This window comes from Occultella aeris, assembly GCF_902703175.1.
Classification (GTDB): domain Bacteria; phylum Actinomycetota; class Actinomycetes; order Actinomycetales; family Beutenbergiaceae; genus Occultella; species Occultella aeris.
The window spans coordinates 1-57,236 of the sequence record NZ_CACRYJ010000064.1; the positions used below are offsets into that span (position 1 = coordinate 1).

Consider the following 57,236-nt stretch of genomic DNA (forward strand, 5'->3'; position numbering starts at 1 on the left):
CCCCCCCCCACGTCTCGATAGATGAGACGCGTTCGTCGAGTGCGCCAGGCGGGCGGGCGACCGGCCGTGAGTGTCAGCGCAACGACATTTCCTCCGAGGGAACACCGGTGATCAGCCCCTCTCAAACCCTTCCTGCTCCGGCGAAACCCCTGACGTGCGCCACGCCCGCACAAACCGCACCACCCGACGGAGGTCCCACGATGGAGTCAGAGTCGAAGTACGTTCGCGGACTCGCACAGCATCCGCGGCTCTTCGGTAGCGACCTTTCTCATGTTCGGAACCTGATACTGGATGACGATCGTTCACGCGGCTGGTACCGCAACGTCGAGCACCAGGCCGAGCGCCTACTGTCAACGCCGGCGTCTGCCTACCGCATTCCCGACGGCAAACGTCTGCTAGACACCAGCAGAGAGGTGCTTCGGCGGACCTATCTGCTCGCATTGGCACACCATGTCTCGCATCGGAAGGAGTTCGCCGACCGGCTCTGGCTGGAGCTCCTCGCTGCCTCGCGATTCCCCGACTGGAACCCGAGCCACTTCCTCGATGTGGCGGAGATGGCTCACGCCTTCGCAATCGGATATGACTGGCTGCACGAGGAATGGGACGCCACACAACGAGAGCACCTCGAGCACGCAATAGTGACTCACGCCCTGCGCCCGGGACTCCAGGCGTACAGCGAAGGTCATCGGTGGGCGGTCCGGACCAGCAACTGGAATCTCGTGTGCAACGCCGGCCTCCTGATGGCCGCTCTGGCAATCGCCGACGTCCACCGCGATCTTGCAGAGAAGGTGATCGGCCATGCGATGGCGTCCATGGCTGGGGCGGTCGCTGTATATGGCCCTGACGGGGCCTACCCCGAAGGCTTGGGCTATTGGAGCTACGGCACCCAGTACCTCGTCCTGGGCCTCGCCGCGTTCACGACGGCGACGGACATGCCCGAGCAGCTCAGTTCCGTGCCAGGTCTCGATCGCACGGCGAGATTCGCCGTGCACGTCACTGGGCCCCTGGGTTTAGCGTTCAACTATTACGACGGCGTGGCGCGCATAACAGTGCCACCGGCTGGGTTCTGGCTCGCGCGCCGCTTCGACGATGGCTTGGCGGCCGGGTTGGCAGCCCAAGGCGCCGATGAATTGCTGACGGACTGGGATCAGCTTCCGACCAGCCTGCTGTGGTACCGGCCGATGTCGGAGGTCGATCCCGAATCAGCGGGCGAGCCACGCGACGCCTGCTTCCGGGCGTCGGAGGTAGTAACCATGCGCAGCGCGTGGCACCAGCGAACTGCGCTGTGGTTGGCAGGCAAGGCTGGCGACAACGCAACCACGCACAGCGACCTAGACCTCGGTAGCTTCGTGCTTGATGCACTGGGCACCCGGTGGCTGCACGACCTCGGGTGGGACAACTACAGCCTGCCGGGTTACTTCGACTTCGCGGGAGGTCAGCGCTGGACCTACTATCGCAAGCGCACTGAGGGTCACAACACGCTGGTGGCCAACCCAGACGCCACCGGGGGCCAGTCGTGCTCGACCACTCTTGGCGAGGCCGCCGGGATGGGAGTCGGAACTGTGATCGCGCACCAGAGCACCGCCTCGGAGGCCTATGCCGTGCTCGACTTGACCAGTGCAGATCCCGCATACCGCTCCTGGAAGCGTGGATGGCGTTTGTTCGACTTCCGCAGGCAGGTGCTCCTGCAGGACGAAGTCACCTTGCACGAACCCGGCGAGGTCTGGTCGTTCCTTCACACGTCGGCGCAGATCGACATTGCCGACGACGGGCGAGGCGCCGTACTTCGCGACGGGCCCAAGCGCCTAGTCATGCGACTGTCGGATCAGACACCGGGTCGACTCGTGGAGATGGAAGCCGCCCCGCTGTGGACCTCGCCCGCCCCTCGGGGACAGAGCACCAACGCGGCGATACGGAAACTCGCGCTACGGGTCTCAGTCGAGGGTCCGGTCACCCTCGCCATACAGCTGACACCGGTGGCCGACCACGAGCCGGTTCCGCCACCAACCTCGGTACTGCCGCTTGCAAACTGGACTGTGAGCACCGAATCCGTCGCGCAGCTGGAGCGCCTTGCCATCGACGGAGAAGGCGTCCCCGGGTTCTCACCAGAAGTCTGGAGCTACGAGATCCCCGCATCGCAGATCGGACGAATCCAAGCGACCGCTTCCGCTGGCAGCACCGTCGACCAAATCCGGGAGCCCGGAGGTGATGTCGTGCTCGAAGTCCACGCTCCTGGGGCCCGGACCGGCAGTTACCGACTCCGACGACTCCTCGATGATTCTCCAACGGCGATGACCTCGCCGATCTTCGCGAGTAGTGACGACGGGAACGTCGCCGCCAACGCCTTCGACGGGATGGCGGACTCGTTCTGGCGGCCCGGTACTGCAGGCCCCGAGTGGATCGGATGCGATCTCGGCGTCGAAGCCGAGATGGGCGCCGTCCTGATCGCTTGGCGTGAGGGCGCGCGCGCTTCAGTCCGGTTCGATGTCGAACTGGCTGGAGCGGATGGGACGTGGTGGCAAGTCTGGACAGGATCGTCCTCTGGTACAACAACAGCGGCTCAACGGGTGAGTTGGCCACCGCGGAAGGCTCGTTACGTACGCATCGTGCGGCGAGATGACGGCGCCGCCTCGCTGTTCGCCGTTACCTCGATCGAGCTGCCTGAGCGCCTCCCGCGTCAACCGTCGCAGCTGCAAAGCGCTGACATCCACCTTGTGGTGCCGGCTTTGCGGGCAGGTTCCGCCGAACAAGCTTCCGTGTCGTTGAGATCGCCGCTGGGAGGAGTGGTGCCAAGTTCTGACTACACCTTCGAACTCATCTCTTCCGAATCCTCGGTTCTGGAGATCGCTGGTGACCGCATGGCCCCTATCTCGCCGGGCACCGTCGTCGTGACTGCCGTCGTCCGAACCAAGGAGCGACTCCTGCTTCATCACAGTGTGAGGGTGCAGGTGCAACCGCCACAGCCAACCTGAGGCCCGGGGCCCCGGGGCATCAAGTTGTTGAGCGCCTCAATCCTGGGTCTGCGGCCACCCACGTTCGACCGGCCGATGCGGTTCTCGCAATCGTGCGATGGTGCCCATCTCGTACTCGTCGATCGCATGGGCTATCCACCCTGCGGACCGCGCGATACCGAACATGACCTCGCTGGCACCGTGCTCCATTGATGACGAGTCGGCGATCATGCCGAGCGCCAGGTACACGTTCGGGGGCGGGAGCCTGCGACTCTTGAGGAGCGCCAGCATCTCGAACGATCGCTGAAGTCTGGCGTTCTCTGCTGCAAGGGGCTTGAGCAGATTCAGTAGGTGGCTCGCCCTAGCGTCCCCTTGCGGATGCTGTGGATGCCCGAATCCAGGTAGCCGCCCTTCGTCCCGGAGCCGTGCACTCAACACGAACTTGGTCCCGTGTGTATCTCCGAAGGTGCTCAGCATTGCTTCAACGGCAGTCGCGGACGCGCCGAGTACGGCACTGCTGCCCACTCCTAGCCCTGCGGCTAGAACACCGTAGAGGTCGGCGTGTGCCGAGGCTGCGATCTGTGCGGCGTACGTCGACGGCGACAACCCGTGATCCGCGAGCAACACAAGAGCGGCGTTCAGTACCCGCACCTGCTCCTCGTTGGGCGTGATGGTCGAAAGGCGTGACCAGAGCATGGATGCCAAATCAATGTCGATCGGGTCCGATCTCTGAGGCATTGCCTCCACCAGAGTCCGTAAGAGCGGTCCCGCAGCGTGCGCAGCCGATTGGATACTGGAGTCGGAGCGAAACGGATCCGCGGCAGTGACGGCTGCAAGCATGACGCGGAGCCGGTCAGAGGAGATGGTTTCCTGCGGCAACGACGTACCCACTCGCCTGGCCACGGCCACGGATTCCGCGTTGGCCGCCCATCCGACGCTCTCCTCCCACCGCCCCGTCCAAAGGAAGTGCGCGACCGACTCGAATGGTTGGTCAACGAGTTCAGACACAGGTCTTGCCCGGTAGTGGAGCATGTCGTCCTTCAACGTGCTCAAACGGGATGTCTTGCCGAACTCGTTAAGTGAGGGCCGGCGACCTTCCTGTAGCAATCGGTCCACGTCCTCAGGGCGAAAGTAACTGATCCTCCCATCCCGCTGCCGTGGCAGCGCTCCACGGCTCACATAGGCGTAGATCGTCTCGCGCTTCACTCCTAGCCGTGCCGCGGCCTGTGTCGCTGTCAGCAAGTCATTCATCGTAGGTCTCCTCTGACGTCTCGCACCCAAGATAGCGGACGATAGTTGATTCATGACTCAATCTTGACGTGACTTGATCAACTCTGGTTCGCTCGGCGAGACCGGACAAGGACCGAAGAAGGAGCAACGTGGCCGAGCAGTTGGCAACGAGTCATCACGACATCGTGATCGTCGGAGGCGGAGCAGCAGGAGTCGCCGCTGCGATCGCAGCGCGCCGCAGCGGCCTCGACACCGTGCTAATCGAGGCGGGACCGTTCTTCGGCGGCGAGCTCGTCAGCGGATTGCCCATCGACGGCTGTCTCAACGCCCAGGGTGAGTGGATCGTTGGAGGCGTCGCACGACAGCTGTTCGACGCCGTCGAGTCGGCCGGGAGCTTTGCCCGGGCGATGTCCGACTACCGCCAGATGTGGGCGGTGTGCGTCGATCCGGAGATGCTCAAGATGAGCATCATCGAGGCATTGGCCGAAGCCGGGGTCAACCCACGGCTGTACCTCACAAGCCAGGATGTGGTGGTACGCCGCAACCGCGTTGAGGGAATCATCGCGGTGGGAAAGGGGAAGCGCTACCTCATCACCGGAGACGTCTTCATCGACTGCACAGGCGACGGACAGCTGGCTGTCTCTGCGGGTGCGCCTTTCGAGTTCGGCGGCCGAGCCGGCGAGCTGCAGCCGGTGTCACTGACCTACCGGCTCACGAACGTCGACTACCGCGAGTACCTGGACTGGGTAGCGGCCGAACCGGACCTCTTCCTCCTCGCAGAGAACCCCGCCCTGGGCTACGCCGGCAAGCGCGAGGCGGCGCGTGCGGCGCGAGATGGCGGGTTTCCATTCGTCGCCCTCGATGCGAACGGAACTGTCCTTGGGGACGCGATCGAGTGTGGCGCGATGGACCCATGCACCGCGTTGTACTTGTGGCCGACATCGCCAGCGCGCAACGAAGTTGGCATGAACACCACGCGATTGTCAGGGGTCGATGGCACCAACCCCCAAGAACTGAGCGAATCCCTCGCCACCCTCACCGCCCAGATCAACCGCTGCATCGATTTCTGCCAGAAGAACATTCCGGGCTTTGCGGATGCGCGCCTTGCCGGAATCGCACCCCGAGTTGGGGTCAGGGAGACCAGGCGCGTGGTCGGCGAGTACGTCCTCACTGAGGAAGACGTGGTCGAGGGCAAGAAGTCTGATCGCGGCGTCGCCAAGGGTGGTCACCACGTCGACATCCATGGCGAAGGCACCGCACAAGTTCGACGGGCAGTGAATGATGGCCGCTCGTACGACATTCCCTACGAGGCACTCGTGCCCAAGAATATCAAGAACGTGCTGATGGCCGGCCGGTGCCTCTCCTCGACCAGGGAGGCCAACGGCTCGGCTCGCGTCATGGGCACCTGCATGGCAACTGGCGAGGCAGTCGGCGTGGCCGCCGCGATGATGGTCGAGGCGGGTCTCAGAGATGTCCGCGAGGTTGATGTCTCGATGCTGCGCTCTCGACTCATGGCTGACGGCGCCGTCGTCGACGGCACCAACTGAGCAATCGTGAATGAACTGGCTGATCATGGAGTGGCGATGATCGCGCAGGGTCGACCCGCTGTCCCGCAGCGCACAGCATCTGATGGCTTCTCCCCCCACGGGCAACAGACGGTCGTACCGCCGCCGGTAGTGGAGTCTGCGGCGCCGGCACTGGAAGAGCAGGTGATCTGAGTGCGAGCTGTGTTGTTCTCAGGCGACGCAGTGGTGTTGGCCGTCGAGATGGATCCGCCGGAGCCGACTCCAGGGGACGTGCTCATCCGACTCACCAAGTCCGGTGTGTGTGGCACGGATGTCCACTACTGGCGCGAGACTCCACAACAGCGGGGGCACAGGCTGGACGTCGTGCCGGGGCACGAGGCCGTCGGCGTGGTGGATCGCGTGGGACCGGGTGTCGTGGCATTCGGACCGGGTGATCGCGTCGTCGTCGGCATGCTCCATATCGGCTGCGGGCGATGCCGGGATTGTGCGTCCGGAACGTACTCCCATTGCCCCGCCAAGCAGGTCGTGGGACGGACCCTGCACGGCTCGTACGGGCAGTACGTGTGTGTGCCCGACCGAGCGGTGTACCGGTTGCCAGACGCCGTGACGGACAGTGTCGCGGTCATGACCGCGTGCAACCTGTCCACCGCTTACTCCGCGGTGCGCAAGGCGGCCTTGTCTGCTGGCGGCAAGGTCGCGATCTTCGGACTGGGAGGGGTGGGGTTGTGCGCGCTGATGGCCGCAGCCGCGCACGGGGTGGAAATCACCGCCATCGATCCCATCGCTAGCAGGCGGGACATGGCAGCTTCGTTGGGCGCGACCTCGGTGAGCGACCCCAACGACTTCCACGCCTCGCTGGCCGCCGGTCACACACGCGGCTACGACGCCACGATCGAGTGCAGTGGGCACTCGGGTGCACAAGCAGATTCGATCAGGGCACTCGTCCCCGGAGGGCGGTCCGTCGTGGTCGGCGGGGGAGGTCGATTCGCGTTCCGAGCCGAAGAACTGCTGGCAAGGGAGTTGACCCTGGTCGGCTCCTCGGTGTGTCCCGCCGATCTGTTCTACGACGTGCTGGACTTCGCAGCCACACACCATCGAGAACTTGAGTGGCTAATCGGGCCGACGTTTGGCATCACCGACGCAGAGCAAGCCTTGCGACACTCTGCCGACGGGGGCATAGGCAAGCCGATCTTCGACTGGCCGCACTGAACCCGATCCAGGACGGCCCGGACCCCGCTTCCAGTGCCCGAGCAGGCACCGCCTGACGCGGAGATGAGGCCACCTGGACCTCGACTCACGGACTGACCGACCCGCACTACACGGTGCCGCCCACGTGTCAAGCGAGGTCTTGACGCGAAGTTTCGAAGAGACGACTAGGTGTTGAAGCGGAACTCCACCGAGTTCCGGTACCGACCAACCTCGGATCGAGCGGCACCATGGAGCTACTCCAGCGGTTGCAGGCGCGGGTTCCCGACAGCGCCCGATCCCACCCGTGACGCTCATGGATGGTCTTAACGTGGGCCTCGGCGTTCGCCTTGGGCGCCGACAATTGCTGCAGGTCATGCCCGACCGAGCGGAAACGCCTGTGCCCGATGGATTTCCAGTCCTCTCCGAGCACTCCGTGGAAGCCGAAGAGAGGCAGACGATGCTTGCCCAGCGCTTGATCGAGTCGGCCACGGCCGCGCGCAACTCTCGCTCGAGGGGTCGAAGTCCGCACCTTCGCGTGTGCGTCGATCTTGCCCACCACGTCCAGCGTGGTCGCGCCGACGAGGCTTGTGCCGGCGCGCTCCCGTAACACCTTGGAAACGACGACGGCTTGCGAAGGGTCAGTGCGCCACTGTGATGAACGTGCACGAGGCCGCTGGCAGGTGCAGGTCGCCGACGGATGTCGCGACGCGAGTATCGTGCTCGAGAGCGTCCGTGCCGAGCGGTGACCGGTACGACTCGGCCAAGGTGATGGTGCCTGCAGGGACATCGAGCGTTGCGCTCAACGTCTGCTCACTGCGGTTGAGGATCGCGATCTGTAGGACGCCGTCGGTGTTTCTGGCGGCCACGGCGTCCAACGCTGGGACCCGTCGCGGAACGCTGCTGGGATCGACACGGACGGAGGGGTTGCGGCTGTGCAGGTCGGGGACCTCGACCTCGGGTGCGTCGACTTGTACGTCCATGCGAGTTCCGGTCAGGCGCTCCCGGTAGGTGCGGAAGATGGGAAACAATGCTGATCGCGTCACGGTCCCATGACGGGCGTCGAGAACTGCGTTTCCGTTGACGAGGAATACGTAGTTCGCCATGGTGACGACATCCGCAGCGCGGAGCATGGCGTGGAACACACCAGCGACGAAGATGGCGTCGCTGCCCGTCCGCGGTGCGGTCCGATCCAGGCGAAAGGTGTCGTCTGCCTCCTGCCGGTAGTGTCGAATGTTCCATTCGTCGATGGCGATTCCGACTACCCGCGAGGCAGTTAGGTTGTGCTTGCGGACCAGTTGGCCCATCGCCTCGATCTGCGCCTCGAAGTGCAGGGGCGCCAGCATGACGGCTCGGCGTGCCTCGCTGCTGGCGGCAGGGTGCCCATCGCGATCGACTCTCGACCCGTAGAGGTGGAGGGAGAGGAGATCGATGCTGCTTCCTGCGACATCGAGGACCGTCGAATCCCAATCGGGATCGGTGGCGCCGCTCGAGCCGACCCCGACGAGGCGGACGTCAGGCTGGTAGCGGCGGAAGAAGCGCGCCCAGTTGTCTAGCGTGTCTGCGTATTCCGACGCCGTCATCCGCCCGGCCTCCCAGGCGCCCCAGGTCTCGTTGCCCAGTCCCCAGTACGCGACGGGCCACGGATCGTGGCGCCCGTTGCGCATCCGCTCGAGGACGTCGCTCGTGGGCTGGGAGCCGGTGGTGTAGTCGAGCCATCGGAGCGCCTCGATCATGGTGCCGGTGCCCATGTTGACGTTGATGTAGGCACCCGCGCCCACGCGTTCGCACCAGTTGAGGAACTCGTGTGTTCCGAACTGGTGACTCTCGAGCTGGCCGCCGCCCCAGTGCCAGTTGGGTCGCACCGGTCGCCGCTCGAGGGGGCCGATGCCTTCCTCCCAGTGATAGCAGTCGGCGAAGCAGCCCCCGGGCCAACGCACGACCGGTACCTGCAGCTCGGCCGCGGCAGCAATCACGTCCTCGCGGAGCCCGTCGTCGTCCATTAACCCCGGGTAGACGCAGTCTTCTACGTGCTCGAAGTACTGTCCGTAGATGTCGCGGTTGATCTCAATCGGTGCCGCGGGTTCCGCCACCGTGATCGTGCTGGTCAGAGTCCTGGCGTTGGTCATGAGCCCCTTCTGGTTCACTTTGCGCAGCGGATAGATGAAGGCTCCCGCGAAGCGAGAGGGACCTGCTCAAGACTCCGTCACTATGAGTCCGCCTCCCGCTGTCGCCGTACATCTAGGCGGTCCCAATCTGCTCGGCGGATTTGGGACGGCGGAACGCGCTGCTACTGCTTGAGCACGAGGTAGAGGTCATACTTGAACGCGGTCGCAGCGGGCCCGTCGATCCTCAGCCGCAGCCAGCCACCGAAGTGCGAGATCGGGACCCGGATGCCCTCGGCACCGGCTGGCAGCACCGCAGATGTCCCATGGGGCAGCCAGCGTCGTCCCTCTGCGGAGACCTCGACTTGCAATGCGATCGGGTCCGGGCAGGGGACCACCGCATACAGGAACGCCGTGGCTTCCCCTGCCCAGGCGCACTCGTACGGCTCGGTGTGATGGGTGCCCGAGAAGTCGGCATGCCGCTCCAGGATGGCGGTGTGGCTCTCACGGATCATCCGATAACTCCCGTCGACAGCATCACCGAGTCCACGTAGAGGAAGGATCGGGAGTCGGTGTTCGCGTCCACCCAGAACCCGACGTTGAGCATCCCGCGCAGGTTGGGCCAGGCGGGCATAGTCAGCGGTTCGAGCGAGGCGCCGGACCAGACACGGTCGTTGCACTGGAACTCCAGGTAGCGCATCGTCGCCAGATCGAAGTCCACCCGCAGGTAGTGCCAGTTCTGTTTCGTGGCCAACTCGTTGTAACAGAGGTCCTGACGGCCGTCGGGGACGTCAGTCCACTGATCGTTTCCAAGGTGGAAGTGGGTCCTGGTCTCGGAGGAGATCGTCTGCGCGCGGCGGGGACTCGCCTTGTACTGCCATTGGTGCCGTGGCGGGCCGTCGCCGTCGGCGTTGAGGAAGCGCAGGTGCGGCATCACCCGGTGTTCGTCGTCCTGCAGGTCGAGGAAGATGCCAAAGCTGCGCACATCACGGTCAGACAGCGTCATCGACGTCGCCTCCGGTTTGGAGGTGACCCATCCCTCGACGCGGATCGGCTGCGCCCGCCGGAACGTCAGGCGCTTCAGGGCAACGGCGATGCTGTCTCGGCGGGCACGGGTGGCCAGCTTCATCGCGTAGCTGCCATGCAGCGAGCCCGCGGTGCCGGTGTCCCACATGGTGAGGTTGCTGAGCATCGGGGGTCGGAAGTCGCGTTGCTCGGGAAGGATCGTGTCCAGCGAGCCCTCGTAGTTCCCGGTCAGCAGCGTCCAGCCCTGCAGCCCGCGGTCGAAGTCGTCGTCGAGCAGTATCTGGGATAGCGGCTCGAAGCCGTCGGCGGCGTTCACAGCGGAAGCAGTACGGCTCGGCTGGGCGAGGCCTCTGCCTCGGCCAGGGGCAGAGGCAGGCAGATGAGCAGGTATTCTCCGGGGTCGACGTGATGCAGCACGAGGCCCTCCACAACGGTGACGTCGGCGCCCAGCAACGTGTGGTGTACCGCGCGATCCGTTGAGCCGAAGGGTTCGATGGAAGGTGCGTCGATCCCGATAAGGGCGACGCCGGCGGTGACCAGCCGCTCGGCCGCCGCTCCGGAGAGCGCGCGGAAGTGAGGGTCGAACGACTCGCCTGCGCGCGCTGGCGCCGGGGTTCGCAGGAGCAGTCGCTCCTGCGGCTGCGGCTGCAGTGCGTCGATCTCGGCGGCCTCGATTGTGCCGGTCGGCGCGGCGACCTCGGCCACCCGGCAGCGGCCGATCAGCGGTGCCAGGGACTGCCCGCCAATCCGGGCGCCTCCGGCGAGGTGGTGGTAGGGGGCGTCGACGTGGGTGCCGGTGTGGCTGTTGAGCAACCAGCTGCTGTGAGCGGTCCGTTCGCCGGGTCGATGCCTGGAGTGCCAGCGCACCTCCGGCGGGAAACGATCCTCCCACGATGCCATTCCCGGCAAGATCGGTGCGGAGATGTCGATGATCGGCCCGAGCGACGTCGAGAGTGCACTCATCGCGCCAGCACCCCCCCGTCGACGGCGATCGCGTCGCCCGTCATGAAGGAGGCGTCCGGGCCGCACAGCCAGGTAGCGAGTCGGGCGACCTCGTCGGGGTCGCCGAGCCGCCGCAGCGCCGCGTTGTCCAGATAGGCCTGTTCCTTGACCGGCTCTTTGGTGATGACGCGCTCTACCATCGGTGTCCGAATGTGGCCAGGCAGGATCGCGTTGACCCGAATGCCGTGCTCGGCCTCTTCCAGCGCGGCGCAACGGGTGAGGCCGATGATCCCGTGCTTGGCAGCTACATAGGCGGCGGCAGCTCGGACGCCGCGCACTCCGACGACCGATGAGGTATTGACAATCGCGCCGCCGCCCGCGCGCCGCAGCAGCGGGATCTCGTGCTTCATCGACAGCCAGATGCCCTTGAGGTCGATGTCGATCGTCCGGTCCCAGTTCTCCTCGGTGCAGTCTGCGATAATCGCGCGCTGCTGCTCCACGCCGGCGCAGTTGACGGCGTGATCGAGCCGGCCCCAACGCTCTTCGATGACGGCGGCCAGGGCGCGCATGTCGTCTTCGCGTTGCACGGCACAGGGCACGAACAGCGCAGTCCCACCCGCCGATTCGATCTCGGCGGCGGTGCGAGCACCACCGTCGGCATCGACGTCAGCGATCACCACCGCGGCGTCCCCGGCGGCGAAACGCAGTGCGACAGCCCGGCCGATACCGGACCCACCGCCCGTAACTAAAGCGACTCGTTGACTCATGTGGAGTACTGTAGCGCTACAAGCGACCTGTGAAGCGCAGATCCGAGAATCGTGGGGTAAAACTGTCCGATGACCACGCTGCAAGACGTAGCGGCGCACGCCGGAGTCTCACCGATGACAGTTTCCAACGTGGTCAACGGTCGCCCCGGGGTCGCTGAGTCCACGAGGCTGCTGGTTGACGCTTCCATTCGGCACCTCGGGTACAAGCCGAACCTCTCCGCGCGACGCCTGGCCAAAGGCCGCACCGGCATGCTGACTCTCAGCATCCCCGAGGTGGAGATCCCGTATTTCGCGGAGATCTCCAGTGCGATGCTGCGGGCCGCTCTTGAGCGCTCGATGGACATCCTAATCAACCAGAGCGACTGGGACCGCGATCGCGAGCTGGACCTGATCCACGGCTCGATGAGCCTGCTGACCGATGGAATCCTGCTCTACCCCTCGACCCTGACGCAATCCGATCTGAACGGTGCCCGTCCTGGCGTCCCGCTGGTGCTGTTCGGGGGTTCGGAGGTGTTCACCAACGTCGATCATGTGGTGATCGACAACGTCGCGGCGGCTCAGGAGGCCACCGAACACCTGGTCTCGCTCGGGCATCGGCGGATAGCCTTGATCGGTCCCCACCTGGAGCCGAATAGCCGCAAACCGAACGGGCGTCTCGCGGGTTACGCCCGGGCACTAGAGGTAGCACGGATCAAGCGCAGCCAGGAGCTACTGGTCAACGTGCCCACCTATCACCGGGTCGACGGCTACCGCGCGATGCAGCAACTGTTCGAACTCCCGCAGCCGCCCACCGCGGTGTTCTGTCTCAGCGACCTGCTGGCGGTTGGCGCGCTGCACGCGGCCTACGACCGCGGCGTCGCGGTTCCCGGGGAGCTATCGATCATGGGGTTCGACGACGTCGAGGAGTCGCGGTACTCGAACCCGGCGCTCACCACGATCAAACCGGACAAGCTTGCGATCGCCAGGCACGCGCTCGACCTCATCTCCGGGCCAGGCGAGGGTTCCGAACAGAACGGGCCCCGCACCGTGATCACCAACCACGAGTTGGTTATCCGGGCAAGCACCGCGGCGCCGAGCCGCCCTGCCGCCCACTGACCAGATTAGTCATCGCCGCGACAGTTGCGGACCGTGCATACGTACCTCCGACCGTCATAGTTGCGGGAGGGTATATGTAGCGCTACAGTCGCGGTCGGAGGTTCCACCGTGCAACGTCGCCACTTCATGTTCCTTGCCACTGCCGCAGCCGCCGGCGCTCTCAGCCACGTGTCCCTGGAGGCACGACTCGCCGCAGCAGCGCCGCGGACGATCCGCCCCGAGCACCCCAGGCTGCTGCTCACCGACCTCGATCGGATCCGGAACGTCGCGGTCGGCGACCCGGTCGCCGAGGCGTGGTGTGCGGAGATCGTCGCCGTCGCCGAGGGGCTGACCGGCCAGCCGGTCTCGACGTACACGCTCTCGGGCGGCCGACTGCTCGCCGTCAGTCGCGAAGTACTGCACCGGGTCTACTCCTTGGCGACCGCCTGGATCCTCACGGACGACCCGCGCTACGCGACGCGACTGTGGCAGGAGCTCGACGCGGTGTGCGCCTTTCCTGACTGGCATCCGTCACACTTCCTCGACACCGCCGAGATGACGCATGCGGTCGCCATCGGCTACGACTGGCTGTACGGCCATTGGACCAGCGCCCAGCGCGGTGTCCTGGAGACAGCGATCATCGACCACGGGCTGAGCGCCGCGCTCCCCGCCTATGCGGGATCGCAGCCGTGGCCCGCGTGGCCGAACAACTGGAACATCGTCTGCAATGGCGGCATGGTCGCGGGTGCTCTCGCTGTCGCCGACGTCGACACCGATCTCGCCGAGGACATCTTGGCCAAGGCGCTCGCCTCGTTGCCGCTCGCCCTGGAGGCCTACGGTCCCGACGGCGGCTACCCCGAGGGCCCGGCCTACTGGGAGTACGCCTTCAAGTATCTCGTGCTGCTCGTCGCGAGTCTGGAGAGCGCCACCGGGGACGACGAGGGGATCGCCGACCTGCCTGGCGTCGCGGACACCGGTGACTTTCCCCTGCACCTGACGGGCCCAACTGGCCTGATCTTCAACTACTACGATGGCGCGAACACGCCGGTGCATGCGCCTGAGCTGCTCTGGCTGGCCCAGCGATTCGGGCGGGACGACGTCGGGTGGATCGGGCTGCGCGGCATAGAGGAGCGCAAGTCCGGTTGGCCGAAGTTGGCGAGCGGCCTGATCTGGTATGACCCCGAGCTGGTGCAGGGTCCGGTCGAGGCCGACACGGCTCTGGATGCCCGGTTCGACCGCTGCTGCGTGGTGACCTTCCGGAGCGGATGGGAGAGCGAGGAGGCGCTCTACCTCGGCGCCAAGGGGGGCGACAATAGCGAGCGGACGCTGGAGATATCTGGCCACTCGGACATGGACATCGGGACGTTCGTGCTCGACGCGCTCGGGCAGCGCTGGTTCACCGAGCTCGGCAGTGACGACTACGGCCTGCCCAGCTATTTCCGGAGCCTGCGCTGGAGCTACTACCGCAAGCGCCCCGAGGGTCAGAACACCCTGGTCATCGGGCCGGGTGACATCGACTCACCCGGGCAGGCGCTGCAAGCTGTCGGTACCGTCGTCGCTCGCGCGGTCGGACCCGAGGAGGCGTGGGCCGTCATGGACGGGACTGACGCCCGGGACGGCATCGTGTCCTGGCGGCGTGGCTGGCGCCTGTTCGACCACCGTCGCCGGGTCCTGGTCCAGGACGAGTTCGAGCTGGACGAGCCCCAGGACGTCTGGTGGTTCGCCCACACCGCCGCCGAGGTCGAGATCGCAGCGGATGGTCGCAGCGCGACCCTGACGTCCAGGGGTGAGAGCTTGCTGGCGCGAATTACGACGCCCGGTGCGGTGTTCCTCGCGCTTGCTGCCCGGCCGCTGTGGACCTCGCCGGACCCCGCGGGACAGTCGCAGAACCGAAGCATCTCCAAGCTCGCGATCCGGCTTGTCGGGGTACAGCAGGGCAGCATCGCCGTGGAGTTCGAGCCGCGCGTGCCCGGCGCTCCGGCGGCAGCGCCGGAGCCGGTGGTGCCACTCGCGGACTGGGTCGCGCCGGCGAGCGAGGTCGCCATGCTGACGTCGCTTGAGAACGATGACACGCCGATCCCCGCGTTCGCACCCGGCAACTTCAGCTACCGCGTGGGCGAGCTCGCGAACCTGACCGCTACCGCGGAGTCTGGGGCGAGCGCCACTGTCACCGACGGTGACGCGTCCACCCCGGCCACCGTGGTTGTGACTAAACCTGGCCATCGCCCCGGTCGCTACCTCATCTGGCAGCACAACCCGTGGGGTCTGGGCAACTTCGCCCGTCCGATCATCGCCAGCGACGACGACGGCAACGTCCCGGAGAACACGATGGACGGCCAGACCGGTACCCGCTGGTCCGCGTTCGGCGACGGGCAGTGGATCGCCTTCGACTTGGGCTCGGACGGGCCGATCGGGAGCATCCGGATTGCCTGGCAGAGCGGCGAGGCCCGGGTCGCGTCTTTCGCGATCGAGGTCGCCGGCGAGGACGACCTGAGCTGGACGCCCGTCTGGCAGGGGCAGAGCAGCGGCACTACGGCGGGGCTAGAGACGACCACCTTCGGTTCCGTGACCGCGCGCTACATCCGGATCGTGTGCTTCGGCACCTCGACCGGTCAGTGGAACTCCATCACCGAGGTCGAGATCCCGGGTCGCGAGGTCGAGACCAGCTGGGTGGAGCGCCTGGAGCTCGCCGTCGGCGATGTTCCGGTCGATGGCAGCGCGGCCAGTACTCTCGCCGGTATCGCGAGGAGTGGCGCTCAGATCGACGTCGACGACTGGACGGTCGAGTACCTCTCGCTCGATGAGTCGGTGGCCACCGTTGACCAGAGCGGCGTGATCTCTGGGGAGTCAATCGGTGCAGCCACCGTGGTCGCGATCGCGACGTCGCCTGGTCGGCGCCTGCTTCACACGGCTCGCACCGTCGCGGTCGGGGATCCGGACCGTCCAAGGTTCGCCTCTATCGGGGACACGTACGTGCGCGCCGGGCAGTACGCCGATACGAACTACGGGACATTCGGGGTGCTCCGGGTGAAGGCGACCCTCGACCCGGACGACGACCTCCACCGACGTGCGTTCCTGGAGTTCGCGCCGCAGCCGCAGTCGCGTCCGATCGCGCAGGTGCTGCTGCACCTGTCCGCGAGGGTGGCCGATCCAGCCGGATCGAGCATCGACCTGGTGGTCCGTGCGGCCGCCGGTGCGTTCGACGAAGCGGCCACGACCTGGAACGACCAACCTGCGCTCGGCGCGGCGCTCGGCGTCGTACCCGTCGACAGCTCCGTCGCGTGGCGCACGGTCGACCTCACCGACGAACTGGCGGAGCAGATTGCCGCCGGCGAGGCCGTGCTGCTTGCGCTCGTCCAGGAACCGGCCAGCGGTACCGGGCTCGCCACCGAGGTCTCAGGTCGACGCTCCACGACGATCCCCTACCTGGAGGTCGTGCTCGCATGAGCCCGACCGGCTCCGGGAGCACCGACTCCAACACATCCACCCCCCGCGACGACCCGAAGGGCCCCACCACCATGCACGCATCACCCGCGCGCGACCCCCAATCCGGCGCGGTGTCGCGCCGCCTCGTCCTCGGCGGCTTCCTCGGTGCCGCCTTCAGCTCCCTAGCCCTCGCCTCATGCTCGGACGGCGGCGGCAGCGGTGGAAATGGCGATGGGTCGCAGGGCACCGGATGGACACCACCGGCGTACATCCCGTTCGACGGCGTGACACCCGACCTGCCGGGATCGGACATCGGGGTGGCACCGGCCTTCTTCAGCTACCCGCAGAACCCGATCCCGCGCGAAGGCTTCCCGCTGCCACAGACCGACGGCGTCACGGCACTGCTGCAGGGCGGCGTGCCGCCCACCGCACCGGACCAGAATGAGGCCTACCGGCTCTTTCGAGAGCAGGCCGGCAACCTCATGGAAGCCGTGACCATCAACGCCGACGAGTACCGGAGCCGGTTCCAGGTCGTAATCGCCGGCGGCGACATCCCGGACTTCATGCAGATGCTGACAGTGCCGCAGCTGCCGCAACTGCTGGAGGCCGAGTTCAGCGATCTCACGGACATCCTCGGCGGCGACGCCGTCGCCGCCTACCCGGGACTGGCAAACATCCCCACGCCGTCGTGGACCATCCCGAAGGTCAACGGACGCCTCTGGGGCATCCCGCAACCACGGCCACCGGCGGGCCGGATCCTGTCCACCCGCGGCGACATATTTGAGGAAAAACGCCTGGATCCCTATCCCGACCTCAACTCGGGGGAGGATTTCATCGAGCTGCTTGCGACCCTCACCGACCGCGGGAACGACCAGTTCGCGCTCGGCACCGACCCCGTGAGCTGGCTGCTCAACGGCCTGCTCGAGATGATGGAGGCGCCCAACACCTGGGCGGTTGAGGGCGGCACCTTCACCCACATGTTCAACTCCCCGCAGATGGTCGAGGCGCTGAACGAGGGCAAAAAGATCATCGATGCCGGCTACCTCCACCCGAACTCCTTCTCCGACCCGGGACAGCACAACACCTGGTGGCGCGCAGGGACCACCTGCATGCTGTGGCAGTCCTTCGCCGGCTGGGGCACATTCGCGCGGTCCGAACCGTCGTGGAACATCGGGTACGTGCGGCTACCGAAATGGGGCGGCGGGGGCAAGGCGCCGCTCTGGAAGCTACAGGCCGGTTACCCGGCGTTCGTCGCCATCAAGAAGCAGACGAGCGATGCCCGCCTGGAGGAACTGCTGCGTATCGCGGACTTCATCGCCTCGCCCTTCGGGACCGAGCAGTTCCTCACCGTCAACTACGGCGCCGAAGGTTTCACGTACGAGCGCCAGGACGGACAGCCCGAGTTCCTGCCGGACCAGCGGCCGAACACCGTCCAGGGATGGCAGTACTGCGGCGCGAACGCGAACGCAGTGCTGTACGCCCCCGGCCAAGACGAGATGGTCCGGCGGCAGCACGCCTACCTCGAGGAGGTGATCCCCGCGGGCACCGAGAACCCCACGCTGGGGCTCTACTCCGAGACGGCGGTCACCGCGGGAGCGTCCTGGGAGCAGCGCACCGGTGACATGCTCCGCGAGGTGCTACGGGGCGCGCAGCCGGTGTCGGCCTGGGAAACGATGGCCAGTGACTGGAAAGCCGACGTCGGCGACAAGATGGCAGCAGAGTATGGCGAAGCAGCAACCGCCGGCTGAGCGCGGTGCGGCGGGCCCGCGCCAGCGGCCGTACATGGGAGCACCCGTGCCTGGCGACCGCCGGCACGTCGGCCGTGTACTCCGGATCTGCACACCCGGCGGCTCCGAATGACGCGCGGCGGCCTCGCGCAGACTCGCGAACCGACGCAGACTCGCGAAGCATCCGCCACGCGCACGGCGAGATCCACGCCCTCTGGCGGCACAGCCATGCGCAGGCGCCGGCCACGGCGCGACTGGAGCCTACTGGCGATCGCGTTGCCCGGCGTCGCTGTGTTCCTTGGCTTCCACTACCTGCCGCTGCTGGGGAACGTGATCGCGTTCAAGGACTACCAGCCGTTTCTCGGCATCCTCGACTCGGAGTGGGTCGGCCTGGACAACTTCACAGTCCTGTGGGATGGCAACCCGGCGTTCCTCAACGCACTGCGCAATACCATCGTGATCACGCTGCTGCAGTTGACCTTTACCTTCCCGGTGCCGATCATGTTGGCGCTGCTCATGAACAGCCTCGCCTCCCAGCGGTTCAAGCGCATCGTGCAGTCGGTGCTGTACCTGCCGCACTTCCTGTCTTGGGTGGTGGTCGTCGCGCTGTTCCAGCACATCCTGGGCTACGGCGGGCCGCTGGAGAGCCTGATGGCCGCGCTCGGCGGACCGGAGCCGGAGATCATCGGCAACCCCGACTTCTTCAAGCCGCTGCTCATCATCCAGGACATCTGGAAGAGCGCCGGCTGGGGCACCATCCTGTTCCTCGCGGCGCTGTCGGGCATTGACCAGAGCCTGTACGAGGCTGCGGAAGTCGACGGTGCTAGCCGCACGCGACAACTCTGGCACATCACGTTGCCTGGGATTCGTCCGGTCATCATCCTCATCCTCATCCTGCGGATCGGAGACATCCTCAGCGTCGGGTTCGAGCAGATCATCCTGCAGCAACCCGCGGTCGGGCTCGCCGCTTCGGAGGTACTGGACACCTACGTCTACAACAACGGAATCATCGGCGGGCAGTGGGGTGTCTCCACCGCCGTCGGGCTGGTCAAGGGGGCTATCGGGGTGGCCCTGGTGCTGCTCGCCAACAAGGTCGCTCACATGTTCGGTGAGGACGGCATCTATCGAGGAGCAAACAGGTGACCGGCATGACCCTACCGGTGCAGGATCGCACCCCCAGGTCCAGCCCGAAGCGGCGGCTCCGCAGGGGCCGATCTTCACCCGCAGTCGAGGCGCTCAAGATCGTCGCGCTGTCGGTGTGCTGCCTGGCGGTGATCGGCCCGTTTCTCATGGTGATCTCGACCTCGCTGGCCGATCCGCTCCAGATCGATACTGGGGGCGGCATGGTGATCTGGCCGGAGCGACCAACCCTCGAGGCCTACCGGGTGATCTTCGCCGGGGGGCAGGTGACCAGGGCGCTTGCCGTCACCGGCTTCGTCACCGTCGTGGGGACCGCAGTCGCGCTGACCGTGACCTCAATGCTGGCGTACGCGCTGTCACGCCAGAAACTGCCGTTCAACCGCATCATCCTTATGGGCGTACTGATGACGATGCTGTTCTCTGCGGGAATGATCCCGGTCTACCTCACCGTGAAGGGCTTCGGGCTGCTCGACTCGTTGTGGAGCCTCATCATCCCGGTGAGTGTCTCGGCGTTCAACTGCATCGTTATGCGAGCGTTCTTCCAGAACCTGCCGGCGGAGCTGTCCGAGGCGGCGGCGATCGACGGCGCCTCGGAGATGCGGATCTTCCTCACCATCGTGCTGCCGCTGTCCAAGCCGATCCTGGCGGCGATCGGGCTGTTCTACGCCGTCGGGTTCTGGAACACCTTTTTCTCCGCGCTGCTCTACCTCAACGACCAGGAGAAGTGGCCGATCCAGTTGGTGCTGCGGCAGTACCTCATCAACAACGCCGCGATCAGCGCCGGTGACGCCGTCGCCGCCGGTGACCTGCCGCCGCCGCAGCCCGCGTTACAAATGGCGATCCTCATCGTCTCACTGGTACCCATCGCGTGCGTCTACCCGCTACTCCAGAAGCACTTCACGAAGGGATTTCTCACCGGTGCCGTCAAGGGCTGACACTTCGGCGTGCGGGCACGTTCCCGAGACTTGCCTCGGACTGCTGGTGCACAGAACACGACGTCCCGACGAGAGCCAGGCAACTAGCGATAGCCAGCACGACGTGTGGCCAACCGAGATCGCGACTAAGGACGCCGGTCGGCGTGCTCGCGCCCGGCGGTCATTGCGTACAGGTTCGCGACGACAAGGGCCGGACCCGGCATGAATTCAACGCCGCGGCCGCCAACGAACTTGGCGATCTGCTCCAGCCCGACACCAGGCTCACGGTTCCTGGCGACCCTCACGACGTCGTCGCGAAACTCCTTGGGATACAGCTTGGTCACAGTGATCACCCTTCGAGCCCAACCCTCGGGCTAGGCAGATCAGGTGTCACCTATCCGTGCAGCAGACCCGGCATCGCCGTAAAGTTGCGCACACCCAAGCCAACGATCTCACCTGCAAGTTCCGCGTGAGAATCGTCCTTGTGGAGGCTAAGACATGCCATCCGACCAGTTTTCGAGAGGGCTCACGGACGGAGGTGTCCCCGGCCCGTCGATCGGATCGATCGGGCTAAACAGCACGCTCAAACGGAACGCTGTGACCGCTGGCAGCTCGATGGCGAGCTTGGTGACGTTAGCGTTCGTCGACTGCCCGCTCGGCGCTGGAGAGCTCGCCAGCGGCGCGGCGGCAGCCACCGTGAACACCGCCCCCGCCGGGCCTGCGAGGATCCGCGCGAGGAGCCGTGCGCCGCGAAGCGTGAGTTCCGCAGACAACCCGTCGGGCGCGACCTGGACAGCCGCATAGGTGTGCATGAACCACCAGGCGTCGACCGCGTCGTCAGCCACAACTTCATCCTGAACGATGACCTGTTGCCGGGAGTCGATCATGGCGAGCCCGCGCTCCCAAGATGTGACTGCAGCTCCCGGAACGGCGGCGGTGAGATCTGCGATCGCGAAGGCACCTGAGGCCCACGAGTCATGGCGAGTGATCCTCGCCGACGCGCTGGGGTCCTGGTCTGGGCCTGCTGTGGGATTGATGACCAGCGTGTTCTGACCCTCGGCGCGCTTGCGATAGTAATTCCACCGTTGGCCGTTCGGCCCGTAGTTGAAGTACCCCGACAGCCCGTAACTGTCACCGCCGAGATCGCTTGCCCACCGTTGACCAATCGCGTCGATGACGAAGGTTCCGAGGTCGAGATCGGCATGATTGGTGCTGTTGTCACCTGCCTTGAAGCCAACAAAGACCGCATTGGGATCCTCCCAGGCGCTGCGGAAGGTAGCCAACTCGATGTTCTGGAAGTAGCGGTCGAGTGTGAGCCCCGACGCCGTCGGGTCCAGGTTCTTGCTCGGGTCATACCACAGGAGGTAGCGCGGAAGAAAGAGTGAACCCGTGGAACTGCTCTGGCTTCCCCACCACGTGTACGCTGGCTTCGAGTATCTATTGGATAGCCACAAGAGCTCGGGAGGCTGCTGGGCTGTGGCATCCGAGTCATAGAAGTTAAAGAACTTTCCGGTTGGGCTAGTGAGGTGGATGGCAAAGTCGCCCGTCTCGGACAGGCCGGGAACATCCGATAATTCATCGTCATCGCCGAGTGCGGATTCGAGTGCGGCGAGATAGATGACCAGGTACCTGATCGCGTAACCCCAGTACCCACCTTCGGGGTATCCACCATCAGGGCTCAACTGCTCGACACCCGGGAGAATCGCACTCAGGCTCTCAGCAAGCACATCGGCAGCGATCGTCGGCGACTCCTGTGCGATTGCGAGCGCGCCTAGCCCAAAACCGCTGTTGCACACGGTTCCCACGTTGTTGATAGAGGTCAGCGATGGGGCACTATTGAGATAGCCGCTCATCGCAGGCTGCAGACCCTTATCGACGATGGCGTCCAGAGCGGTGGTGCGCTGGGCGGCGGTCCAAGACTCGAACAGCCAGTCGTAGGCGATGGCCACGGCATGGGTCATTTCCGCCATCGGCAGATAGTCACCGGCGAGGTTCGGAGGATCGGAGGGGCTCCATCTCGGGAACCCGGCGATGGCCTCAACCTCATCCCAAGCGCGCTCGGCATAAGTTGGGGCACCGCCAAGCTGAGCGAGCATCGACAGGGTGTAGATTCGATTGACAGTTGTCCGTGAGATGTTCAGAAGGTCGCCGCTCACGAATGTTGGCGGCGCCACCGTCAGCAGCCCCGTTCCGAGTGTCTGAAGCGTCCCGAACCACGACGCCGATACTGGGTCATTGGCGATACGCGCCGATACATCGGCGAAGTCTGTCGCGGTCGCAAGCAGACGTGGATGAACCCCCGCGAGGCTTCCTCGTAACCCCCGGGTATCGTCGACTCCGTCAAATGCGACCATTCGACCTGTGGCCGCCGATGCGCACGCGGCCGCGGCCAACTTGAGAGCCGTTCGACGGCTCGGCGACGTATGGATGATCGCTCGCCCTACCATGATCTTACTCCTCCGTGGTGGCAACAGTGCCGCATCGTTGGTCACGTAGTTCCAGGCGGCCGTTGAGCACGATGAGGCACGCCGCACATCGAGGCACAGCGCATTCCTCGGGAGACCTCAACTCCTCCGTGCTTGCTGGCTCTGCGTGACCAACTCAACATTGCTCCAGAACTCTCGTCAAGATTGATTCAACAATCAATCTGGTTCGATGCGCTTGCGGCATCGGACGAACAGGGTGGCCGCGGATTCCAGCCGACCTAATCCAGGATCTGGACGGCAGAGTGAGGCAGCCTATCTCCCTCGTCATAGTGGACCGTGGCATTAGGTTCGAACTGGGTACTCGCGAGCTCGCTACCGGAGACGGCGCATACTCCCTCCCCTGTCCTCTGAGGAACCGAACCTGTTCTGGTGGGAGCGGGCAGCACTCAAGATGAGGTCGGTGACCTAGGACGACCGGCTCGAAGTTCTGGTCAGCATGGGAGGCTCCCCCGCGTAGTCCGCTTGCAACCGTGTGGGATCCATGAGCGCATGTCACGCGAGGTTCCGACCGCTGCGAGCGGGGGGCGGCGCGACGCACCCAACCGCGGCTGGGGAGCGAGGCCCTCAACGGCATTGCGACTCACCGAGAGTTGGCGATCCTGAGACAGCAAGGGGTCCTGGTCGAGACCAAGGGCAAGGCCCGAAACGGGTGTGGGGCCTCCCCCCAAGAGGAACCCACCTGTCGTCACGGCGCTGACCTCTTCCCGCATGGTGGCGTCGACCTTCCGCACACACACTGGGTATGACCGCACGCACCCCCACCGATGATCAGTACGAGCTGCTCGCCGCCTGGCGAGCCCTCGCGCTCGGCCGGATGCCGTACATGGCGTCCTACCTGTTCACCGCGCGGGTGCTGGACTCCCCCGTACTGGGCCCCTTTGCCCTCGACCTCGGGTTCCGGATGTACGTCGCCTTCGGCGCTGTCGCCGAGAGAGGTTCGGACCGGTGCTCGGAGTCCCTGTTGCACGAGGTCGGCCACTCAGTTCGGTGAGCATCACGTGTTCGCCGCCGATATCGGGGTGCAGCCGCCGCACATCCGCGTGTGGAACGCAGCGGCCGACTTTGGTCTTGACGACGATCTGGTGGAGGCTGGCTGCCTGACCCTGTCCGACAGGATTCCGCCGGCAGTGCCGATGCCGGACCACCTCACCGCCAATGACTACTTCCTGCGGCTGCTCGAGATGCAGGAGTCGCAGCAACAGCCTCGGGGCGGCAGCGGCTACGACCCGGGTGGGGACGACTCCCAGCAGGGACGGCAGCCGGGCTCTGCCGGGGTACGACGAGCAGCAGATTGAGCACGCCTCCAGGGGGCGTGGCACCGCCCCCCGGTGGGGCTGGAGCAGGCGCGCATGGTGCTGACCCCGACGAAGACTCAGAGGCAGCGTCTGCTCGGGTCCACGGTGCTTTGCGGTACCGGTCCGGCGTTGGCTTTCGCGGGCTCTCCGTATCGGGCTACGCCACCTCATCTCGACGCACCGGCCTCAGTACGTCGCGAGGTGCGCCAGCCTCTTGCCCGGCGAGTAGATGTCCAGGATGTTCCAATGTCCGGTGGTGGGCGTGGGCACGTTGACCATCGACACGTCGATCACGACCGGCTCGTCCAGGGCGATGGCCCGTTCGAGCGCGGGTTTGAACTCCGACGCCGACGTGACTCTGATTCCTTCGACGCCGTAGGCGCGAGCGATCGCCGCGTAGTCGGTGTACATCGGGTCCTCGCCGTTCCCGAAGACCGTCCCGTACGTCGTGCCGAACGCCGCCTTCTCGAGACCTGCGATGGTGCCGAACGCGTTGTTGTTCATGACGACCCAAACCACGGGAATGCGCTCTTCCCGGGCCGTCGAGAGTACGGACGGGTTCTGCCCGAAGCCGCCGTCCCCCACGAGCGACACGACGACGCGATCGCGTTCGGCCATCTTCGCTCCGACCGCTGCGGACGCGCCGAAGCCCATCGTCGCGAAGCCCCCGGGGGTGAGGAACGTGCCCGGCGTCAGGACGTCGAACTGCTGGCCGACGCCGTTCTTGTTCCATCCCACATCGGTGGTGATGATCGCGTCGGCGGGGAGCACTTCCCTCGTCTCGGAGAGGATCCGCTCGGGGCGCATTGGCCAGTCGTCGGATGTCTGCGCCGCAGCGTTGCGATCCTTCAGTGCCTGACGGTTCGCCGCGATCTGCGCGCGCAGGGCGGCTCGGGAAACGCCGGCCGGCGCGAGCCGACGCGCGACCCTCACCAACACCATCAGCGCGGCCTTGAGGTCGGCGAGCGCGCCGATCTCGAGGGGGTAGTTGCGGCCCAGCTCAGCGGGATCGATGTCGATCTGCATGAGTTTGGTGGCGGGGATATCGAATGTGTACTCCGGGTACCACGAGCTCGAGTCGGCCTCGGCGAAGCGAGTGCCGAGGGCGAGGATCCAGTCGGCGGTGCGCGTCGTGGAGTTGACGAGAGCCGTTCCCCAGAATCCCGTCATACCCAGAACCAGCGGGTTGTCATCCGGTAGCGCGCCCTTGCCCATGAGGCTGTGGGCAACGGGAAGCGAGAGCAGTTCGGCGAACTCGGCGAGTTCCGCCGCGGCATCGGCGCCGACGATCCCGCCGCCGACGTACAGGACTGGGCGTTCCGCGGCGAGGAGGTTGCCCACGATCTGCTCGGCCACCGCTTCGTCGAGGCTCGGCTTCGCGAGCGACCGGGTGTTGGCGATCACCTTGTCGAACGAGGCGACATCGACCTCGGCGGAGAACACGTCCATCGGCACGTCGACGAGCACCGGCCCGGGTCGGCCGCTCTCGGCGAGGGTGAACGCCTTGTCGAGCACCTCGGCCACGAGGTGCGGGCGGTCGAGCCGCCAGGCCCTCTTCACGAACGGTCGGTAGATCTCGTACTGGGCGCCGTCGGCGTGGAGGTTTATCTCCTGGTGCGGATGCTTGCCGTAGTAGTGACTCGGTACGTCGCCGGCTATCACGACCATCGGGATCGAGTCGAGTGCGGCGTTCGCCACACCGGTCGCGGCATTCGTCATCCCGGGTCCGAGGTGGGTCAGCACCACCGACGCCCGCTTGGTCACCCGGGCGTAGCCGTCGGCGGCGTGCGACGCGATCTGCTCGTGACGCACGTTGACGAAGGAGATGCTGGCACTCTTCTCGATGGCGGCGAGCAGCGCGATGTTCGTGTGCCCGCAGAGTCCGAAGATGTGCTCGACCTGGCGCGCCCGGAGATATCGGACGATCTGGTTGGAGACGAGGTCCTTCATGGCGCGCTCCTTCTGGCGTCGCGATCGCGAGGGACCGGTCGCCGCGCCGGCCCGGTGTAGGTGTAGCGGACCGACTTCGGCGTGGGGCCCTTGATGCGTCCACCCTGCGCCAACTGCTCGGCGGCATGGGCGAGGATGCCGATCGAGCGCGCGAGGACGAACACCCCGCGTCCGAGCTCGGGTGTGAGCCCGAGCTCGCAGTACACGACCGCCGTCGCCCCGTCGATGTTCATCGGGACGCGTGCCGCCTTGCCCGTGCTGAGCGCAACTTCGACGGCACGGCCGATGGCGGCGAACCGGCCGTCCACGACACCCGCTGCGGCGCCGGAGTCGACGAGCGCCAGCAGACGGGGTGTCCTCGGGTCGAGCGGGTGAAGTCGGTGACCGAATCCTGGCACGTAGTTCAGCCCCGCCTCGCGACGCCGCTGGAGGACCAGCCCGACGGCGGTGTCGAGTCCGCCGGAGCGGTCGCGTTCGCCCTCGATCTCGAGGTACAGCTCCATGCACTGCTGGCCGGCACCGCCGTGCACGTCGTCGAGGACGTTGATAGCCGACGCCATCGCCGCGTTGATCGGCGACCCGCACGTCACCGCCATCCGTCCGATCGCGATCGAGGGGGCTTGGGGTCCGTGGTCGACGGACGCCACCATGGCCGCCTCCAGCAGCGCGGCCTCCGCTCGTGTCGGCAGCTCGCCACGCAGCATGAGCCAGATCGTCTCGACGAGACTCGCGTCACCGATCAGCTCCTGGATCGGGTAGCCGCGCAGGGCGATCTCTCCTGGTCGGACGTCGATGATTCCGGTGCTCCACCACCGCCGAACCTCGGCGACGAGCTCCTCGGGCGACTGCTCGGTCATGGGACCGCACCCGCCGTCTCGAGCTCCGCATCGTAGAAGTCCCCGAAGAGCTCGGCGTCGGTGGGGCGATCCTCAGCGATCGTGCGTGAGACCCAGGTCGTGTTGAGGTAGTGGCGGAGCGAGACGTTCTCGGAGGTGATGTTGCCGCCCCAGGTACCGCATCCCATGGAGGACGTCATCGGCATCCCGTTGGTGAAAGAGCCCGCGTTCGCCTTCGAGTTGGGCTGGCGGACCATGATGCGCGAGACGGGCATGTGCCGCGCGAAGTAGTCGATGTGGGCGTCATCGGTTGACGCGATGCCGCAGGAGTGGCCCTTTCCTCCGATCTCGTACAGGTGCTTGGCGAGTTCCACACCGTCCTCGAAGTCGCCCTCGTAGGCGTGGACCGTCATCAGGGTCGTCAGTTTCTCCTTGCAGAACTGGTGATCCTCGCCGATGCCGTCCCCCTCGACGACGACGAAGCGTCGGTCGGCGTCGATCTCGAAGTCCGCCGCGCGCGCGAGCGCCTGCGGGGCTATCGCGACCGTGCCTGGGAGTCGCTGCCCGTCCTCGTCCCACATCGCGCGCTGCAGGGCGGCACGTTCATCCGCGGAGGCGAGATACCCACCCACGTTCTCGAGCTCGTCGAGCATCTCGCGATAGCGGGCCGCGGGCACGAGCACATTGCCGTCGGCCGAGCAGCCCGAGCCGAAGTCCGAGGTCTTGGACAGCATGCAGTTGCGAGCGGTCTCCTGAAGGTCTGCGGTCTCGTCCACGAACTCGGTCGCGTTACCGGCTCCCACCCCGTAGGCCGGGGTGCCGGACCTGTACGCCGCACGCACGAGGCCCTGCCCACCGGTCGCGATGACGAGATCGGAGCGCCTCATGACGTCCTGAGACGCTGCGAGGCTCGGACGGGTGATGCACTGAAGGATGTCGGGCGGGGCACCCTCGGCCTCCAGTGCGTCGCGCATCAGCCGAACCGTCTCGAGCGTCGTCTCGCGTGAGCGTGGGTGAGGAGAGAACACGACGACGTTGCGAGCCTTCACCGCATAGATCGCATTGCCCGCCGGCGTGAGGTCGGGGTTGGTGGTGGGTACCACGCAGCCGATGATGCCGACCGGCTTTCCATACTTCACGAGGCCTCGCGCGGCATCGGTCTCGATGACTCCCACAGACGGGCTTCGAAGCGCATCCCGCAGGACGCCGCGGATCTTCATCCGCTTGTTCATCCGGCTGTCGTGGTCGCCGAGCCCGGACTCCTCGATGCCCATCCGGACGAGCCGCTCGAACGAGGCGCGGTTGGCCACAGCCCAGGCGATGGCCTGGATCAGGCGGTCGACGCGTTCCTGGTCATAGATCTCGATCACCTCGAGCGCGGCCTGCGCGCGGGCGAACACGTCGTCGAGCTCGCTCTGTTGCTCAGGCGACAATGGCCGGGATGGTGCGGTGGTTGCCATGACTTCTCCGTCTTCAGGCTGGTCCGACGGCGGCATGCAAACACAGGCCCGACCGAGCCGACAAACGGTGTCTCACTGGGCAGAACCACCCGATCGGCGCGACACGGCGGTGCGCCACCGCGATGCCGGTGTCCCATTGCGCGAGACTCGGCTTTGCGCAGGCATGGCACACGATCGAGAGTCTCACCGACGGTCGCCCGTGTGCGCCCGAGAGCGGCGTGACCCAACGGAGAGGTTGGCTATGGCTTCTGACTTGCCGGCGGCGGCGACGTGAGCAAGCGCACGCCGGATGGAGACCGGATCCCGAAACCCGACGACACGCCGGACCCCGACATCGCGGCGTCAAACTACGGCCTCGCGCCGGCCGCCGGTGAGGACGTGCCGCGCGAACCCCTCCTGCTGCGCATCTGGTCAGGCGTGGAGCTCACGATCGGAGTGGTCCTGTTCGCCCTCATCGTCATCGGTGTGATGTACCAGGTGATCGGCCGGTACTTCCCTGAGATCGGATGGGTGGGTGCGGGTGAGCTCGCGCTGCTGTCGATGATCGCCATGACCTTCATGACGACCGGCTACCTGGTCGGGCGCAATGGCCACATCGTGATCGAGGTCTTCGACCAGGTCCTCGCGGGATCCCGCGCGTTCACCGTGCTCCGGGTCGTCTCGGCCCTCATCATGGTCGCCACCTGCCTGGCGCTCGCCTACGAGGCGTTCGTCAAGATCGAGATCGAGTGGGCTCGCGCGAGTGCCGCGATGCGCGTGCCCATCGGAACCCTCTACGTCTTCGCGTTCATGGGATTCCTCTCCGCCGCGATCCACTCGGCGTGGAAGATCCCATACGCGAACCGTCCGGAGCGCAAGCTCGACATCTCCGAGATGGAGGGCTAGGGACGGTGGCTCTCTGGCTCTACATCCTGCTGCTCGTCGTCCTGCTGCTGCTCCGGGTGCCCGTCGCGTTCGCAATGATCGCCCCCAGCATGGCGTATTTCTACAGCCACAACCTGTCGCCGGGATACGCGATCACGTCGGTCCTGAACGGCATCAACAGTTTCCCCCTGCTCGCGGTCCCGCTCTTCGTGTTCGTCGGAACGATCGCGAACCACCTGGGGATCGCCACCAGGCTGTACGACTTCGCGAAAGCACTGCTTCCGCGACTGCCCGGCAATCTCGCGTACGTGAACCTGGGCACGGCGATCGGGTTCTCGTGGATCAGCGGGTCAGCGCTCGCCGACGCTGCTTCGACGAGCAAGGTGCAGATCCCGCAGATGCTCAAGCAGGGGTACCCCTACGGCTTCTCGGCCGGCCTCACGGCCTCGGGCTCGCTCATGAGCACGGTGATGCCACCCAGCATCCCCGCGGTCATCTTCGCGGCGACTGCCGCCGTCTCGACCGGGGCGCTCTTCGCGGGGTCGATCCTCCCGGCAGGACTGATGGCGGTCGGGTTGGCCGTCTACGTCGCAGTCTGGGTCAAGATGCACCCTGGCATCGCGGTGAAGCGGCCCTTCGACAGCGGGACGCTTCGTCGCACCTCGGCGCGCGTGCTGGGTCCACTTCTACTCCCCGTGATCATCCTGGGCGGCATCTTCAGCGGGTGGTTCACTCCGACGGAGAGCGCCGGCATCGCGTCGGTCTACATGCTCGCGCTCGGCGTGGTCTACCGGACGCTCACGCTACGGCGCTTCTGGCTGGCCGCAAAGGACACTGTCATCGTCTCGGGCGGCATCCTGCTGATCCTGGGAGCCTCCAACCTCATGGGTCAGGTGCTGGCGCGCGAGCAGGTGTCGCGCGCCCTCGGAGACTGGCTGGCGAGCCTCACCGACAACCCGGTCGTCTTCCTCCTGCTGCTGAACGTCGTCCTGATCCTCCTCGGCATCTTCCTGGAGGCACCGCCCGTCATCCTCGTCCTCGTCCCGATCCTCATGCCGATCATCGGCGAGTTCGGCATCGACCCGATCCACCTCGGCGTCATCATGATCCTCAATCTCATGATCGGGTCCCTGACACCACCCGTGGGCGCGGTGCTCTTCGTTGTCGGGTCGATCACCAGACGGCCCATGGCCGAACTGTTCCGCGGCATCCTCCCCTTCCTCATTCCCCTCGGCGTGGTTCTCCTGCTGCTGACCCTGTTCCCGGAGATCGTCACGATCGTGCCGACGCTGCTCGGCCTCACCTAGGACCCGGCACAAGTCGCAGAGGCTGTTCCACTCGTCGGGACATCCGTTTGAGAAGGTAAGGATTTCCGCCAGAGTCGGTACGACCACACGACCGCCTCGTTGGGAGGCGATCAACCGGCATTCGAAGTCCTGCATTTGCACGAAGGCGTGCAACAGACAAGAGGAGAGTCAGATGAGCACAGCCCGCTCGAGGCGCCGGGGCCTGGTCGCCGCGTCGGTGCTCGCAACCGCCACCCTCGTCGCCGCCTGCTCCGGCGGCGGCGCGGGCCCCGAGGAGACGTCGGACGAGGGGGACGCGGCCGGTTCGGAGAACAATCCGGTCACGCTCAGTGTCGCGACTTCTCAGAACGAGCAAACCCCCAACTACTACTGCGGCGTCGAGCTGCTCAAGGAACGCCTGGAAACAGCTGACGTCGGGTTCACGATCGAGTTGTACCCCTCCAGTCAGCTCGGCCCTGATGCCGACCGGTTCCCGCAGGTGCAGGCCGGCGACATCGACATCGACCTGCAGGGAGCGTCGGCACTCAGCTCGACGTTCGAGCCGATCGGGGTCGTCGACGCGTCCTACGCCTTCAACGACGTCGAACACGCGTTCCAGTGGATCGACGAGAGTTCCGAGGGCCTCTTCACAAACTTCCACGAGGCGACCGGCGTGACGATCGTCGACGGCTGGTTCTTCGGCAGCCGCACCTTCTCGACGGCGGACATCGAGGTCACCAGCCCGGATGACCTGGCGGGTGTGCCGATCCGTTTCCCGAACTCGCCGCAGTTCCTCGCCAATGCCGAGGCTCTCGGAGTCACCAACCCTGTCTCCGTGGCCGTCGAAGAGCTCTACACCGCCCTCCAGCAGGGCATCGCCGTCGGTCAGGAGAACCCGATCGTGGCGACGCAGTCCTCAAGCTACTTCGAGGTACTCAACACGGCGAGCCTGAACAACCATCAGGTGGGCATCCACTGGATCCTGGTCAGCGACGCCACCTACGAGAAGCTGAGCGAGGAGCAGGCCGCCCTGCTCGACGAGACCATCCGGGAGATCCGTCCCGAGAACCGCACGTGCGTCGAAGAGGCGACAGAGGAGATCCTGGACGAACTGAGGTCGGACCCGGCGTTCACCGTCGTCGAGACGGAGGACATCGACATTGATGCCTTCATCAGCCAGTCCGAGGAGTTCTTCGAGAGTTACTTCACCGGCGAGAGCCTGGAGGCCTACCAGGCGATTCGCGAGTCCGCAGGCTGACCGGTCGGAGAGCGGGTGGGTGCGGGATGGCCCACCCGCTTCGTCTCCTCCAGTGAGCGATCCTCGCGCGCATCGACCCGACGGCCGAGGGTGATCGCCGCGGAGCGAACGGCGGCAGCGACGCGCTCCTCAGCGATCACCGGCGGCGGCCCGGTCACGGAGATCGCCGCCTTCGGCACCGTGCCCAGCGAGAGGATCGCGCCCGCGACGCAGGCGCGGCCGACGTCGCACTCCTCGCGCTCGAACGCCACGCCGTTGCGCCGTACCTCACCGAGCTCACGAACGAGCGCTGCGGGGTCGCATATCGTATTCGGCGTGCGTCGTGGCAACGCGCCTTCGAGCAGGTAGGGCGCGGTCCGATCTGACGGCGAGAAGGCCAGTAGTGCCTTGCCGAGCGCGGTCGCGTGCGCTGGGAGACGGCTGCCCACCACCGCGCACGAGGGGTCGTCGGTCCTGCCGCGGACCACAGAGAGCAGGACGACGTCACGGTCGTCGAGTACCGCGAGGTGCACGGTGTGACCGGTGACGTTGCGCAGCTCTGTCATGACGGGATGAGCCAGGGCGCGAAGGCGCCGCGGGCGCTCGACCGTCTGACCCAGCTCGAAGAGCCGAACTCCGAGATGGAGCACGTCGCCCTCGCGGTCGAGCAGTCGTTGGCCGACGAGGTCCGCAGCGATCCGTGAGACCGTCGACTTCGGCAGGTTGGCACGTCGCGCCAGCTCCGTGACTCCCATGCCTTCCGTCTCGCCGAACGCCTCGAACACGGTCGTGATCCGGTCGAGGACGCTGATGGACTCCGTCCAGCCTGCGGTGCGCATAGCCGTCATGCCGCCGCGAGACGGCGGGTGACCGCAGTCCCGGCGCTGCGGATCAACGGGGCGAGGTGGCCGGCGTCCATCGAACCGCTCGGAGCGGCGATCGACAGCGCACCGACGACGTTCCGGTCGGCCGCGAGAACAGGGCTCGCGACCGCGAGGATGCCGGGATACGAGATCTCCCTGTCCACGGCGACGACCTCCTCCCGCACATGGTCGAGCTCATCGAGGAACGCGTGCGCAGCAGAGGAGATGAGCGGCGCACTCACGCGCCTGACCACCGCTTGATCGGCGCAGAACGCGAGATACGCCTTGCCGCTCGCCGTCGTGAGTGCGGGTGATCGCATGCCGGCACAGGTGGGGAGCATCGGCAGGCGCCCGACGACCACGGCGATCGAGACCATGTCCGTGCCCTGTTGCACCCAGAGCCCGATTCTCTCCCCGGTGGCGTCGTGCAGGGCGCGGATGACGGGTGCCGCAGCCGCCAGCAGACGCCTGGGCAGGATCGCGCGCGCGCCGAGCTCGAACAGCCGCAGCCCGAGGGTCACCCCGCCGTCGTCACGTTGTAGATAGCGACGGTCGACCATCTCGGCGACCAACCGGGAGACGGTGGACTTCGGGATCCCGGTCCGCCCGGCGAGCTCCGTGATAGAGATCGGACCTCCGCTCTCCTTGACCCCGTCGAGGATCGCGACGACCCGAGCGAGCACGGACACCGGCGCGACCGGGGCGGTAGCCGACGTGTTCCATTCGGCGAGACTCTTCATCGAGCGCCTTCCTTCAAGAGGGTTGAATCGCCATAGATCGCCCTACACTGTTAAACGTACTAGTTAGTACGTTTAGAGGCAACGGTGCTCCGAGGGTCGGGGTCACCGCCGTACCAGCCCTAAGAAGGGGTGCCATGCGCACGTTGACACAGGCGACGGCAGCGCGCAGGCATGACCTGGCGCCCGCATGAGATATCTCGTCGGCCTCATCGGCTCCGGCATCACCGAGTCCCTCACTCCCCCGATGCACGAGGCCGAGGCATCGGCGCTGGCTCTCGACTACGAGTACCGCATCCTCGACCTGGCCCGGCTCGGACGAGCGCCGGACGACGTGGGCTCGCTCCTGATCCAGGCGAGGCAAGAGGGCTTCTCAGCCATGAACATCACGCATCCGTGCAAGCAGCGTGTGGTCGATGTCGTGGATGAGCTCGAGGAGGACGCCGACCACCTGCGGGCAGCGAACCTGGTCGTCTTCGTCGGCTCGCGCACGGTCGCGTTCAACACCGACTGGATGGGCTACCGCGATGCGCTCATCGTCGGTCTGCCGGGGGCCTCGTTCGATCGCGTCGTCCAGGTCGGCTGCGGTGGCGCGGGCGCGGCGACCGCCTACGCGCTGCTGTCACACGGCACCGCCACGCTCGAGCTCTGCGACGTCGACGAGGCGCGGCGCGAGGACCTCGCGGCCCGAATGCGCACGCGTTTCCCGACCCAGGTCGTCCGGACCTGGCCGCCCGGGGAGATCTCCGCCGCGATCGCACGAGCGTCCGGCGTCGTCCACGCGACACCGACTGGGATGCGTCACCACCCGGGAGTCGCCTTCGATGTGGGCCTCCTGCAGCCCCACGCCTGGGTGTCGGACGTCGTGTATCGGCCACTGCAGACCGAACTCCTCCGGCAGGCTGCTGAACGCGGTCATCGCGTCCTCGACGGCGGCCTGATGGCGGTCGGGCAGGCCTACGCTAGTCTCCGGATCATCACCGGCGCGCAGCCCGATCGGGGCCGTATGGAGCGGCACTTCCGAACTCTGACCAGCGCTGAGGACCGGGCCCGCGGCCGGAGGAGGTCTTGATGGAGGAAGGTTCGGCCCACGTCGCCGACGTCCGCCCGGGCCAGCGGCGGGCTGCCCGCACCCAGGCGGACATCCTCGAGATCGCGACGGACGAGTTCGCCGCGAACGGCTACGCCGGCGCGCGGGTCGACGTCATCGCCGCCCGCACGCGGACCACAAAGCGGATGATCTACTACTACTTCGGCTCCAAGGAAGGTCTGTACCTCACCGTCCTCGAGCGGGTCTACGCACAGATCCGACGGGTGGAGCGCGGGATCGACATCGAGGAGCTCTCGCCGGACGAGGCACTGCGCCGGCTCGCCGAGGCCACCTACGACCATCACACGACGCACGAGGCGTTCATCAAGCTCGTCAGCATCGAGAACATCCACCGCGCCGAACACCTGCGGCAGTCGGAGACGATCATGCGCGAGAACGTCACGGCGATCACACTGCTTGAGCAGGTCATCGAGCGCGGAGTGCGGGTGGGCCTGTTCCGCGACGACATCGATGCCGTCGACGTGCACATGATGATCAGTGCGTACGCGTGCTTCCACGTGGCGAACCGGCACACCTTCGCCGCGATCTTCGAACGCGACCTGCTCGCGCCGGGGTTACAGGACTCGCACCGACAGCTCATCGGCGACATGGTCGTCGCGACCATGACGCAGGGGCGCTCGGCGGAGCCCGCCTGACCGGCGGTCGACAAGACGCCGACGACGGCCGGCGCGGCACCTCAGGCCGTCATCGCCGCGGCCGCGTCGAGGTAGCGGCGCGCGGCGTCGATCGCCAGCCGTGCGTGCTCCTTGGCCCCGACCTGCGCCACCAGCATCGCGCGCGGGATCTCGAGTGCGTACGGGATGCCGACGGGCAGAGCCGCGAGGATGCCGTGCATGTCGATGCCTCCCTCCCCCGGGAAGAGCCGCTCGAATCGCGCCGTGTGGATGAGCTCGGCAGTCGTGGCGGGGATCTCGGCCGGGGCATCGCACACGTGGACGAAACGGAACCACTCCCGCGGGAGCTCACGCAGCTCGTCCACACTCGAACGAGATCTGGCGAAGTGGAGGAGATCGATGAGCATTCCTGCGTTGGGTTGATCCGCTGACCGCAGCACCCTGCTGGCCTCGGTCAGGTTCGGCGTCTCGGTCCATGAGGGGAACTCGAGGTCGATGGTGAGGCCGAGCGGGGCTGCGAGCTGGCACAGTTCGGCGAACCGAGCCGCCTTGCGCGAGAAGTCCGCGTCGGGTAGCTGGGTGATGACGTGACGCGCTCCGAGTTCCGCACCCGCCTCGAGGAAACGCAGGTAGTCGCGGGGGCTGTCACCGGAGGTCATCCGTGCGAGCTCGATGTCGAGCACCTCGATGCCGGTCGCGGCGAGGTGCGTCTTCGTCGCGCGCATGAGTGCCGGATCGTAGGGCAGCGGGTAGTAGGGCTCCTGCGCGGTGACCTTCGTCATCCGAAGTCCCACGTAGCGATAGCCGGCGGCAGCGGCAGCGTCCACCAGCTCCGGGGGCGACAGGCTGAGCGCGGTGAGATGTGCGAGCGAGTATCGATGAAAGTGGTCGGCCTCAGCAACGGTTGGCGCGCTCGCGAGCATGCGCAGCCGCTGACGGCGGTGCGCTGCCATTCGCAACGGGATGCTGTGCGGATCGCCGTAGCCGTCGTATCCCTCGACCCTCTGAACCACCTCGAAGATCACGCGCGAGCCGAGCATCTCCGTGAAGAAGTGCAGGTACTCACCGCGGGAGTCGCGATCGTAGACGACCGAGTTCTCACGCAGCGCCGTCAACAACTCGGCTGGAAGCGGCATCCGGGCGTCGAGGTCGTCGTAGTAGTTGCGTGGGATCTCGAGGATCCTCGCACCCCGCTCACGGAGGACCTTTGCGCACCGGATCGCGTCCTCCGTGGCGAAGGCGATGACCTGGGGGCTCGAGACGCCGGGGGCCCAGTCACCGCGTCGCAGGGCGGTGGTATTCAGGGTCACGCGGACGTTGCGCCCGGGGTCGCTCGCAGACCAGCCACGGATCAGCCCGAAGGGCGCCGTGACCTCCGTCGCCTCCCCCGGAACGAGTCCCAGTACCGACCGGAAGAACAGAGTCGATTGGTCGAAGTCGTCAACCGACTCGGTGATCGACACGTGATCTATCCCGGTGAGCAACGGCGACGGCTCCGCAGTTCTCCCGGTCGGGTCGAAGTCGTCACGCCACGAGTTCCCGGTTCCGGGAGCACAGAAGAACAGCGCGGTGCCATCGGGCACGGCGACACCGCTCAGGGTGGCCTCGTCAGGAGCTCGCCGCCTGGCCAGCTCCGGTGCGAGCATCCGCTCGGCACGTCGCATCGAGGCATCCGGATCGGCACTCTCGACCGCCAGCGCAGAGATCGAGGCTGTCGCCGGAGTGATGGACCGCTCGGGCGCCAGGTTGAGCAGAACCCGAGCTCCGCCCTGCTCCCACAGCTCCACAGGCTTGGAGCGATGCCGACCGACGTGGGCGAACCCCAGTGAGGCCAGTGCACGCGAGACCAGAGGGGACGACACATCGTCCAGAGCGAGTTCCGCGAACGCGAATCCCCCCAACTCGGGCACCGCCGGCAGGTCCTCCGTGCCGAACCGCTCAGGAATGCCGAACGAGGCTCGCGAATCCAGTGCCTCGGCGAACGCGAACAGCGACCGCATCGCGTCGGTCGCGGCATGGCGTGGGTCCTCCTGCTGATAGACATCGTTGAAGACCTCGAGCGCGATCGATCCCGCATAGCCCTTGACGAGCAGCCGGTCGACGAAGCCCGCGACGTCCAGTGCGCCCTGGCCGGGGAACATCCGGTAGTGCAGGCTCCACTCGCGGACGTCCGGGTTCGGTCTGAAGGCGTCGGCGAGCTGGACGTGCGAGACCAGGTCGACGGGGATCCGCTCCACGGCCGAGGAATCGTTCTCCGGCGATAGCAGGTGGAAGCTGTCGAGGCACAGCCCGAGCGCAGGATGGTCGGCCTTGCGGACCACACGGAGGGCGTCCTCATGTGTGCGCAGCCGCCCCCAGGGCACCGCCTCGTACGCGAGGCGGACTCCGTGCGCCTCCGCCCGTTCCGCCAGCGAACGCAGCTGCTCGGCCGCCAGATCGTCGTCATCGATACCGTCGGCGGTCCTCGTCGCGCAGCACACCATCACCCGAACGCCGAGCTCAGACAGGAGTTCGAGCTTGCTCTCGGCCCGACGAAGAGTGGCGTGGAACGCAGTGGGCGAGGTCGCCTCGACATGGAACGGCTGATAAGCCTCGATGGACAAGCCCATGCCCGCCGCCTCCTCGGCGAGCCGGCGCGGCGACCACGACGACATGACCAGGTCGTACTCGATCAACTCGACACTGGTGAACCCCGCTGCCGCTGCCGCACCCAACTTGTCCTCGAGAGTGCCGGCGAGGCACACGGTCGAGATGGCGATGCTGTGCGGACCGGGCGGGCTGTTCACGAGCGGACCTTCTTCGCGACGATTGGTCAAGCCATCGGCCGCATGCTAGGTCGGGCCGCGACCGCTTCGTCGGATCGGTTCCACCCACCGGGACGGCAGACTGACTGTCTCGCGACAGAACGTGACGTAGGTCCCTGGCATCCGCCGTCGGGCCGTTCCACTCTGGATAACAGAGAGGAATGGTGAGTGCAATGAGTGCCTACATCGTCTACGAGAGCATGTTCGGGAACACGGCCGGTGTGGCTGAGGCTGTCGCGAACGGGGTCGCGACCTGCCTGCCTGTCGAGCTCGTCGAGGTCGGCGACGCACCAATGATCCTCGACCTGCAGGCCGAACTGTTGATCGTGGGTGCGCCGACCCACGTGTTCGGTCTGAGCCGGCCACGTACGCGGGACGACGCCGTCGAGCGAGCCGGTCGGGTCATCTCGGACGGGCGCCTGATGCGCGACTGGATCGACTCCCGGTCGGCGCTATCGCTGTCCGTCGCGACGTTCGACACCCATGTGAATCCCCCGATCCCGGGGTCCGCCGCCAGGACGATGGCCAAGCTCCTGACCCGACGCGGCTGCACGCTGGTCGCTGACCCAGTGAGCTTCCACGTCTCCGGCACGGACGGGCCAGTGTCCCCCGGCGAGCTAGGGCGAGCCATCGAGTGGGGCGCCTCGATCGCTCGGCGGGTGGGCCTGCATCCGAGTCCCGCCTGAGCCGCTCCGACCGGGCAGGTGAACGGCGACACGGGCTCAACCACCCGGAACCGCGAGCAGGGTCGTTGCGGACGCAGCAGAATGTGCATCACCCAACCCGCCCGGAGGCCACCGCGATGCCCAGCCCGTTCCAGAGCGCCCACATGGTCACGGGCGGCGACGAGCGAGCACTGCACCTATGGATCGCTTGAGGACCGTCGGGGCCGTCGGCGTCCAGTACGACGACAACGGGGCGAAAGCAGCCCTGGTCGTCTGCAACGAACGCGCCTTCTCAACGGTGACGTCCGAACACGTGGTCGACATCGCCCGAACAGCTCCATACGAGTCGGGTGCGCTGTTCAAACGTGAACTGCCTTGCCTCAGGGCGGTGCTGGCCCTTGGCCCACCGCTTGAGCTGCTGGTGATCGACGGCTACGCCACGCTCGATCCCGAAGGGCGCCCGGGCCTCGGTGCCCATGCCGCCGACGCCTTCGGCATCCCTGTCATCGGAGTCGCGAAGACGCCGTTCCGCACCGCAACCCACGCCGTCCAGGTCATCCGCGGCACCGCGTCACGGCCGCTCTACGTGACGGCGGCCGGCGGCCTGGACGTCGCCGAGGCGGCACGGATCGTGTCGACGATGGCCGGACCCCATCGCATCCCCACCGCTCTCGCCAGGGTGGACCGTCTCGCTCGTGGCCGCGAACATGCCGTCGCGGAAGGCAGATCCGGCTGAGAATGCCCTACGGACGCCCTCCGGTGGGCAGCGGTCACCACTCTTGCCACTTGCCCGGCACGGCCGCCGGGCTGCATCCTTCCCGCGCCAACCATTGTCGAGAGTGAGAGCAGGAGCATGACCAAGACCGAGACGCTCGAGGAGCGGGCGCCCGGCGCCGCCGGTCCGCCGCCACCCCCGCGGTGGTACTCCCGCGCCACGCTCGGCAGCTGGGTGGAGTCCGAGCGGGTCCAACGATTCGTGATCGTCCTGATCCTGATCAATGCCGCCACGCTGGGGCTGGAGACCTCCGACGCGGTGATGGCCGGGCACGCCGATCTGCTGCACACCCTCGACCAGATCTGCCTGGCGTTCTTCGTAGTCGAGCTCGCCGTCAAGCTTTACGCCTTCCGGGGCTCGTTCTTCCGGTCGAGCTGGAACGTGTTCGACCTGCTTGTGGTCGGCGTCGCCCTGATCCCCGGCTCGGGTGCGTTCGGGGTGCTGCGCTCCCTGCGGGTGCTACGGGTGCTGCGGCTGGTCTCGATGGTCCCGCAGCTGCGCCGCGTGGTCGAGGCGCTGGTCAAGGCGGTGCCCGGGATCCTCTCGATCGGCGCCCTGCTGATCCTGCTGTTCTACGTCAGCGCGGTGATGGCCACGATGCTCTTCGGTGACTCCTTCCCCACCGAGTTCGGCAGTCTCTCGCGGTCGCTGTTCACGCTGTTCCAGATCATGACCCTGGACAACTGGAGCGTCATCAGCCGGGCGGTCCTCGACGTCCACCCGTGGTCCGTCGCGTTCTTCGTACCGTTCGTCCTGCTGAGCGCGTTCACGGTGCTGAATCTGTTCATCGCCGTGATCGTCGACGCCATGCAGCACATCCGGGCCGACGAACCGGCGGCGACCGAGGGCGAGGTGCCCGCCGAGCCTGCGACCACGCGAGCGCTGGAAGGCGAGATCCGGGGCCTGCGGGACCAGGTCGCGGAGCTGACGGAGCTGGTGCGGAACCGCTCCTGACCGTCGTTGCGCGACGAGGGTCCGGTAGTGAGACTGGTCGGGTGTTCATCGACCGTAATCGCGGCGCCGGTGACCTCCCGGCAGCTCCAGACGCAGGGCAGCACCGGTGATCAGCAGCACGCCGTTCTCGAGTCCGCCGCTCTCTCCTGCACACTGTGGCGCAATCCCACCGATCACGACGATCCTGCCAATCTCGCCGACCTGTCCGACGGTGCCCGGATCGCCCTGAACTCCGACCCGGCCGGACCTCTGCCGGACTGGCTGCTGCGCCTGCGGGAACGGCTCAGGTATCCCCTGCTGTGGGAGGCGGTCCGCACGACCCATATCAGTGACCACTCGCTCGCCGGCTGGCACACGCCGGCGTCCGAGCTCGTCGATCACACCAACTACATCCTGACGAACACCTTCCGCGATACGCGGAACAGCGGGTGGGGGCCGCACAGCACGGTGCGCGACCCGGCGACGGAGAACGCTCTCACCCTGGACGTCCCGATCCGGGTCGACGGGCGGGACGTCCAGGGTCTGCGCCTGGACGGCGACCCCGACGTCGTCGGGCTCGCCGCGAGCCTCGGTGACCGGATCCTCACCGCAGTTCTCGCCCGGGAACACAAGCCGTTCCTCCGGCTGGCCTTCGCGACCCGACCGGACCGGGCTCCGGGGTGATCCGAACCGGTCAGGTGCTGGGCAGGAAGTCCTCGCGGGCGGGGGTGAACACGTCGATGAGTGTCCCGCCGGTGGCGGTCTCGCAGCCATGCCACTCGTTCGACGGCACCACGATGCTGTCCCCGTCGGTGATGGTGATCGGCTCACCCGACACCACGAAGTCGAAGGTTCCCTCGCGCACGTACGTGGCCTGCACGTGCGGGTGGGTGTGCGCAGCCCCGACACCGCCGGCCGCGAACTCCACCTCCACCACCATGAGTTCCGGGGTGTGTGCCAGGATCCGGCGACGCGTCTTGTCGTCGACCTGGGTCCACTCGGTGCTCGTCCGGCTGCTCTGCGCGCTCTGGGTGCTCACCCCGCCTACGTTAGCCTCAACCGGTGTCCCGAGACCCCGCCGCCATCCCGAAGCTCACCTCGGACATCCGCCGGAGCGTGGTCTGCCTGATCCCGGGCCTTGTCCTCGTCGTGGTGCTCGGCCCGGTCATCTTCGCCGAGCCCATCGAGGACAGCCTGGTCAGCGCGGTCGGCGCGGGGATGCTCGGGTGGAGCTGCTTCGCCGCCATCTACTGCGCACTGACCGTCTGGGCCTTCCGGGGTCTGCGTGGCGAACGTTTCCGCCGGTCCCTCATCGAGGCGGAGTCGACCGAGCCCCGCGCCGTGCGTCGCATCCTCCGGGTGCCGGGCGCCCGGACCATGCTCACCGGTGGCGACGGTCCGAGCTGGGCTGTCCAGGTGGCCCTGGTGGCGCTGGCCGCGGCACTCCTGCTCAGCGTCAACTCCCAGGTCCGGTCCGATCCGGCCCTCCTCCTCGTCGGTGTCGCGACGGTGGTCACCTCCTGGTTCACGGTGCTCGTCTCCTACGCGTTGCACTACGCACGGGCACAGACCCGGGACGCCGGCCTTCGCTTCCCGGGCGAGGAGCCGGACGGTCTCGCCGACTACCTCTACTTCGCGACCTCCGTGTCGACCACGTTCGCGACCTCCGACATCACCGTCGAGACCGCCCGCATGCGCCGGCTCGTGACCGGCCACGGGCTGTTGGCCTTCGCTTTCAACACCGTGATCGTGGCGATCGTGGTCGCGATCCTCGTGGGCACTCTGATCTGACCCGCGCGTGCGAGGTGGTGACTTCTCCCCATCGTCGCGACGCCTGCGGGGCGCCCGCACGGGTCGACGCCTACTAGGGTTGAGGGCCAGGGGGTTGGCCCCAGTCCCCGCGGTCTCCCGCGGCGGGCTCCCGGGGCTCTTCTGCGCGGCCCGCCGCGCCTGTGATGAGACCCGTGCACCGGTGCGCCCACCCGCACCCGTGCCATCAGGCGACGGGATCCGAACAGACGAAAGTGAGACCGGGGATGAACTCCAGGCGTATGTGGACGGCGTCGGCAGCAGCCGTCGCGGGGGCGTTGCTGCTGGCCGGCTGCGGCGGCGGCGACGCGGACGAGCCGGAGACGGGCGCCGACCCGACCGTCGAGGACGTGGCGGCCGACGAGCCCACGGAGGAGGAGACCACCGAGGAGCCCGAGAGCACCTTCGACGTCGACGCGATCGACTTCGGTGAGCCGGGTGCGGCCACCGCGCCGGGTACCGCGCTGGCCCTCGGCCAGGTCGCGTGGGTGGAGCGGACGGTGACCTTCAGCGACGAGACGGAGGTGACCGGCACCCAGGGCATCAGTGTCCTGCAGATCATCGAGTCGGACGCGTCGCTGTTCGAGCAGTACTCCAACGCGGACGAGTTCGTCGACTACGTCCCGTACCTGATCGTGACGCAGCAGCAGTGGATCGGGGACGTCCCGGCGGATGAGAACCCGCCGTCCGCGGACCTGTTCCCCCTGCTCGCGGACGGTGCCGACGCCGAGTACCTGACCTCGCAGTTCTCCTTCAACAGCCCCGGTGACTCATGCGGCCTCGAGCTGCCGCCGTTCGACGAGGAGACCAACACCGCGGTGAGCTGCTTCGTGGGCCTGTCCAACTCCGGCCAGCCGGTGAACGGTGTCGAGTACAACGGCGAGGGCTACTACTCCTTCGTCGCGACCCCGGGCAACCTCTACCTGGAGTCCCCGATCGTCTGGCGGTGACCCACAGGGCACAGCCGCAGCGCCCGGAGCCACCGAGGAGGTGGTTCCGGGCGTTCGCGTTCCGTGGCGGTGACGCTGCGTCAGGGCAGCGACCGGGCCAGGCGGAACCCGACGTCCTCGATGGCGAATGTGGGGTGGCTGCGTCTGCGGACCCCGGCCCGCACGCTCCACTCCGGGTCGCTCCAACCGCCGCCGCGAAGCACCCGATAGTCCCCGTAGACGTCCGGGTCGTAGCGCTCGAAGCACCACTCCCAGACGTTGCCGAGCATGTCGTGCAGCCCCCACGCGTTCGGCGCCCGGGTGGCGACCGGGTGCGGCTGCTCCCCCGAGTTTCCCGCGTACCAAGCGATCTCGTCGAGTTTGCCGTAGCGCGGTCCTGTGCTGCCGGCCCGGCAGGCATGCTCCCATTCCGCCTCCGTGGGAAGCCGGTAGCCGGTACTCCCGACGGCGCAGGTCACCTCGTCATCGATCGTGTAGGCGGGCTCGAGGTGCTCACGCATCGACAGCGCGTTGCAGAACCGGACGGCGTCGAGCCAGGAGACGGTTTCCACCGGGAGATCGTCTCCGGCCGCGGCACTCGGGGTGACGCCGAGCACGGCGCGGTACTGCGCCTGGGTGACGGGTGTCCGCCCGAGCAGGTGTGCGGTGACGTCGACCTGCCACCGCGTGGAGGTGCGCCGGTCGTGCAGCGTCACGGAGCCGGGCGTCACCTCGACCATGTCCGGCCGCGACGGGGCGAACACGCGGCTCAGCCGCCCACGAACGTCAGCACGACCGAGACGACGATCGAGAGCAGGCCAACGCCCACCAAGAGCCCGCCGACGAGCCGCAGGGTGCTGATCGCGGACGGCTCCGGCGCCCCGCGCAGCCACGCCTTGGCCGTGGCCGCGACCAGGATGCAGAGCAGGCCGATCGGCAGGGTCGTCCAGGTGAACACGTCCGCGATCGACCCGACCACCTGCGCAGCATTCACGAACGCACGCTACCCCGTCCGGCTCGGCCCGGCGCACCCGCGGACCTCGTCGTGCAGCATCCGAGCGACCCATCCGATCGTCTGCTCGGCGACGGGCTGGGTGGTGGCGGGCACTCGGGACTCGGTCAGAGCGGCCACGACGAACCGCCCGCCGTCGCGGTGCGTGACGACGCCCACCTCGTGTCTCAGGTGCAGGAAGGTGCCGGTCTTGGAGGCCCAGGACGCGGCGTCGGTGGCCAGGTCCGGCGCGAGCCGGTGCCGCAGCAGGTTGCCGGCGAGCAACTCCTGAAGGCGATCGGCGGTGCCCGGCAGTAGGTCTGCACCGCTCCAGATCCGTTCGAACACGTCCGCCATGGCGCGCGCCGAGCCGGAGTTGGCCATGGAGACGTCCAGCTGCGGGATCACGTGGCCCCGGCCCTGGGTGGCGGAGTCGATCGCGAGCGTCTGAGCCAGATGCGCGTCGGCCGGGTCGAGCCGGGACGCCAGGGACCGGTGCAACTCTCCGATCGTGTGCCGCACGGTGACGTCGGTGATCGACATCGACCGGAGCCGCCGGGTCACCTGCTCCGGTGGGCACAACCGGAAGAGCGCCTCGGCCGCCGTGTCGTCACTGACCGCGACGGCGAGATACAGCAGGTCGGAGAGCGCGATGGAGGCAGGCTCCGTGAACCGGCACAGCCCGGTGGCTCCGGGCACGCGAATCGTGGCGTCGATGAGAACCTGCTCGTCGAGGTCGAGCTCGCCGGTGCCGGCCAGCTCGAGGACGTCGAGGGCGAGTGGCACCTTGACGAGGGAGGCGAGCGGGAACAGCAGGTCGGGCTCGAGGCCGAGCTCCCGGCCGGTGTCGAGGTCGCGAACGAGGAGAGAGCCGCGCAGCCCGGCGTCCTCCAGTGCGCTCGAGGCGGCCGCCAGCACCTCCGGGGTGCTCCTCACCTCGGCACCGCGCCCCGGTCGGACAGCTCGGCACCGAGCGCGCCCGCGACATCGGTGATCGCCACGCCGAGGAAGCGACGGACCAGGTCGGCCTCCCGCCCCGCCACGTCGTAGCCCCGGACCAAGCCCGCATCCCCCACCCGTGACCAACCGAGGCCGTACTGCTCGGCGTCCGCCTCCGAGCACAGGACCAGGTCATCCCGCGACCACACTTCGGCCACGGCGGCGACCATGTCGGTCGCGACCCGTACCTGCGCCGGAGCGAGTCCGGCGGACTGCGCGGCGAACACCAGGCGGTCGCGCACGTGCGGCACGGCGTCCTCCGGTTGGATCCAGATCCGGCCGGCCTCCGCCGGCCGGGAGCCGCGTCCACTCCGGATCGACGCCAGGTAGAAGGTGATGTCCGCACCCAGGTCCCGGCCGCCACGGCTCGATCGGCCGACTCCGAGCGGGACGCACCACCGGGCCTGGTCCGCGGCAGCGGGCTCCAGCCCCAGGTCCAGCACCCCCGAGCGGAGCGCATCCGCGCGCTCGGCCGGATCTGCGGGCCGCACCTCGAGGTGTAGGTCGGCGCGCCGCGCGGTCGCGACGAGGTGGGCAAGCTCGGCAGGCGGGAGGCCGCTCGGTATGCCGAGGGCGATCGGACGGCGGCGCGAACGCCGGGCGTCCACCCGGAGCTCACCAGCGGCGCGGACCAGGCGCTCGGCGGCGGGCAGCACCTCATGGCCGAGTCGAGTCAGCTCCACGCGTCGCGACGTCCGTTCGAAGAGGCGACCGCCGAGCTCGACCTCGAGGGCGGCGACCTTCCGGCTGGCAACCGACTGGGTCACGCCGGCCACTGCGGCGCCGGTCGTGAAGCTGCTCCGCTCCGCGACGCTGACGAACACCTCGCACGCGGAAACGAGATCCATTCGAACAGTCACGGATGCGAAATTAGCATCAATGGCGATCTTCAGTGCTTGGACTGCATGGCTGCTCGGCACCGATGCTCTCTGCCATGAGCACTGATACCGACCTCACCGCACCCAGCCGCCGCGCCATCCTCCGTTGGGGTTCGGCCACCGCCGCCTCCGTCGGCCTGTTCGGCAGCGCCGCTCTGACTGCGTGCGCCGGTCCCTCGCCGGCCCACTCCGACCCGACCGACCGGGGTCCTGACGCGCTCGTCAGGCTCGAGGAGGAGTCCGGTGTCCGGATCGGAGCCGTCGGGATCAGCTCGGCCGCTCGCGTGGCTCACCGCGCCGAGGAGGCGTTCCCGATGTGTTCCCTGTTCAAGGTCCTGGCCGTGGCCTCGCTCCTGCGCGAGCGAGCCTATGACGACGCCTATTGGGCCGAGCCGATCCCGTTCGGACCGGCGGACCTGGTCGAGGACTCACCGGTCACCTCCGCGACAACCACCTGGGCGATGAGCCCGACGGCACTCGCCGATGCGGCGCTGCGATTCAGCGACAACACGGCGGGGAACCTACTGTTGGCCGAGCTCGGTGGTCCGGAGGCGATCACCACCTTCGCCGCGGACCTCGGCGCGGCGAGCACCAGGCTGGACCGTTGGGAGCCGGAACTCAACGAGGCGACCCCGGGCGACCTGCGCGACACCTCCACCCCCTCGGACATCGCACTGCTGTACCGGGCGCTGCTGCTCGAGGACCGGGCCGGCGTGCTGACCGGCGCACGACTGCGGGACTGGATGCTCCGCAACACGACCTCGGCCGCACGGATCAGGGCGGGCCTGGACGGCGACGTCGAACTGGCGGACAAGACCGGTGCCGGCAGTTACGGCGTCGTCAACGACGCCGGCATGCTCTGGAGCGCTGGTTCCGACCCGGTCACCTTGGTGATCCTGACCCGCACCGACGACCCGGCCGCTGCCAACGACAACGAGGTCGTCGCCGAGGCGACCCGCATCATCATGAGCGAGCTGACCCGTGGGTGAGGCGACCCGGGGCGACCGGGTCCGGTCGCTGGCCGGCCTCGCGGTGGGCGCAGGTGGCTCGCTCGTCACTGCGATCTCGATCCTGCCGGCGGTCGTCTCCGCCGCGGGCTGGGGAGCCGGCACTTTGCTCCTGGCGATGCTCCTGTCGGCTCTGTTGATCGCCGTGCCGGTGTCCCTCGGCCTGGCCATCGCGAGCCCCCGTGGAACCCGCTGGCGTTGGGCGGCGGTCGCCGTTGCTGCGCTGGTCGTGGTGCTGGTGCTGAGGCCCGCCGTCGGTTCGCTCGACGTGCTCTGGTTGGGCTGACCCCGCATCGATCGGCACGACCGTCCTGGAACCATCCGAACTGGGTGGTGGCCCTGGGAACGGTGCGCTGTCACGATGTGCGAACCACCCGAAGCACAGATGGGCACCAGATGGTCACCGAGCACCGCGCGGCAGCGAACGATCCGGACGCTGAACCGCTCCATGATGCGGGAGCCGCCACCGAGCAGTCCGGCGACGTGGGCCGGGCGAGCCGGTGGTTCGCCGGCGCGCCCCGGGCGCCGCGGGACCGCCGTCCGACGGACGCGGTGCTGTTGGGCCTCTCCGCGCTGATCCTGCTCCTGGTGTGGGCGTTCGCACGCCCCGCGAGCACGGATCTCCGGGTGCTCGAGTCCTTTGCCGACTCCACCTGGTTCGGGTCCTGGATCTGGCAGGCCCTCCTCACCCTGCTGATGATGTGGGCGGCACTTCTCATCACGGTCGCGATCGCCTGCGGTCGCTGGCACCTCGTCCGCGACCAGGCCGCTGCCGCCATCGCATCGGCTGCAGGTGCGGTCGTGGTGGGACTGACGGTCGGCTCCGCGGCCGACGCGACGGACGCGCTCATGCCATGGTCCGCCGACGGCGCTACGTACCCGGGCCTGGTGCTCGCCGTGACGACCGCCGTCGTCACCGTCACGGCACCACAGGTGGTCGCGCCGGTACGCCGGATCGGCCGCGCCCTGGTGATCGCCGGCGCCGTCGCCGCCGTTGCCACCGGCATCACCGGTCCCTGGGGCAGCCTCACCGGGGTGGCCCTCGGCTGGGTCACCGCGGCCGTCGTACACCTGATCGCCGGATCACCCGGCGGCCGGCTCACTCTCGCCGAGGTCGGGCGGGCCCTCACGGAGATCGGGGTCGATGCCCGCGACCTGCGGTACGTGGCCATGAACGAGCGGGGGCAACTCCTGGTGGCCGGCGCCTCCTCCGACGGCGCGGAGCTGTTGGTGCGCGTCTACGGTCGCGACGCCTGGGACAGCCAGTTCGTGACGACCGTCGGCACCTCACTGTGGTACCGCGACCGGGAGCCTTCCGCGCGCCTCTCCCGGCTCGGACAGGTGCAGCACGAGGCCTTCGCGACCCTGCTCGCCGAGCGTTCCGGGGTCCCGGTTCAGCCGATCGTCGCCGCTGGTCTCGCGGGCGACCGGGATGCCCTCCTCGTGGTGAGGGCCGACAGCAGTCCGTTCACGAACATGAGCGCCGGCGATGTCCCCGACGTCCTGGTGGCAGGGTACTGGGCCGCCGTCGCCCGCCTGCACGAGATAGGGCTCTCACATGGTTCGCTCCGGCCATCCGCGCTCGTGGTTCGCTCCGATGGCACCGCCGCTCTCGCCGACCTGAGCCAGGCCCGGATCAGCCCGAGCCCGTTCCTGCGGGCGGCGGACAACGCCGCTCTCCTGATCGCCACGGCCCTGGTGCTCGGACCCGATCGCGCGGTGGCCGCGTCGGCGGCCGCGCTCGGCGGCGAGCAGCTCGTGGAGGTGCTGCCGCTGCTTCAGCCGGGGCTGCTGGCTCGCACCACCCGCAAGCAGGTGCGCGATCACGGGCTCGACATCGGCGCGTTGCGCACCATGGCCAGCGAGGCCGCCGGTGTGGAGGCGCCGAAGCTCGCCCAACTGCGCCGGCTCAGCCTCGGCAAGGTCCTGACCGTCGTCGTGGTGGTCCTGCTCGCCTACGTCATCGTCGGGGCGATCAGCGGCATCGGGCTGGACAACCTCATCGCCGAGCTCAGCGCGGCCATACCCGGCTGGGTGATCGCGGCGATCCTGGTGACCCCGCTGGTGCAGGTGGGCTCGGCGATGTCGACCATCGGCGCGTCGCCTCGCCCGTTGCGATTCCTGCCCGTGCTCGCGCTGCAGTACGCCATCCAGTTCATGGGTCTGGTGGTGCCGAGCGTCGCAGCCCGGGTCGCCCTGATCGTGCGCTTCTTCCAACGCGCCGGCCTGCCGTCGACCACCGCGGTGACCGTTGGGGCGATCGACGGCGCCAGCGGCATCGTGACCCAGGCGATCATGCTGGTCGTGTTGGCGGCGACCGGCCTGGTCTCGCTGACCCTGCCGTCGGGCGGCCTGGAGATCGACCTGCCGCTGGCGCTGATCGCCCTCGGCTTGGTCGCGGCGATCGGTATCGCCTGGGCGATCCCGCCAGTGCGCCGATTCCTCCGGGCCCGGTTCGCGGAGACCCACGAGAGCTTGCAGGTGCTCCACTCGCCGAAGAACCTGGCCCTGATGCTCGTCGGCAACGTCGTCGCCCAGACGCTCCTCGCCGTCGTGCTGTGGCTGTCCCTGCGGGCCTTCGGGCAGGAGCTGCCGCTCACCGAGCTCATCCTGATCCAGTGTGTGGTCGCCCTGTTCGCCGGGCTGATGCCCGTGCCCGGCGGCATCGGGGTTGCCGAGGCGGCTCTCACCGCCGCCCTGGTCGCCGCCGGCATCGAGGAGGCGACGGCGTTGTCCACGGCCCTCGTGTTCCGGATCGCCACGTTCTACCTGCCGCCCGCCTACGGCGGTCCCGCCCTTGGCTGGCTCCGACGGCGTGGCGACGTCTGAACTACTTCGCCTTGGTCTTCCTGCTCGAGCCGCCACCGTCGGAGCGAGCTTCGGCCACCTTGCGTTTGACGAAGATGACCGGCAGGAGCACGGTCGCGATCATCGTCAGGAGCCAGACCACCACGGACGTGATGAGCCAGGAACCAACCCCGCCGGTGATCTGGAAGTTGTCACCGAAGACCAGCGAGCTGACCAGTAGCCCGGCGAACGTGCTGACGAGTCCGGCGGCACCGATCAGCACTGGCGCACGATTGTTCGCGACCGTCGAGATGAACGGTGATAGCACGGACTGGATCACCGCGAACACCACGACCACGGCGATGAAGGAGACCGGGGTGATGGTCAGGTCGTCGATCACGAGCGTCGCGACGGCGAGCCCGACGGCGGCCGCCCCGAGGAAGAAGGCGAGTCGGATCAGCATGCGGATCATCCGGCGGACCTGCTCTCTGCGGTGCCCTGGCACCGGCGGGATGCCGGCGGCAGTCGGTCCGCTCGCATCGCATGCTAGTCCTCACGCGGTCGCGTCCGCGCGCGGGTCAACCCACCTGGACGCTGTCCACCAGAGGTCCGCACCCGGCCTCGATCACGTCTCGGTTGCCGGAGGTCCACTGGCAGTAGACGTGCAGCAGCTGCGTCTCGGAGAACAGCCAGTAGCCGTGGTAGTCGTAGGAGGCCAGCCCGATGTCCTGCTCGAGGGCGGGCAGCCCGGCGACCGTCGTCATGCTGGCTTCGGTGAGCGGCTCGGCGTCGATCTGGTCGCGATAGGAGGCGAGCCGGGTCTCGATCGCGGACAGTGGTACCCGGCCACAGTCGTCGGCCACGTCGCCCCAGTCGAGGCCGGAGTAGAGCACCACGTTCAGCACGTTCAGCGTCGGCAGCGGCGGACTCGTCGGTTCCGCGTACCAGGTGCTCTCGATCGTCTCGACCGGGTTGTCCTCGTGGTAGGTCGTGACGACCTCGAAGGTCGACGGAGTGGACCAGGTGGCCGTGGCCAGGTCCACGTCGGCGAGCTGCAGCTCCTTCGGGTCGGGGTCGTCGCTGCATTCGAGGAATCCTGGCGGCACGGTCCGCGGCTCCGTAGGTGTCGCACCGGTCCCGCCGCCCGCGCCGGTGGGCCCGTCGGGTCCGGGCGCCGGGCTCTCCTGATCGCACCCGGCCACGAGGGCGATCGCCAGCACCGCGGCGGCCACCGCGGTCGCCCGCCGGGCGGGCCGGATCCGGTGGCCCATCAGCTGACCGTCAGCGACTCGACGATCTGCAGGCAGCCGTCCTCGATCGGGGCTCGGTACTCCTCGGCCGTCCACTGGCAGTAGGCGTGCAGCAGCTGGTTCTCGGAGAACACCCAGTAGCCCGTGTAGTCGTAGGAAGGGAGCCGGATGTCCTGGTGCAGGGCCGGCAGACCGGCGATGGTGATCCGCTCGACCTCACTGAGCGGCTCGGCCCCGATCTGTTCGCGGTACCGGTCGAGCTGGGCTTCGATCGCGGTGATCGGGACCCGGCCGCACTCGTCGGCCAGGTCGGTCCAGTCGAGTCCGCCGTAGATCACCACGGCGCCGACGTTCAGCCGCGGCAGCGGATCGTCGACCGGCTCACCGACCCAGTTCGCCAGGATCTCCTCCAGCGGGTTGTCCTCGACGTAGCCGGTGGCATCGGCCCACCCGATCGGGGTCGCCCAGACCGCCGTGGTCAGGTCCACGTCGGCCAGCTGCAGGTCCTTGTCACTCGCCGCATCGGGGCACTCGAGGAACCCGGCTGGCGCGCTCGGCTGGGCGGTGGGTGTTCCGCTCATCGAGCCGCCGCCGGTGGGACGGCCCGGGTCCTCCGGGCCGCCGGTGGGCGTGGTGCACCCCGCAAGGAGCACCGCGCCGGCCAGCAGCACTCCCAGCCGCCGCCAGAGTCCGGCCGTCACGGGATCACCACCGACTCGAGAAACTGGTCGCAGCCCGCCTCGAGGCCAGGCCGCTCGGCCTCCGAGACCCACTGACACTGCAGATGCAGCAGCTGGGTGTTCGAGTAGAGCCACCAGCCGTGCGCCTGGGTGCCCTCGAACGTGAAGTCGTGAGCGATCGCCGGCTGCCCACCGATCCGGACGATCTCCGATTCACCGACCGGCACATCGGTGGTGCCCGGAACCTCCCAGTACTCGGCGACCCGGGCCAGCGCGGCCTCGATCGGGATCTGGGCACAGCCGCCGACGACCAGGTCGCCCCACGCGACCTCCGGGTAGAACGTCACCGCGATCGCCGACGCGGCCGTGGCCTCCGGCCCCTCGTAGGAGGCGACCCAGAGTTCGACGTTCTGTTCCTCGTAGTCGTTGACGGAGACGAAGTCGTCGCTCTCGTAGAAGTCCGCCGGGGTTGTCCAGGTGACCCCTTCCAGGTCCACGTCGCCGAGGGAGTCCTTGACCTCCTGCCCGCACTCCAGCAGCCCGGCCGCGCCCGACGGCGTCTCGCCGCCGGACCCCTCCGTGCCGCCCGGGGACGTGGTCGTCTCGGTACCGGTAGGCACCTCGGTGCCCTCGGTGTCGCCCGGCGTACAGGCGGCGAGGCCGGTCAGCAGCAGCCCGGAACCCAGCGCGACGGCGAGCACCCGGTACCTCGCCGGCGCGGGCCGGTTGCTCACTGGCCGACCTGGATCGACGGGATCAGTTCGGCACAGGCGGCCTCGACGAGTTCCTGTTCGTTGGTCCACTGGCAGTAGGCGTGCAGCAATTGACCCTGGGAGAACAGCCAGTAGCCGTGGTAGTCGTAGTCGGGCAGGTCGATGTACTGCTCGACGGCGGGGAATCCGGCGACGGTGGTCACCTCCGCCTCGGTGATCGGCACGGCGCCGATCTCCTCCGTGTAGCCGGCCTGCTGGTCGGTGATCACGTCGACGGGCAGGGTGCCGCACTCCCCCGCCTGCTCGCCCCAGTCGACGCCGTCGTAGATGACCACGTTCACGATGTTGAGGATGTCGACCTCCGCGGTCGGCTCCGCCGTCCAGGTCGAGAACACCTCGTCGACCGGGTTCTCCTCGTGGTAGATGAACGTCTCCTGGAACCCGGACGGCGTCGACCAGGTGGCGGTGGTGAGGTCGACGTCGGCGAGCTCGACCACCTTGTCCGCATCCGGATCGCCGCACTCGAGGAACCCGCCGGGCGGAGAAGGCGTGTCGCCGCCGCTCGCGTCGGCGGGAGTCGTCGGACCGTCCGCCGAGGGCTCGTCATCACCCGGTCCGCAGGCGGCCAGGGCCACCGTCGCGAGCGTGGCCACGAGCGCCACGCGCCATCCACTGCGCATCACATGGCTTGTCTAGCACACCCAGGTGGGAGCACCCGGAGCCGTGGGCGGGCAGCACTGCCCACACGGCCGCGGGACGCACCCAGCCCGGGACGGCCACGTCGGTCCGGACGGCGACCGGCGCCGATCGGTCAGAAGGATGCGGAGGCGATCAGCTCGTCGCAGCCGGCGGTGATGACCGACTCCGCCTCCACCCATTGGCAGCCGAACGTCACGAGCTCGGTCGCCCCGTAGACGGCGTACGTGCGGACGGTGAAGCCATGGCTCGGGTACCACGCGTCGTACCGGACGGCCGGAAGTCCGCCGACCTCCACCCAGGCGTACTCCCCGAGAAGTTCGGCGCCGGCCTCGGCGTTCACGACGTCGAGCCGCGCGAGCACCAGCTTGCGGTCGAGCTGCCCGCAGTCGGTCGTCACCGGTCCGAGCGCGAGCTCGGCGTAGTGGACCACCGCGAGGACGTTGAGGTTGCCGACGCCCGACGCGGTCGGCACCAGGTAGTCGGCGGTGTAGTCACCCTCCGGGGAGGAGATCTGCGTGTAGCCGCCGCTCTCGGTGAAGCCGTCCGGGACGCCGTGGTCGAACCGGTGCAGGTCCTGCGGCGCCGGCTCGGCGCCCGCATCCTTGCTGGCGTCGTCGCACTCGAGCAGCCCCGGCGGCACGGTGGCCGGGCCGGTCGTGCCGCCGGAGACCGGCCCGCCTGGCGTGGTCCGCTCCCCCGTCGGCCCGGGTGCGGGTGCGGCGCAGCCCACCAGCATGAGCAGCACGCCGAGCACGAGCACCACGGCGCCCGAGCGGGCGCTGGCGCGGGTGTTCTGCATGGTCGTCATCGTCGCACGGGTCCAGCCGTTCGCCCGACGGCGCAGGGCGGGTAGTCCTCCCCTGCGCCGTCGGCGAGGTGTTCAGCCGTGCTCGACCCGGCCGAGCCGGGCTTTCAGTTGACGCTCTGTTCCTCACCCACGGTGTGCACGCGGATCGAGTTCGTGGTGCCGGGCTGGCCCGGGGGCATGCCGGCGACCACCACGACGGTGTCCCCGTCCTCGGCCTGTCCGGAGTTGCGCAGCACCACGTCGACCTGGTCGATCATGTCGTCGGTGTGCTGCACCTTCGGCACGATGAACGTCTGGGTTCCCCAGGTCATTGCGAGCTGGTTGCGGGTGGCCTCGACCGGAGTGAAGGCCAGCAGCGGTGTCGCCGAGCGGAGCCGCGACATCCGGCGAGCGGAGTCGCCGGACTGCGTGAAGCAGGCCAGGTACTTAACGCCGAGGGTCTCACCGATCTGCGCGGCCGCCTTCGTCAGCACGCCGCCACGCGTGTGCGGGGTGGCCCGCAGCTTCGCGATGCGCTCGAGGCCGTGCTCCTCGGTGTTCTCGATGATGCGGGCCATGGTCCGCACGCACTCGATCGGGTACTCACCGACGGAGGTCTCACCGGAGAGCATCACCGCGTCGGCGCCGTCGAGCACCGCGTTGGCGCAGTCCGAGGCCTCGGCGCGGGTGGGTCGCGGCGAGCTGATCATCGACTCCAGCACCTGGGTGGCCACGATGACCGGCTTGGCGTTGCGCAGGCCCATCTCGGTCGCCCGCTTCTGCACGAGCGGCACCTGCTCCAGCGGGAGCTCCACACCGAGGTCGCCGCGGGCGACCATGATGCCGTCGAAGGCGTCGACGATCTCGGCGAGGTTCTCGACCGCCTGCGGCTTCTCGATCTTCGCGATGACCGGGACGGTACGCCCCTCCTCGTCCATGATCGCCGCGACGTCGGCGTAGTCCTTCGCGGACCGGACGAAGGAAAGTGCGATGAAGTCCGCACCCAGCCGCAGCGCCCAGCGCAGGTCCTCGGCGTCCTTCTCGGAGAGGGCCGGCACGTTGACGGCAACGCCGGGCAGGTTCAGTCCCTTGTTGTTGGACACCGGGCCGGCCACCTCGACACGGGTCGTCACGTGGGTCGCCGTGACGTCGGTGACCCGGACCGTCACCCGACCATCGTCGATGAGGATCTGGTCGCCTGCCTTGACGTCCTGGGGCAGCCCCTTGAACGTCGTCGAGACCAGTTCCTTGGTCCCGGGCACATCGTCGGTCGTGATCGTGAACACGTCGCCCTCAGCGAGGTAGTGCTTGCCCTCGACGAACCGTCCGAGCCGGATCTTCGGTCCCTGCAGGTCGACCAGGACGGCGACGGCACGCCCGGACGCCTCCGCGGCGGCGCGCACATGGCGGTAGACCGCCTCGTGCGCCGCCACGTCCCCGTGGCTGCGGTTGATCCGGGCGACATCCATGCCGGCGTCCACCAACGCCTGGACCATCTCGGGGGACTCGGTTGCCGGTCCCAATGTGCACACAATCTTGGCTCTACGCATGTTCAAACCTTATGCCCTCTCGCCGGGTGCCCTGACGGCACGCGGCATCACTCGAACGAGCCGTCACCGCCCGTTCGACAACTCCTTGCCACCCGTTCGGTTGGTGGCCATTCGGTTACTGCGACTCAGACCGTGATCGAGACCGTGGTGGGCTCGATCGGGGCCGGCAGCTCGGTGTGCCCGCGCAGGAACTCGTCCACGGCGGCGGCGGCAGAGCGGCCCTCGGCGATCGCCCACACGATGAGCGACTGACCGCGTCCGGCGTCACCGGCGACGAACACGCCAGGCACCGAGGTCGCCCAGGCGCCGTCCCGCGCGATCCGGCCGCGCGGGTCCACCTCGAGCCCCAGCTGCTCCACGACTCCCGCCGTCGGCACGCCGGTGAAGCCCATCGCGAGCAGCACGAGCTGCGCCGGGATGACGCGCTCGGTGCCCTCGACCGCAACCGGCCGGCCCGTCCCCATGTCCACCTCGACGACCCGCAACTGCGTGACGTTGCCGTCGTCGTCGCCGACGAACTCGACGGTGGACGTGGCGTAGACCCGCTCGCCGCCCTCCTCGTGGGCGCTGGCGACGCGGTAGACCATCGGGTAGGTGGGCCACGGCTGGCCATCTGGCCGGTCCTCGGTGGGACGCGGCATGATCTCCAGCTGGATCACGTTCTTCGCGCCCTGGCGCAGGGCGGTGCCGAGGCAGTCCGCGCCGGTGTCGCCGCCACCGATGACCACCACGTCCTTGCCGGCGGCGGTGATCTGGTCCGGGACCAGGTCCCCGGCGGTGGCCCGGTTCGACTGCGGCAGGTACTCCATGGCCTGGTGGATGCCACCGAGTTCCCGGCCGGGCACCGGCAGGTCGCGGCGCACCGTGGCGCCCATGGCGAGCACGACGGCGTCGTACCGCTCGAGCAGCTCGGTCCCGGTGAGCTCGCCGTCGGCGCCGATCTCGACGCCCGGTCGGAACCGGGTGCCCTCGGCGGCCATCTGCTCGAGGCGGCGGTCGACGTGCCGCTTCTCCATCTTGAACTCGGGGATGCCGTAGCGGAGCAGTCCGCCGATGCGGTCGTCACGCTCGAACACGGCGACGGTGTGTCCCACCCGGGTCAGCTGCTGTGCGGCGGCGAGGCCGGCCGGGCCGGAACCGATGACCGCGACCGTCGAGCCGGTCAGCCGGTCCGGGATCTGCGGGGTGACCAGGCCATCGTCGAACGCCTTGTCGATGATGGACTGCTCGATGTTCTTGATTGTCACGGCGGGCTGGTTGATGCCGAGCACACACGCCGTCTCACACGGCGCCGGGCACAGCCGGCCGGTGAAGTCCGGGAAGTTGTTCGTCGCGTGCAGGCGCTCGATGGCCTCGTCGAAGCGGCCGGTCCGGGTGAGGTCGTTCCACTCCGGGATGAGGTTCCCCAGCGGGCAGCCGTTGTGGCAGAACGGGATGCCGCAGTCCATGCACCGGCCCGCCTGCCGGGTCAGCGCATCGGCGTCCTCCGCCCGCTTGGAGTAGACCTCCTTCCAGTCCATCAGCCGGATCGGAACCGGCCGGCGGACCGGGAGCTCCCGGTCGCGGATCTTCAGGAATCCCTTGGGGTCAGCCATGGGTCGCCTCCAACACTCGGGTCCAGACATGGGGTTCGCTGACGTCCACGCCATCCGCGCGGGCGTCGGCGAGGACGGCGTTGACGCGGGCGTAGGCCGGCGGCAGCACCCGGGTGACCCGGCGCCGCACTTCCTCCCGGTCCTCGCGCAGCTGCGCCGCGATCCGCGAACCGGTGTGCTCGGTGTGCCGGGCGAGCAGGTCCATCACCAGGTTCAGGTCCTCCTCGTCGAGCTCGTCGAGGGCCAGGTCACCGGCGGCCACCGCGGGGCCGTTGACCAGGTCGCGGTCGAGGTCGAGCACGTACGCCGTGCCTCCCGACATCCCGGCGCCGAAGTTCCGCCCCGTCGGGCCGAGGATCAGCACGGTGCCTCCGGTCATGTACTCGCAGCCGTGGTCGCCGACTCCTTCTACGACGGCGGTCGCACCGGAGTTACGGACCGCGAACCGTTCGCCGGCGAGTCCGCGCAGGAAGATCTCCCCGGACGTGGCGCCGTAGGCGATCACGTTCCCGGCGATCACGTTGTCCCCCGGCGCGAAGGTGGCGCCAGGGTCGGGCCGGACGATGACCCGACCACCGGACAGCCCCTTGCCGACGTAGTCGTTGGCGTCCCCGAACAGCCGCAGGGTCACGC

General features: G+C 67.7%; 52 protein-coding genes (1 of these 52 running past the window's edge). 24 read left to right on the forward strand and 28 right to left on the reverse strand.

Annotated elements, in window-relative coordinates; translation table 11 throughout:
- Positions 1 to 200: 200 nt before the first annotated feature.
- Entirely contained in the window at positions 201 to 2,972 is a 2,772-nt protein-coding gene (locus tag HALOF300_RS22325; RefSeq protein ID WP_156743103.1) for a discoidin domain-containing protein, read from the forward strand.
- A 36-nt stretch (positions 2,973 to 3,008) separates the two neighbouring features.
- On the opposite strand, the gene HALOF300_RS22330 is transcribed toward HALOF300_RS22325, so the two are convergent.
- Positions 3,009 to 4,202, reverse strand: coding sequence for a citrate/2-methylcitrate synthase (locus tag HALOF300_RS22330; protein WP_197522771.1), 1,194 nt, complete (start codon positions 4,200 to 4,202; stop codon positions 3,009 to 3,011).
- Positions 4,203 to 4,330: 128 nt separating this feature from the next.
- Here HALOF300_RS22330 and HALOF300_RS22335 point away from each other — a divergent pair, with 128 nt between their 5' ends.
- Positions 4,331 to 5,728: an FAD-dependent oxidoreductase gene (locus HALOF300_RS22335; RefSeq protein ID WP_197522772.1), complete on the forward strand. Its 1,398-nt coding sequence runs from the start codon at positions 4,331 to 4,333 to the stop codon at positions 5,726 to 5,728.
- A gap of 171 nt (positions 5,729 to 5,899) precedes the next feature.
- Positions 5,900 to 6,916: a zinc-dependent alcohol dehydrogenase gene (locus HALOF300_RS22340; RefSeq protein ID WP_156743106.1), complete on the forward strand. Its 1,017-nt coding sequence runs from the start codon at positions 5,900 to 5,902 to the stop codon at positions 6,914 to 6,916.
- A gap of 617 nt (positions 6,917 to 7,533) precedes the next feature.
- Here the strand turns inward: HALOF300_RS22340 and HALOF300_RS22345 are convergent.
- From HALOF300_RS22345 to HALOF300_RS22365, 5 genes are all read right to left on the reverse strand, one after another.
- Complete coding sequence (locus tag HALOF300_RS22345) at positions 7,534 to 9,021, reverse strand: alpha-L-arabinofuranosidase C-terminal domain-containing protein (protein WP_156743107.1); 1,488 nt, start codon at positions 9,019 to 9,021, stop codon at positions 7,534 to 7,536.
- 161 nt (positions 9,022 to 9,182) lie between these two features.
- The gene (locus HALOF300_RS22350) at positions 9,183 to 9,512 is read right to left on the reverse strand and encodes a hypothetical protein (protein WP_156743108.1); all 330 of its coding nucleotides are present in this window, start codon (positions 9,510 to 9,512) and stop codon (positions 9,183 to 9,185) included.
- Positions 9,509 to 10,339 carry a DUF6772 family protein gene (locus HALOF300_RS22355; protein WP_133109421.1) on the reverse strand — a complete coding sequence of 277 codons (831 nt, stop codon included), beginning with the start codon at positions 10,337 to 10,339 and terminating at the stop codon, positions 9,509 to 9,511. Before HALOF300_RS22355 ends, HALOF300_RS22350 begins: the two co-directional genes overlap by 4 nt.
- Positions 10,336 to 10,986 carry a cyclase family protein gene (locus tag HALOF300_RS22360; RefSeq protein WP_133109422.1) on the reverse strand — a complete coding sequence of 217 codons (651 nt, stop codon included), beginning with the start codon at positions 10,984 to 10,986 and terminating at the stop codon, positions 10,336 to 10,338. The genes HALOF300_RS22355 and HALOF300_RS22360 overlap by 4 nt, the downstream gene beginning before the upstream one ends.
- Positions 10,983 to 11,732 carry an SDR family NAD(P)-dependent oxidoreductase gene (locus HALOF300_RS22365; RefSeq protein WP_156743109.1) on the reverse strand — a complete coding sequence of 250 codons (750 nt, stop codon included), beginning with the start codon at positions 11,730 to 11,732 and terminating at the stop codon, positions 10,983 to 10,985. Before HALOF300_RS22365 ends, HALOF300_RS22360 begins: the two co-directional genes overlap by 4 nt.
- A 69-nt stretch (positions 11,733 to 11,801) precedes the next feature.
- Between HALOF300_RS22365 and HALOF300_RS22370 the strand changes: the two genes are divergently transcribed.
- From HALOF300_RS22370 to HALOF300_RS22390, 5 genes are all read left to right on the forward strand, one after another.
- Entirely contained in the window at positions 11,802 to 12,827 is a 1,026-nt protein-coding gene (locus HALOF300_RS22370; RefSeq protein WP_156743110.1) for a LacI family DNA-binding transcriptional regulator, read from the forward strand.
- A 108-nt stretch (positions 12,828 to 12,935) separates the two neighbouring features.
- Complete coding sequence (locus tag HALOF300_RS22375) at positions 12,936 to 16,253, forward strand: CBM96 family carbohydrate-binding protein (protein WP_156743111.1); 3,318 nt, start codon at positions 12,936 to 12,938, stop codon at positions 16,251 to 16,253.
- Complete coding sequence (locus HALOF300_RS22380) at positions 16,250 to 17,980, forward strand: type 2 periplasmic-binding domain-containing protein (protein ID WP_156743112.1); 1,731 nt, start codon at positions 16,250 to 16,252, stop codon at positions 17,978 to 17,980. Before HALOF300_RS22375 ends, HALOF300_RS22380 begins: the two co-directional genes overlap by 4 nt.
- Before the next feature lie 108 nt (positions 17,981 to 18,088).
- A complete protein-coding gene (locus tag HALOF300_RS22385) occupies positions 18,089 to 19,102 on the forward strand; it encodes an ABC transporter permease (RefSeq protein ID WP_197522773.1) in 1,014 nt (337 codons plus the stop codon).
- Between the two features lie 5 nt (positions 19,103 to 19,107).
- A complete protein-coding gene (locus HALOF300_RS22390; protein WP_156743159.1) occupies positions 19,108 to 20,034 on the forward strand; it encodes a carbohydrate ABC transporter permease in 927 nt (308 codons plus the stop codon).
- A gap of 125 nt (positions 20,035 to 20,159) precedes the next feature.
- On the opposite strand, the gene HALOF300_RS22395 is transcribed toward HALOF300_RS22390, so the two are convergent.
- Positions 20,160 to 20,357 (reverse strand): hypothetical protein, encoded by a 198-nt coding sequence (locus tag HALOF300_RS22395; RefSeq protein WP_156743113.1) that lies wholly within the window; start codon positions 20,355 to 20,357, stop codon positions 20,160 to 20,162.
- 147 nt (positions 20,358 to 20,504) lie between these two features.
- Positions 20,505 to 22,505 (reverse strand): heparinase II/III family protein, encoded by a 2,001-nt coding sequence (locus HALOF300_RS22400; RefSeq protein WP_156743114.1) that lies wholly within the window; start codon positions 22,503 to 22,505, stop codon positions 20,505 to 20,507.
- 736 nt (positions 22,506 to 23,241) lie between these two features.
- On the opposite strand from HALOF300_RS22400, the gene HALOF300_RS22405 reads away from it, so the two are divergent.
- Together HALOF300_RS22405 and HALOF300_RS22410 are read left to right on the forward strand one after the other, a co-directional pair.
- Complete coding sequence (locus HALOF300_RS22405; protein ID WP_156743115.1) at positions 23,242 to 23,490, forward strand: hypothetical protein; 249 nt, start codon at positions 23,242 to 23,244, stop codon at positions 23,488 to 23,490.
- Positions 23,491 to 23,497: 7 nt separating this feature from the next.
- On the forward strand, positions 23,498 to 23,794 hold the full coding sequence (locus HALOF300_RS22410; protein WP_156743116.1) for a hypothetical protein: 297 nt from the start codon (positions 23,498 to 23,500) through the stop codon (positions 23,792 to 23,794).
- Between the two features lie 186 nt (positions 23,795 to 23,980).
- On the opposite strand, the gene HALOF300_RS22415 is transcribed toward HALOF300_RS22410, so the two are convergent.
- The 3 genes from HALOF300_RS22415 to HALOF300_RS22425 are packed head-to-tail and all read right to left on the reverse strand — an operon-like array spanning position 23,981 to position 28,040.
- Positions 23,981 to 25,744 (reverse strand): thiamine pyrophosphate-binding protein, encoded by a 1,764-nt coding sequence (locus tag HALOF300_RS22415; RefSeq protein ID WP_156743117.1) that lies wholly within the window; start codon positions 25,742 to 25,744, stop codon positions 23,981 to 23,983.
- Complete coding sequence (locus HALOF300_RS22420) at positions 25,741 to 26,601, reverse strand: citryl-CoA lyase (protein WP_156743118.1); 861 nt, start codon at positions 26,599 to 26,601, stop codon at positions 25,741 to 25,743. Before HALOF300_RS22420 ends, HALOF300_RS22415 begins: the two co-directional genes overlap by 4 nt.
- A complete protein-coding gene (locus HALOF300_RS22425; RefSeq protein ID WP_156743119.1) occupies positions 26,598 to 28,040 on the reverse strand; it encodes an aldehyde dehydrogenase family protein in 1,443 nt (480 codons plus the stop codon). The genes HALOF300_RS22420 and HALOF300_RS22425 overlap by 4 nt, the downstream gene beginning before the upstream one ends.
- Positions 28,041 to 28,310: 270 nt before the next feature.
- On the opposite strand from HALOF300_RS22425, the gene HALOF300_RS22430 reads away from it, so the two are divergent.
- The 3 genes from HALOF300_RS22430 (at position 28,311) to dctP (ending at position 31,448) form a co-directional block, all read left to right on the forward strand.
- Positions 28,311 to 28,925, forward strand: coding sequence for a TRAP transporter small permease (locus HALOF300_RS22430; RefSeq protein ID WP_156743120.1), 615 nt, complete (start codon positions 28,311 to 28,313; stop codon positions 28,923 to 28,925).
- Positions 28,926 to 28,930: 5 nt separating this feature from the next.
- Positions 28,931 to 30,211, forward strand: coding sequence for a TRAP transporter large permease (locus HALOF300_RS22435; protein ID WP_156743121.1), 1,281 nt, complete (start codon positions 28,931 to 28,933; stop codon positions 30,209 to 30,211).
- Positions 30,212 to 30,383: 172 nt separating this feature from the next.
- Complete coding sequence (gene dctP / locus HALOF300_RS22440; RefSeq protein WP_156743122.1) at positions 30,384 to 31,448, forward strand: TRAP transporter substrate-binding protein DctP; 1,065 nt, start codon at positions 30,384 to 30,386, stop codon at positions 31,446 to 31,448.
- Here dctP and HALOF300_RS22445 read toward each other — a convergent pair.
- Together HALOF300_RS22445 and HALOF300_RS22450 are read right to left on the reverse strand one after the other, a co-directional pair.
- Positions 31,418 to 32,266: an IclR family transcriptional regulator gene (locus tag HALOF300_RS22445; protein WP_197522774.1), complete on the reverse strand. Its 849-nt coding sequence runs from the start codon at positions 32,264 to 32,266 to the stop codon at positions 31,418 to 31,420. The two genes, dctP and HALOF300_RS22445, sit on opposite strands and share 31 nt — an antisense overlap.
- A 5-nt stretch (positions 32,267 to 32,271) precedes the next feature.
- Positions 32,272 to 33,030, reverse strand: coding sequence for an IclR family transcriptional regulator (locus HALOF300_RS22450; protein ID WP_156743124.1), 759 nt, complete (start codon positions 33,028 to 33,030; stop codon positions 32,272 to 32,274).
- Between the two features lie 187 nt (positions 33,031 to 33,217).
- Between HALOF300_RS22450 and HALOF300_RS22455 the strand changes: the two genes are divergently transcribed.
- Positions 33,218 to 34,099 (forward strand): shikimate dehydrogenase, encoded by an 882-nt coding sequence (locus HALOF300_RS22455; RefSeq protein WP_156743125.1) that lies wholly within the window; start codon positions 33,218 to 33,220, stop codon positions 34,097 to 34,099.
- Complete coding sequence (locus HALOF300_RS22460) at positions 34,099 to 34,773, forward strand: TetR/AcrR family transcriptional regulator (RefSeq protein WP_154793871.1); 675 nt, start codon at positions 34,099 to 34,101, stop codon at positions 34,771 to 34,773. The genes HALOF300_RS22455 and HALOF300_RS22460 overlap by 1 nt, the downstream gene beginning before the upstream one ends.
- 41 nt (positions 34,774 to 34,814) lie before the next feature.
- Here the strand turns inward: HALOF300_RS22460 and HALOF300_RS22465 are convergent, their stop codons facing one another.
- Entirely contained in the window at positions 34,815 to 37,538 is a 2,724-nt protein-coding gene (locus tag HALOF300_RS22465) for a TIM barrel protein (RefSeq protein ID WP_156743126.1), read from the reverse strand.
- Positions 37,539 to 37,729: 191 nt separating this feature from the next.
- Here HALOF300_RS22465 and HALOF300_RS22470 point away from each other — a divergent pair, with 191 nt between their 5' ends.
- The 4 genes from HALOF300_RS22470 to HALOF300_RS22485 all read left to right on the forward strand — a co-directional run bounded on the left by HALOF300_RS22470 (position 37,730) and on the right by HALOF300_RS22485 (position 40,613).
- On the forward strand, positions 37,730 to 38,242 hold the full coding sequence (locus tag HALOF300_RS22470; RefSeq protein ID WP_156743127.1) for a flavodoxin family protein: 513 nt from the start codon (positions 37,730 to 37,732) through the stop codon (positions 38,240 to 38,242).
- Between the two features lie 178 nt (positions 38,243 to 38,420).
- A complete protein-coding gene (locus HALOF300_RS22475; protein ID WP_156743128.1) occupies positions 38,421 to 38,957 on the forward strand; it encodes an endonuclease V in 537 nt (178 codons plus the stop codon).
- A gap of 117 nt (positions 38,958 to 39,074) precedes the next feature.
- Positions 39,075 to 39,950 carry an ion transporter gene (locus HALOF300_RS22480; RefSeq protein ID WP_156743129.1) on the forward strand — a complete coding sequence of 292 codons (876 nt, stop codon included), beginning with the start codon at positions 39,075 to 39,077 and terminating at the stop codon, positions 39,948 to 39,950.
- Between the two features lie 69 nt (positions 39,951 to 40,019).
- Positions 40,020 to 40,613, forward strand: coding sequence for a hypothetical protein (locus HALOF300_RS22485; protein ID WP_156743130.1), 594 nt, complete (start codon positions 40,020 to 40,022; stop codon positions 40,611 to 40,613).
- Between the two features lie 10 nt (positions 40,614 to 40,623).
- Here the strand turns inward: HALOF300_RS22485 and HALOF300_RS22490 are convergent, their stop codons facing one another.
- Positions 40,624 to 40,968 (reverse strand): cupin domain-containing protein, encoded by a 345-nt coding sequence (locus HALOF300_RS22490; RefSeq protein ID WP_197522775.1) that lies wholly within the window; start codon positions 40,966 to 40,968, stop codon positions 40,624 to 40,626.
- 23 nt (positions 40,969 to 40,991) lie between these two features.
- Between HALOF300_RS22490 and HALOF300_RS22495 the strand changes: the two genes are divergently transcribed.
- Both HALOF300_RS22495 and HALOF300_RS22500 read left to right on the forward strand, forming a co-directional pair.
- Positions 40,992 to 41,720, forward strand: a complete 729-nt coding sequence (locus tag HALOF300_RS22495; protein WP_156743131.1) for a DUF1345 domain-containing protein — start codon at positions 40,992 to 40,994, stop codon at positions 41,718 to 41,720.
- Positions 41,721 to 41,965: 245 nt separating this feature from the next.
- Positions 41,966 to 42,688 carry a hypothetical protein gene (locus HALOF300_RS22500; RefSeq protein ID WP_156743132.1) on the forward strand — a complete coding sequence of 241 codons (723 nt, stop codon included), beginning with the start codon at positions 41,966 to 41,968 and terminating at the stop codon, positions 42,686 to 42,688.
- 80 nt (positions 42,689 to 42,768) lie between these two features.
- Here HALOF300_RS22500 and HALOF300_RS22505 read toward each other — a convergent pair whose 3' ends face one another.
- Genes HALOF300_RS22505 through HALOF300_RS22520 form a run of 4 tightly spaced genes read right to left on the reverse strand, consistent with a single transcriptional unit; the run spans position 42,769 to position 45,505 of the window.
- Entirely contained in the window at positions 42,769 to 43,431 is a 663-nt protein-coding gene (locus tag HALOF300_RS22505; protein WP_231955698.1) for a formylglycine-generating enzyme family protein, read from the reverse strand.
- Positions 43,432 to 43,436: 5 nt separating this feature from the next.
- A complete protein-coding gene (locus HALOF300_RS22510; RefSeq protein WP_156743133.1) occupies positions 43,437 to 43,661 on the reverse strand; it encodes a hypothetical protein in 225 nt (74 codons plus the stop codon).
- Positions 43,662 to 43,670: 9 nt separating this feature from the next.
- Positions 43,671 to 44,594, reverse strand: coding sequence for a serine hydrolase (locus HALOF300_RS22515; RefSeq protein WP_156743134.1), 924 nt, complete (start codon positions 44,592 to 44,594; stop codon positions 43,671 to 43,673).
- Positions 44,591 to 45,505, reverse strand: a complete 915-nt coding sequence (locus HALOF300_RS22520; protein WP_156743135.1) for a LysR family transcriptional regulator — start codon at positions 45,503 to 45,505, stop codon at positions 44,591 to 44,593. Before HALOF300_RS22520 ends, HALOF300_RS22515 begins: the two co-directional genes overlap by 4 nt.
- Positions 45,506 to 45,591: 86 nt before the next feature.
- Here HALOF300_RS22520 and bla point away from each other — a divergent pair, with 86 nt between their 5' ends.
- The 3 genes from bla to HALOF300_RS22535 all read left to right on the forward strand — a co-directional run bounded on the left by bla (position 45,592) and on the right by HALOF300_RS22535 (position 49,371).
- On the forward strand, positions 45,592 to 46,524 hold the full coding sequence (gene bla, locus HALOF300_RS22525; protein WP_197522776.1) for a class A beta-lactamase: 933 nt from the start codon (positions 45,592 to 45,594) through the stop codon (positions 46,522 to 46,524).
- The gene (locus tag HALOF300_RS22530; protein ID WP_156743137.1) at positions 46,517 to 46,828 is read left to right on the forward strand and encodes a hypothetical protein; all 312 of its coding nucleotides are present in this window, start codon (positions 46,517 to 46,519) and stop codon (positions 46,826 to 46,828) included. The genes bla and HALOF300_RS22530 overlap by 8 nt, the downstream gene beginning before the upstream one ends.
- 110 nt (positions 46,829 to 46,938) lie before the next feature.
- A complete protein-coding gene (locus tag HALOF300_RS22535) occupies positions 46,939 to 49,371 on the forward strand; it encodes a lysylphosphatidylglycerol synthase transmembrane domain-containing protein (RefSeq protein ID WP_156743138.1) in 2,433 nt (810 codons plus the stop codon).
- A 1-nt stretch (position 49,372) separates the two neighbouring features.
- On the opposite strand, the gene HALOF300_RS22540 is transcribed toward HALOF300_RS22535, so the two are convergent.
- From HALOF300_RS22540 to gltB, 9 genes are all read right to left on the reverse strand, one after another.
- Entirely contained in the window at positions 49,373 to 49,792 is a 420-nt protein-coding gene (locus HALOF300_RS22540; protein WP_197522777.1) for a hypothetical protein, read from the reverse strand.
- A gap of 115 nt (positions 49,793 to 49,907) precedes the next feature.
- Positions 49,908 to 50,600: a hypothetical protein gene (locus HALOF300_RS22545; RefSeq protein ID WP_156743140.1), complete on the reverse strand. Its 693-nt coding sequence runs from the start codon at positions 50,598 to 50,600 to the stop codon at positions 49,908 to 49,910.
- Entirely contained in the window at positions 50,600 to 51,280 is a 681-nt protein-coding gene (locus HALOF300_RS22550) for a hypothetical protein (protein WP_156743141.1), read from the reverse strand. The genes HALOF300_RS22545 and HALOF300_RS22550 overlap by 1 nt, the downstream gene beginning before the upstream one ends.
- On the reverse strand, positions 51,277 to 51,993 hold the full coding sequence (locus HALOF300_RS22555) for a hypothetical protein (RefSeq protein ID WP_156743142.1): 717 nt from the start codon (positions 51,991 to 51,993) through the stop codon (positions 51,277 to 51,279). Before HALOF300_RS22555 ends, HALOF300_RS22550 begins: the two co-directional genes overlap by 4 nt.
- On the reverse strand, positions 51,990 to 52,652 hold the full coding sequence (locus tag HALOF300_RS22560) for a hypothetical protein (protein ID WP_197522778.1): 663 nt from the start codon (positions 52,650 to 52,652) through the stop codon (positions 51,990 to 51,992). The genes HALOF300_RS22555 and HALOF300_RS22560 overlap by 4 nt, the downstream gene beginning before the upstream one ends.
- A 131-nt stretch (positions 52,653 to 52,783) precedes the next feature.
- Positions 52,784 to 53,470, reverse strand: coding sequence for a hypothetical protein (locus tag HALOF300_RS22565; protein ID WP_156743144.1), 687 nt, complete (start codon positions 53,468 to 53,470; stop codon positions 52,784 to 52,786).
- 113 nt (positions 53,471 to 53,583) lie between these two features.
- Positions 53,584 to 55,008, reverse strand: a complete 1,425-nt coding sequence (pyk, locus tag HALOF300_RS22570; RefSeq protein ID WP_156743145.1) for a pyruvate kinase — start codon at positions 55,006 to 55,008, stop codon at positions 53,584 to 53,586.
- A 125-nt stretch (positions 55,009 to 55,133) separates the two neighbouring features.
- Entirely contained in the window at positions 55,134 to 56,603 is a 1,470-nt protein-coding gene (locus tag HALOF300_RS22575) for a glutamate synthase subunit beta (protein ID WP_156743146.1), read from the reverse strand.
- Positions 56,596 to 57,236 carry the end of a glutamate synthase large subunit gene (gene gltB / locus HALOF300_RS22580; protein WP_156743147.1) on the reverse strand. 3,979 nt of this gene lie beyond the right edge of the window, so 641 of the gene's 4,620 nt are visible here — the last part of the coding sequence; its start codon lies off the right edge, out of view; the stop codon is at positions 56,596 to 56,598. Before gltB ends, HALOF300_RS22575 begins: the two co-directional genes overlap by 8 nt.

Excerpts from the sequence above, each read along its gene's own strand:
- HALOF300_RS22445 (WP_197522774.1), bottom strand. The coding sequence starts at position 32,266 with ATGCGCACCGCAGGCTGGACGGAGTCCATCAGCGTCCTCGACCGGATC.
- HALOF300_RS22350 (WP_156743108.1), bottom strand. The coding sequence starts at position 9,512 with ATGATCCGTGAGAGCCACACCGCCATCCTGGAGCGGCATGCCGACTTC.
- HALOF300_RS22420 (WP_156743118.1), bottom strand. The coding sequence starts at position 26,601 with ATGACCGAGCAGTCGCCCGAGGAGCTCGTCGCCGAGGTTCGGCGGTGG.
- HALOF300_RS22520 (WP_156743135.1), bottom strand. The coding sequence starts at position 45,505 with ATGGATCTCGTTTCCGCGTGCGAGGTGTTCGTCAGCGTCGCGGAGCGG.
- HALOF300_RS22450 (WP_156743124.1), bottom strand. The coding sequence starts at position 33,030 with ATGAAGAGTCTCGCCGAATGGAACACGTCGGCTACCGCCCCGGTCGCG.
- HALOF300_RS22480 (WP_156743129.1), top strand. The coding sequence starts at position 39,075 with ATGACCAAGACCGAGACGCTCGAGGAGCGGGCGCCCGGCGCCGCCGGT.
- HALOF300_RS22415 (WP_156743117.1), bottom strand. The coding sequence starts at position 25,744 with ATGAAGGACCTCGTCTCCAACCAGATCGTCCGATATCTCCGGGCGCGC.
- HALOF300_RS22405 (WP_156743115.1), top strand. The coding sequence starts at position 23,242 with ATGACCGCACGCACCCCCACCGATGATCAGTACGAGCTGCTCGCCGCC.
- HALOF300_RS22345 (WP_156743107.1), bottom strand. The coding sequence starts at position 9,021 with ATGACCAACGCCAGGACTCTGACCAGCACGATCACGGTGGCGGAACCC.
- HALOF300_RS22560 (WP_197522778.1), bottom strand. The coding sequence starts at position 52,652 with ATGCGCAGTGGATGGCGCGTGGCGCTCGTGGCCACGCTCGCGACGGTG.
- HALOF300_RS22390 (WP_156743159.1), top strand. The coding sequence starts at position 19,108 with ATGACCCTACCGGTGCAGGATCGCACCCCCAGGTCCAGCCCGAAGCGG.
- HALOF300_RS22460 (WP_154793871.1), top strand. The coding sequence starts at position 34,099 with ATGGAGGAAGGTTCGGCCCACGTCGCCGACGTCCGCCCGGGCCAGCGG.
- dctP (WP_156743122.1), top strand. The coding sequence starts at position 30,384 with ATGAGCACAGCCCGCTCGAGGCGCCGGGGCCTGGTCGCCGCGTCGGTG.
- HALOF300_RS22370 (WP_156743110.1), top strand. The coding sequence starts at position 11,802 with ATGACCACGCTGCAAGACGTAGCGGCGCACGCCGGAGTCTCACCGATG.
- HALOF300_RS22325 (WP_156743103.1), top strand. The coding sequence starts at position 201 with ATGGAGTCAGAGTCGAAGTACGTTCGCGGACTCGCACAGCATCCGCGG.
- HALOF300_RS22475 (WP_156743128.1), top strand. The coding sequence starts at position 38,421 with ATGGATCGCTTGAGGACCGTCGGGGCCGTCGGCGTCCAGTACGACGAC.
- HALOF300_RS22575 (WP_156743146.1), bottom strand. The coding sequence starts at position 56,603 with ATGGCTGACCCCAAGGGATTCCTGAAGATCCGCGACCGGGAGCTCCCG.
- HALOF300_RS22365 (WP_156743109.1), bottom strand. The coding sequence starts at position 11,732 with ATGAGTCAACGAGTCGCTTTAGTTACGGGCGGTGGGTCCGGTATCGGC.
- HALOF300_RS22425 (WP_156743119.1), bottom strand. The coding sequence starts at position 28,040 with ATGGCAACCACCGCACCATCCCGGCCATTGTCGCCTGAGCAACAGAGC.
- pyk (WP_156743145.1), bottom strand. The coding sequence starts at position 55,008 with ATGCGTAGAGCCAAGATTGTGTGCACATTGGGACCGGCAACCGAGTCC.
- HALOF300_RS22545 (WP_156743140.1), bottom strand. The coding sequence starts at position 50,600 with ATGGGCCACCGGATCCGGCCCGCCCGGCGGGCGACCGCGGTGGCCGCC.
- HALOF300_RS22500 (WP_156743132.1), top strand. The coding sequence starts at position 41,966 with ATGAACTCCAGGCGTATGTGGACGGCGTCGGCAGCAGCCGTCGCGGGG.
- HALOF300_RS22535 (WP_156743138.1), top strand. The coding sequence starts at position 46,939 with ATGGTCACCGAGCACCGCGCGGCAGCGAACGATCCGGACGCTGAACCG.
- HALOF300_RS22330 (WP_197522771.1), bottom strand. The coding sequence starts at position 4,202 with ATGAATGACTTGCTGACAGCGACACAGGCCGCGGCACGGCTAGGAGTG.
- HALOF300_RS22565 (WP_156743144.1), bottom strand. The coding sequence starts at position 53,470 with ATGCAGAACACCCGCGCCAGCGCCCGCTCGGGCGCCGTGGTGCTCGTG.
- bla (WP_197522776.1), top strand. The coding sequence starts at position 45,592 with ATGAGCACTGATACCGACCTCACCGCACCCAGCCGCCGCGCCATCCTC.
- HALOF300_RS22470 (WP_156743127.1), top strand. The coding sequence starts at position 37,730 with ATGAGTGCCTACATCGTCTACGAGAGCATGTTCGGGAACACGGCCGGT.
- HALOF300_RS22385 (WP_197522773.1), top strand. The coding sequence starts at position 18,089 with ATGACGCGCGGCGGCCTCGCGCAGACTCGCGAACCGACGCAGACTCGC.
- HALOF300_RS22360 (WP_133109422.1), bottom strand. The coding sequence starts at position 10,986 with ATGAGTGCACTCTCGACGTCGCTCGGGCCGATCATCGACATCTCCGCA.
- HALOF300_RS22380 (WP_156743112.1), top strand. The coding sequence starts at position 16,250 with ATGAGCCCGACCGGCTCCGGGAGCACCGACTCCAACACATCCACCCCC.
- HALOF300_RS22540 (WP_197522777.1), bottom strand. The coding sequence starts at position 49,792 with ATGCTGATCCGACTCGCCTTCTTCCTCGGGGCGGCCGCCGTCGGGCTC.
- HALOF300_RS22455 (WP_156743125.1), top strand. The coding sequence starts at position 33,218 with ATGAGATATCTCGTCGGCCTCATCGGCTCCGGCATCACCGAGTCCCTC.